We start from the raw sequence: 56195 nt of genomic DNA, 5'->3' as shown, positions 1-56195 counted from the left end.
AGTCCGTGTACGACGAGGTCAGTTCGCTGGTGGGGGAGGGCCGCGCGGTCGTCCCCGAGGAGCGGCACCGGCTCATGTGGATCGGCCGCGGCCTATGGTTCGACATGGACTTCTACCGCTCCTTCGAGCAGTCGCACGGCGCGGTCTTCGTCTGGTCCATGTACCTCGCCCTCGCCGCCGACGCCTACGCCCGCTACGGCGACGACCCGCTGCGCGCCCTGGCCGCCCGGTTCTGTGCCTTCCGCGATCAGATGTACACCCCGCCGTGGTCGGTCGAGTGGTACGTGAAGGAGGCGAAGACCCACCGGGTCGACGGCGTCGTCCACCTCATCAGCCCGGACAGCCGCAGCAGTTGGTTCACCACCCACGCCCTGCGCCAGGCGGGCATACCGGTGCTGGAGATCCGGGCGGACAACGCCGACGGCCGCTCGCTCGATCCCCGGGCTATGCATGACCAGGTGGCGCGGTGGATCGAATCGCTGCCGGACCAGTCCCAGGGGTGCTGAAAATCTCCTGGGGGTGCCAAGGACTCCTGGGGGTCCTAAGGACTCTTGGGGGTGCCAAGGATCAGGGCGCGGTGAACAGGGTCGGGAAGCGGGGTGCGAGCCAGGGCTTGCGTCCCCAGGCATGAATCTGTCCCTGTGCCATGGCCCGCCATGGGTTGCGACGCCCGAGCGCGATGAGGAAGAAGGCGACCGGCGCGATCAGGATGGTGCAGTCCGGCCGCTCCAGCGGCGCGGGGGACACCACCACGGCGCCGTCGGCGAGGCTGACGCCGAACGCCGGGCCGCCCCTGAGGCGAACGGTGTAGCGGACGGTCAGATCGGCGACGGCGGTCGGGTCGGCGACGCGCGGCATGACCGCGAGGAAGAACGGCATGCACAGGCCGACCCGTTCGCGGTCGATCATGTGGGGGAGTTTCAGCGCCCGAGCGAGGTCGTAGCCGTGGCCCAGCATGTGGGTCAGCAGGTAGGACGCGAGGATGGGCCGGTCCATGGGACCCAGCGGCGTGACGAGTGCCGGGCCGGCCACGCTCTCGTCACTCGCGCCTTGATGAACAGCCTTGATGAACGCCTCGGCCTGTTCGACGATCATCGACGCCAGCGGCTGGGCCCTGCGTTCGCGGAAGGCGTCGAGGCTCTGAGCGTTGGCCGCCGCGAGACTCTGCGGTGTGCCGTCCCCGTAGGGGCGTTCGCGTCCGGCGGCGAGGTCCGCCATCAGCTCGTTGGCCAGTGCCAGGTGGGCAGCCGCCTCGCCGAGAGTCCACTGCGAGTCGGGTACGGGAACGCCCGTGTCGCACTCGTCGTGCAGCAGGGTGGCGATGTCCGCGGCCGTCCTTCGTATCGCTCGTTCGAGCCCGACGGGTAGCGGCTCCTGGATGCTGTGCTGTGTCCTGGGATGCACGCTGCCTGTTCCCTCCCGCCGCCCGCGCCCTTCGCATGTCCGGCGCGCCGAACCCAACCAGACGCGGGGGCGCCCGACAACCCCTGGTGATGGGCATAGCTGCGGCGTCACGGCCGCCACCTGGCGAGGTTGGCGGCGAACGGGCATCACCTGGCATGCCAGCGGTGGCAGGCCGCGCGGTGAACTGGTGAGACTGCCTGGACGTGGGGGCGTCGGTCGCGCGGAGCCCCAGCCGAACATCTGCGCGGAGGCGGCGTGCCTCGATGCTGCGGTGTGGCGTGAAAGAAGGAGGAACCCATGGCGACATTCGTTCTGGTGCCCGGCGGTTGGAAGGGCTCCTGGTCGTACGAGGCGGTGGTGCCGCTGCTGGAGCGTGCCGGTCACGCCGTGCACGCCCTGACCCTGACCGGTCTGCGGCCGGACGACGAGGAGACGGCCGTGGCGAGCGCCAACCTCGACACGCACGCCGACGACGTGTTGCGGCATCTGGATCGGCACCACCTCACCGACGTGACGTTGGTCGGCCACAGCTATGCCGGGATGGTGATCTCCGCCGTCGCGGACCGCGCTGACGGACGGATCTCGCGGCTGGTGCATCTCGACGCCTTCGTGCCGCGCGACGGTGAGTCCTGGTGGTCGTCGACGAACGACTATTTTCGCAGCGTGGCTGCTGCTGGCGCTGCGGACACCGGCTACTCGATCCGACCGCCCGACGGGGGCGATCCCCGCCGCCGTCGGCATCCCCTCGCCTCGTTCCTGCAGGCGGCCCGGCTCACAGGCAAGGTCGCACAGGTACCGCGCCGGGAGTTCGTCTACTGCTCGGGCTGGGAGGGCCGGACGCCGTTCGCCGGACTGCGCGCCCGGCTTCTGGCCGATCCCGATTGGCTGGTCCACGAGCTGCCGACAGGCCACGACGCCATGCACGAGGCCCCACAGGCGGTTGCCGCGCTCCTGCTCGGCGAGGGCGCGGCGGGTGTGGCCGCGTAGTGGCGGGCGGCCCTATTCGGGCCTGGTTCGGCGGGCATCAATCGGCCGGTGTCGCCAATCGGTCGGCGATCTCTTCAGCGGTGAGCACGAGGGCGAAACCCTTGCGGAGGACGGCGAGTTCGGGTTCTTGGCGCGACTCGTCGTCGGTGGCCGTGACGTCGGAGCCGAAGACGACCTTGTAGCCGCGTTCGTAGGCCTGCCGGGCGGTGGTGCCGCAGCAGTAGTTGGTGAGCGTTCCCGTGACGATGACCGTGTCGCGGCCGAGGTTGCGCAGCATCGTGTCGAGCGGGGTGTCGTAGAACGCGCCGTAGGAGGGCTTGCGGATGACGGCCTCGTCGGGGCGGCGGCCCATCGGGGCCCAGACCTCGGCAGGACCCGGCCGGCGCCAGTCGGTGTCGGCGTGCGGGAGGAACCGCAGGGCGTGCGGCCGGTCCAGTCCGAGATGGGTGTCGTCGAAGATGGTCCACAACACGGGGACGGAGGCTGTCCGGCATGCGTCGACCAGTCGCAGCAATGTGGGCGCCATGCGGGTGGCGGCGGGCACCCAGTAGGGGCTCCAGCCGGGCCGGACGAATTCGTCCTGCATGTCGATCACCAGCAGCGCCGTGTGTTCGGGCCGTACGTCGAACGATGCCCGGCCGTGCTCGTAGGCGTCGCGCGCCCGGGCGCTCACCCATTCCTCGGTGTATGCCATCGTGACTCCTGCCTCGATTCGAGGTACCTCGTTTCGAGGTGCGAGAATAGCAGCATGCTCGAACTCGCGATCCTGGGATTCCTGGCCGAGAACCCGCTGCACGGCTATCAACTGCGCCACCGCATAGAGCACTTGTCGGGTCACAACCGGCCGGTCAGCGACGGCAGCCTGTACCCGGCGATCAACCGGCTGGTCAGCGCCGGGCTGCTGGAGCGGCGCACCGAGCCGGGCGCCTCGGCCGCCCAGCGGCACACCCTGAGCCTGACCAAGGCCGGTCACCGCGAGCTTCTGTGCCGACTGCGGGATGCCAAGGGCCTGGACATCAGCGACGGCACGCGATTCTTCACGATCCTGGCATTCCTGTCCCACCTGCCCGACATCGCTGACCAGCACGCGGTACTGCGCCGGCGACTCGAGTTCCTGGAACAGCCCGCGAGCTTCTTCTACGACGGTGAGCGCGGCCTGGGCGCCGACGACACCGACGACCCCTACCGTCGCGGCATGCTCACCATCGCCCGCGCGACCAGCCGCGCCGAAAAGGCGTGGCTGCGCGAGGTGTTGGCCTGATGTGAAGGAGCGATCGCAGGTGACCTCGTTGGGCCGGTACGCCGAAGTCCGCAACATCCCCGGGCTGACACCGTTGCTCCTGGCGGGAGTTGTCGCCCGGCTCGGCAGCGGTATGACACCGCTCGCCCTGCTGCTCCTCGTCGAGGAGGCGACCGGGCGGTATGCCTGGGCCGGCCTCGCGGTCGGTCTGTATGCCCTGGCCGGTGTGTCGGTCAGCCCGGTGATCGGGCGGCTCGCCGACCGGCTGGGACCCTCCCGCGTTCTGCTGGGTACCGCGATCGTGCATGCGATGGCCCTCATCGGGTTGGTGATCAGCGCCCGCGGCGGAAGCGCCCTGCCGGTGATCTGCACGGTGGCCGCGGCCGTCGGCGCGACCTACCCGCCGCTCACCGCGGTCATCCGCGGCACATGCAACCGGCTCACCGCACCCACGACCGGCTGGGCACGGCTGCGGGGAACCGTGCTGGCCGCGGACACCGCGCTGTACGAGATCGTCTTCGTCGTCGGCCCCCTGCTGGTGGGGGCCTTCGGGGCCATCGCCACCCCGGCCGCGGCGATCATCGCGGCCGCCGGGGTGACCCTGGCCGGTACCACCCTGGTGGCCTGCGCGGCCGTGATGCGCGCCCAGCGCCCCGATGCCTGCCGCGTCCGGCGAGGCGGTCTGGGCCCGCTGCGGCTGCCCGGCTTCACCGTGCTGCTCGGCTGTGTCGGTGCGCTGGGCGCGGGGTTCGGCGCCGTCAGCGTGGCGGTCCCCGCCTATGCCACCGCGCACGCCGGCCATGACCCCGCCGCGCTGGCCGGACTGTTGCTCGCGGTGTGGGGTCTGGGTTCGGCCGTGGGCGGCCTCTGGTACGGAGCCTGGCCGCCACGTGCGCCCCTGCACCGGCAACTCGCCTGGCTGCTCGGCGGCGTGGCCCTGAGCCTTGCGGCACTTGCTGTCGCGCCGAGCCCGACGGGGCTGGGCGCCGCGCTCGTGCTCGGCGGTGGTGTCATCGCCCCCTGCCTGACGGTCTACATCTCCCTCGTGGGCCGCATCGTGCCCACGGACATGCTCACCGAGGCGCACACCTGGATCGCCACCGTCCCCATCGCCGCCAACGCGGCCGGAGGAGCGGCGGCGGGCACCCTCGTCGACCAACCGGGCGGAACGTCCTGGGCGTTCGTCCTGGCAGGCGTGATCGTCGCCGCCGCCGCGGTGGCGGCCGCATGGCCGTCCGGACCGATCACCAGGGCCGACACCGAAGCCGACCGGACGACGTCGACAGGCCCGGACACAGGTTGGCCGTCGTGCGCGGCACGAACGGACTGCGGGTGTGCCTGATCGTGCCTGATTTCGAGTGCAGGGCGGAAAGGGAACTCAAACAGTCGCGGGCTGACAAAGGAGGCCCGTACCGCACCAGTTCTGCTGGTTGAGATGGTCGAGCATGGTCGCCTCCGCCGCACCGGGATTGGGCCGCACGCCGACGATGACGGGCTCGGCAAGGGACGGCAGGAGCGGGTAGGCCAGTTCCTCGAAGCCCTCGGGGATGGCCGACGCCGGGACCACGGTGACGCCCAGGCCCTGCGCCACGAGCCGAACCGCGGTGGAAATCTGCGACGCTCGGGCCACCGTGTGCGGGCGTAGACCCGCGTCGGAGAGCAGGCGGGTGAGGTAGTCGTCGAGCAGGCTGGCGCGCCGGAACCGGATCCACCCCTCTGACGCCAGGTCCTCCAGGCGCAGGGCGGCACCGTCCGCGAGGAGCGGGTGCCCCTTCGGCAGGACGGCGACGTAGGCCTCCTCACCCAGCGGGTGAGCGTCGAAGGTGCACCCGGCGGGGATGCCGTGCACGAGGATCATGTCGAGGTTGCCCTGGCGGAACAGTCGTTCCATCTCCGCGAGATCGGGCTCCTCATGGAGAGTCACCTGCAGCTTGGGATGCCGCTTGCGCAACTGCCCCAGTACTTGGGGAAGTTGGCGGGCCCCCAGGCCCATGTGCACAGCCATGATGAGCTCGCCCGACAGCTCCCCGTCGGCGGCCCGGGCGGCCGTGACGGCACGCCGTGACGCGGTCGTCGCGATCTCCGCCTCCGCGAGGAAGGCCCGCCCTGCCACGGTCACCGTCACCCCGCTCGGGACGCGGGTGAAGAGCCGTACCCCGAGGTGCTTCTCCAGGGCGGCGATCTGCTGTGACAAAGAGGGCTGCGTGACCTGGAGACGTTCTGCCGCCGCCGTCATGGAGCCCTCCTCGGCGACGGCCAAGGCGTACTCGTACTGGCGCAGGTTCATGTGCGTCCCACCTTCGACATGCCATAAGAGATGTCAATGCCGAGTATACATTGCCACTATTTGCTTCTATGTCAGGCCGTTCCTACCGTGGTTCACGCCCGGCGCAGCCATCAGGGCCGAAACGCTGCTGCAGCCCGATTCCGGCGCGCCGCGAGACATCTTTCCGAGGAGCACACGCATGCATTTCGAGGGCAAGAACGTCCTGATCACGGGTGCGGGATCGCGAGGAGGCATAGGCGCCGCGACGGCGCACGCGTTCGCCCGCGACGGAGCGTCGGTGGTGATCACCGGCCGCAACGTCGAACGCGGGGCCGAGGTGGTGGACGACATCACGGCAGGGGGAGGGAAGGCCCGGTTCATCCTCGCCGATCTGAGTGATCTCGCCGACGTCGAGCGGCTGGCCATGGAGGCGGGTGACATCGATGTGCTGGTCAACAACGCGGCAAGCTACCGGGCCAGCATCAAGCCGACCCTCGACCAGGACCTCGAAGCGAACGCGGAGTCGTGGGACACCAATGTGCGCGCCGCCTTCGTCCTCAGCACACGACTGGTGCGAGGCATGATCGAGCGGGGCGGCGGAAACATCATCAACATCAGCAGTATCGCCGCCGCCATCGCCATGCCGCAGATGGCGACCTACGGAGCGCAGAAGGCGGCCGTCGAGTCGTTCACCCGCAGTTGGGCCGTGGAGTGGGGCCCGCACGGCGTACGCGTCAACGCGGTGGCCCCGGGCAACGTGAACAGCGACAACGTGGTGGACTTCATCGGCGCCGACGAGTTCACGACCATGTCCCAGGTCAACCCGCTCAAGCGCAACGCCACACCCGAGGAACTCGCCGAGGTCATCGCGTTCGTGGCGAGCGAGCGCGCGAGCTTCGTCACGGGCCAGGTGATCGTGGCCGACGGTGGTCGCCTCGCCGTCTGAACGGGCGAGTGGCCACCGCCACGGCAAAGGTCTGCGGCCGCCCGCCCGTGTGCGGCCGCGGACCGGACCCGAACCGGGGTACGACGCCGGCCGGCAACCGGGCCGCCGACGCACCAGCCTCCGCTCTTCTGGACGCCGCCCACGCTCGCACCGGATGCTGTGAGAGAAGGACAGCCATGACCGAACTGACGCTGGAAGAGGCGGAAGCGCATGTGCACGGCGGGTCATTCAAGACCGGCCCTTCTGAGCGGATCGGTGTGGAGACGGAATGGCTGGTGCAGGACCGCCGCAATCCCCAACTGCCCATCTCCCTCGACCGGTTGAACACCGCCCTTGCGACGATCGAAATGCCGGGTGCCCTGCCCTGGGGCAGCAGGCTCACTCGTGAGCCGGGCGGTCAGTTGGAGTTGAGTTCGCCGCCGGCCCTCTCACTCGGCGCGTGCGTCGAGACGATGGCCGGGGATATCGCCGTACTGCGCACGGCAGTTGAGCAGGATGATCTGATACTCGTCGGCCGCGGCCTCGACCCGTATCGCGAACCGCCCCGCCTGCTCGACCACCCCCGCTACCGGGCCATGGAGGCATTCTTCGACCGCGAGGGCCCCTGGGGCCGCGACATGATGCGCCGCACCGCATCCGTACAGATCAACCTGGACTCCGGCGACGACTCCCGTGGCATCGGCGGCTACCGCTCCCGCTGGGAACTCGCCCACCGCATCGGTCCCGTACTCGTCGCCGCCTTCGCCAACTCCCCGATACAGGACGGGTGGCCCACCGGGTGGCTCTCCAGCCGTCAGGACATCTGGTCCCGGATCGACGCCGGCCGTACCCGCCCGCCCCGCTACGACCCCGACCCCCGTGTGGCCTGGACCCGCTATGCACTCGACGCGCAGGTGATGTGCATACCGGGCGACCTCCACGGGGACTGGTCCGCGCCCCCGGGCCTGACCTTCCGTGCCTGGCTGGAGGGCCAGGGTGTGCCCGGGCTACGGCCACCGACCCTGGCCGACCTGGACCACCACCTCAGCACCCTGTTCCCGCCGGTCAGGCCGCGCGGGTGGCTGGAGCTGCGGATGACCGATGCGCAAGACGGCGACGACTGGGTCGTACCGACCGTGCTGGCCGCGACGCTCCTGAACGACCCGGTGGCGGCCGATACCGCCTACGCGGCGACTGAGCCGCTGTGCCCGGATCCACAGCGGCCCGTCCCCTCCCACGACGTCTGGCTGCGGGCGGCCCGCACCGGCCTCGAAGACCAGGACCTCGCCAAGGCCGCCCGCGCCTGCTTCGCCGCGGCCGACAGCGCCCTCGCCACTCCCGGCACCCCGGCCGCACTCCGGCACGCCCTGACGGATTTCGCCGAGCGCTACACCGAGCGCGGCCGTTCCCCCGCCCACGACCATCTGGACGCACTGCGCCGCACCTGACCGCCGCAAAGGCATGCCCCATTGGCGTGGGCGCCGTTCGTAGCAAGCAGCGGACGGTGCGACGTCACGCAGGGGCGCCGAGAGGCGGGTGTTCGAGCACGCGGGGCTTGTACTCGACGAGCTGGATGCGGCCGTCGAAGGTGCGGTGCTCGGTCATTTCGAGGGCGACGTCCGGGTAGCCGTCGTAGATGCGTTCCTGGCCCGTGGCCCCGGTGATCACCGGGAACATCACGACCCGGAAGCGGTCGACGAGCCCGGCTCGCAGCAGGGACCGGCACAGGCTGAGGCTGCCGATGGTGCTGAGGAGACCGGAACCGCTCGACTTCATGGCGCGGACCGTCTCGACGGCGTCGTCGCTGACGAGGGTGGAGTTGGCCCACGTCAGTGGCTTCTCCAGCGAGGAGGAGAACACCACCTTCGGCGCTTGCGTGAGCTCGTCGACGGACGCTTCTTCCTCGGGCCTGAAGTCGTCCTGGCCACTTGGGACTTGGCCTTCGGCGAAGCCCGACATCAGGCGGTAGGTGTTCGCTCCCATCAGATAGGTGACCTCGGGCTGCTCACCGAGCCAGGCGAGGTACTCCGGACCCTCAAGCCCCCAGAACCCGGGCCATCCCTCACCCGACGCATAGCCGTCGAGGGAGGTGATGAAGTCGACGAGAAGCTCTGACATGTCGCTGTCCTTTCCTCGGATGTCACGAGCTTGGACCGGGCGGGAGCCACAAACTCATCGCCGCGCTGAGGAGCAACGAGAAAAACCCATGATGCTGCAGCAGGACAGGACAGGACAGGACAGGACAGGACAGAACAGGACGGGATAGAACAGGACAGGACCGGGCAACGGGCGGCCCTGTTCTGCCGGGCGTCACGGCTCAGCCGGGTCAAGGACCGTCGGATTTGTGCGGCGCATGCCGCAGTGCCCATCGCGGCAGCAACGGCCTGCCGCGGCGGGTGGCGGAGCGGCCCAAGACGACGGGGACGACCACGAACACCACCTTCAACAGGAGGGCTGCCACGACCGCGTTGACGGCCCAGCCGGTCCACGTCGAGGTGGCCAGTGCGGCTCCGCCCAGACCCACGTGCACGGCGATGACCACGACGGCGACCGCGATCAGCCCGATGGTCCTGCCGCCGCCGCGACGCTTTGCATTCCCGGTTGCGGAGACGGAGGCCGTCCCGGCGTCGCCCTCGCCGGGCGGGTCTGGGGGCGTTTGGCACCGCTGCCAGGTCACCATCAGGTGGTCACGGCGGCCGATCTTCTCAAGGCGTGCGGTGATGCCGTCCTGGAGACGCTGCAGGGTGTCCTGGCCGCCGGCGTCGATGCGCAGATTCAGCGTGTCCGGGGTGGCCTGCAAGGTGAGCCGGCCCTCGGCGAAGCGAATCACGCCGACCGCGTCGGAGTAGTCGACATCCTGCACTGTCGGCGGCATGCCGCCCCCTCCGTGGCGGGCGGGCGGCTGGTGGCGCACGCCGCTCATCTGCCCCAGGTGACGGCAGAGTTGGACGAGGTAGCGGCTGGCGCGCTCGGTGGAAACGTGGGCTTCGGCGGTCGGCATGACCTTCCTTTCTGAAACCGCGGGGCGGCTGGGGCCGCGCGGGCGCTGGCGTCGCCCACCTGCGGCGTCGTCCTGCGGAGAACTCAGTTCCTGGTGAGCGCGGTGCGCCAGCCGCGGATGCCGTCGGAGTGGGCGGGCAGGGTGCAGGCGATCGTGACGGGTTCGACGGCGTCGATCCGCCACCCGTCGGCGAACGCCGTACGGATCTCCTCCGGTGTCAGCCGATGCGTCCGCCCGGACGGGTTCGGCGGCTCGTCGCGGAAGCAGAGCATGAAGTAGCGCCCGCCGGACTTCGTCGCGGTGCGCAGGCTTGCTGTGTAGGCTGCCCGGTCCTTGTCGCGGAAGCCGTGGAAGACCAGGGAGTCCAGTACGACGTCGAACCGCTCGCCGAGGTCGGCCAGGCGCAGGGCGTCGTGCCGCACGAACCGTGCCGTCAGGCCCCGTACCTCTGCCTTCTTCACGGCAAGATCCAGGGCGTTGGTGGCGAGATCGACGCCGGTGGCCTCCAGCCCGAACCGGGCGGCCATGAGCGTGTGTTCGCCGGTACCGCAGCCCACATCCAGTACCCGGCCGTGCAGAAGCCCCGCGTCGGCGAGGGCGAGAAAGGCGGGCTGGGGGAGGCCTGTGTCCCACGGCGGCGGGCTCGCGTAGAGCTCCTCGTGCCGGAATGCGGCGTCGTCCGTGCCCCGGCGGCCGGAGGCGTGGTGCCGTCGGGGGCGGGCGGTGTCGACATCGTGAGATCCGGGATCGGGGTCGGGGTCGGGATCGGGGTCGTGGGTCGGCTCGTCGGCGAGCTGTGCCATGAGGGGCACTCCTTGCGTCGCGTGGAAGTGCGGATTCGCAACGCCCTCAGCTTTATCGAGACACTGTGTCTCTGTCAATCCATAGTGTCTGAACAGTGTCATCGCGTACACTGCGCAGGTGCCGAAGCTGTGGAATGAGACGATCGCCGAGCATCGCCGCACGGTCCGCGAGGCGACTTTGGAGACCACCGCGGCGCTGGTGGCCGAGCACGGGCTGGCGTCGGTGACGATGTCGCAGATCGCGAAGGAGACCGGCATCGGCCGGGCCACCCTGTACAAGTACTTCCCCGACGTCGAGTCGATCCTGGCCGCGTGGCACGAAGGCCACGTGAGCGCGCATCTCGAACACCTCACCCGCATCCGCGACCGGGCGGGCACCCCTGGTGAACGACTCGCAGCCGTCCTCCAGGCCTACGCCGACATCACCCACGAGCGCCCCCAGCACACCGAGATCGCGGCGGTGGTGCACCGGGGCGAGCACCTCGCCCACGCCGAGCAGCACCTGAACGCCCTCGTACGGGACCTCATCACCGACGCCGCGCAGGCCGGGGACATCCGCGATGACGTCGCTCCCGCAGAGCTCGCGTCCTACTGCCTGCACGCCCTGGGCGCCGCCGGCAGCCTGCCCTCCAAGGCTGCGGTGCACCGGCTGGTCGCGGTCACGCTGGCCGGCCTGAACCTCTCGCCGTCGACGCCCGATGCCGCCGGAGGCGATGACTGACGGGCTGCGTCAGACGCCAGATGCCAGACGTCGGGCATCAGACGTCAGATGGGAAACGTGACGCCCGTCAGTTCTTCGGAGCGGGCCCACAACTGTCGCTGGAGTTCGGCATCGTGGGACTGAGGGCTGGAGCGTACGGCTTCGGGGTGGCCCTTGCTCTGTTGGAAACCGCGCGGCCCGTAGTACTCGCCGCCGCTCACCTGTGGGTCGGTCGCCGCGCGGAGGATGGGTAGGGCGCCCATGGCGGGGGATTGCAGGAGTAGTGGGCGTACGGCTGCGAACGCGGTACGCGTGAGCCACGAGGAGTGGGACATCGCTGCCTTGGAGCCGGTGGTGTCGGCGCCGCCCGGGTGGGCCGCGACGGCGAGGGGGCCACCGTCCGGGAGTCTGCGCTGGAGTTCGTAGGTGAACAGCAGGTTGGCCAGCTTGGAGTGTCCGTAGGCGGCCGTCCTGTTGTAGGGGCGCTTGTGCCAGTCGAGGTCGTCGAGGTCGATGGGGCCGCCCATGCGGTGACCGGCGCTGCTGACGGTGACCACGCGCGAGGCGGGGGTGGGCGGCAAGAGGTCCCACAGCAGTGCAGTGAGAGCGAAGTGCCCGAGGTGGTTGGTGCCGAGGTGCAGCTCGAAGCCGTCGGCGGTGGTGCGATACGGGGCGTACATCACGCCCGCGTTGTTGATCAGCAGATCTACCTGTGGGTGAGTGTTGCGCAGTGACTTTGCGGCGGCGTGCACGGACGCGAGCGAACTCAGGTCGAGGTGCTGGACGAGGACCTGCGCCGTCGGTGCGGCGGTCCGCAGTTCATCGGCGGCCAGCTTGCCCTTGTCCAGGTCGCGTACCGCGAGGACCACGGTTGCGCCTCGCAGTGTGAGTGCCTTGGCCGTCTCGAATCCGATGCCGGTGTTGGCTCCCGTGATGACGGCGGTGCGGCCGCGCTGGTCGGGTATGTCGTCGGCGCTCCAGCGGGCCGTGCGCGTTCGGCTCATGACGTACTCCTCGCAAGTGAGTTCCGGGTGAGGGGGCGGGCGCCATGGTCACCTTGGTCATCATGGTTAAAGCCATTCACCTTGTGGTTAGTAGTGTTAACCTTGCGGGTGTGACAGTCAAACGGTCCCGCCCCTCGGGAACCCACCACGGAGACCTGCGCAACGCACTTGAGCAGGCCGCTCTCGCCCTCGTCGCCGAGAAGGGGGCGCATGGATTCACCCTCGCCGAGGCGTGTCGGCGCGCCGGGGTGAGCGTCGCGGCGCCGTACAAGCACTTCGCCGACCGCGACGCCCTACTGGTTTCGCTCGCACTGAAGGGCTACGAGAAACAGCGGCGCCGTTACCGCAGTGCGCTTGCCGCACACACCGAACCGGTCGAGCAGTTGGCCGCCTTCGCGGCCGCCTATGTGCGTTTCGCCATCGAGGAACGCGCCCTGTTCGCCATCACCTTCCTCGCCGGCCTCGACAAGATCCGGCACCCCGAACTCGCCGAGGCGGGAAGCCTCCTGCACGACGACCTGACACCCGTGACCGGCCAGATCACCGGAGATGCGGAGTCGGCGCTCGACCTGCTGGTCAAGGTGGCCGCGGCGGCACACGGCCTGGCCCTGTTCCACCAGCAGGACATGCTGCCCGGAGACCGCAGCTCCCCGGACTGGGCCGAAGACCAGGCAGCCCGCGCCGCCCGCGCCCTGGCCGCCCACTACACCCTGAGCTGATGCAGGAGAAGCCCATACACGGTGTACGCGTTGACCGATCCCGCCACCGGCAAGGTCAAGCGGATCTGAACAACCGGGTGAGTTGCGACGCCGGCCATCGGATGTGGCTTGGTTCACGCTCGGAGGCTTCGACTGATCGGACACTGTCCGCGATTGGGGCTGCCGTGGCCCGGGCGGTGACGTGGGTCAGGCGTCGAGGTGTAGCAACTTGCCGATCAGCGTGGAGAGTTGATGGCGTTCGCGGGGGGTGAGGGCCTTGAACGTGTCGTCGAGGAACTCGGGTACGCCCGCCTCGGCCCGGGCGAGGAGTTGGCGGCCCGAGTCCGTGATGGTGACGGCGTAGGCGCGGCGATCGCCCGCATCACGTTCGCGGCGTACGTGTCCCGCCCCCTCCAACCCGTCGCAGATGCCGACCATGACGCTGCGGTCGATGCGTAGTTGGTCGCTCAGGACGCGCTGCGAGCTGGGGCCGACCTCGGCGAGCATCTTGAGCACCAGATGCTGCCCGACACCGATCCCGGACTCGCTCGCCCGGGCCTCCGCGGCGCGGGCGACGACGGCCGAGGCGCGGCACAGCGCGATGTCGAGGCGCTCCGTAGCGAGCCTCGGAAAGTAGACGGCCTCAGGGCCCGCGGTCCTCGGTGACACGGCGGCCCACCTCCTCTGCCTGCTCTGTCTGTTCGGCTGTCTGCGGGGTGATCGCGCCGTCACCCTACCAAGAATCGTTGGGCCACAGATTGTTTGCGCGCCACTCACTTGCTTAATATGCTCCCCAATAATCTGCACCAAGATGATTATGAGGTCGCGCATGACCCTGAACCTCACCCCCGACGAGCTGCTGTCCACCACCCGTGCCGTGCGAAGGCGCCTCGACTTCGACCGCCCCGTTCCACGCCATCTGATCGAGGAGTGCGTGGACCTGGCCACCCAGGCGCCGACCGGCCGCAACCGCCAGCGCTGGCACTTCGTCGTCGTCACCGAGCCCGCTCAGCGCCGCGCCGTCGCCGACATCTTCCTGCGGGCACTCCCGCTGTCCAGCGGACAGCCCCTGACCGAGAACGACGTCTGGCGCATGAACTACCACGCGCGCTCCACCGAGAAGGTCTTCGACGGGCTGCGCCACCTCGCCGCGAACATCCACCGGGTGCCCGCGTTCGTCATCCCGGGACTGGAAGGGCGTACGGACGACGCCCCGGTGTCGGTGCAGGCCGGGGCCTGGGGGTCGATCCTGCCTGCCGTGTGGAGCTTCATGCTGGCGGCCCGGGCGCGTGGCCTGGGCACGACCTGGACGACTGCGCAGGGTCCGCTGGAGCGGGAGCTCGCCGAGGTCCTCGGCGTCCCGTACGACGATGTCATGCTCGCCGCGTTCATCCCGCTCGCCTACACGATCGGCACCGACTTCAGGCCGGCCCGACGCATCCCGCGCGAACACGTCCTGCACTGGGACAGGTGGAAGCAGCCGTCCACACAGGCCCAGCGGTAGTGTGGCCGTCAGGCCAGGAACTCGCTCACGGTCCTGGTGAACCAGTCGGCGTCCTCCTCGGCGACGAAGTGCCCGGTGGGTGCGACCACGCCGCGCACATCGTCCGCGTGCGGCTGGAGAGCCTGTGCGGTGGAGGTGCCGGACTGCGCGCTGCCGATGGCCAGAATGGGCATGGACAACTTCCGCTCCTTGAGCAGAGCGCGGTTCTCGCGTCCGTCCTCAAGCAGGGTGCGGTAGTGCTCGAATCCGCCGCGCAGCCGGTCCCGTCCGGTGTAGTCCTGCGCGTAGGCCGCGAGTTCGGCCTCACTGAAGGTGCCGGGGTTGGACATGGCGGTGAACGTGGCGGTGACGAACTCGAGTTCATGCCCGTCGAAGAGCATCTCGGGCACGTGCGGAGCCATGAAGAAGCCGAAGTGCCACATGCCGCCCTCGGCGACGTTCATCGCCTCTTCAAGGCCGATGCCGGGCAACAGGGCATCGACGAGGACCAGTTGGGAGATGTCTTCGGGATGGGCGGCGGCCCAGGCAAAGGCGACCATCGCGCCGATGTCGTGGCCCGCCACCGCCACGGGGCCGTCCAGGCCCAGGGCTTTCAGGACCTCGCGCATGTCGCGTGCCTGGTTGGTCTTGGCGTAACCGTCAGCGGGCCGGTCGCTGGAGCCGGTGCCCCGCAAGTCCGGCACGACGACCGTGTGCGTCCGGGCGAGGGAGGGCATCACACGGGCCCAGGCGCGGGAGGTCTGTGGCCAGCCGTGCAGCAGGACCAGGATGGATCCGCTGCCGCCGACGGCCACTGAGAGGTGCGTGTCGTTGGCGGCGATCCGCTGGACGCGAAAGCCGTCGGGAAGCCAGTCGGCTGTGCTCACGGGGGCCTCTTTGAAGAAGGGTGGGGATACGTCAATGAGTACTTCACTATGCCTCCAAGATGTTCTGTTGACAAGAACATATTTCACGGCGGACGAAGAGGCGAGGCCCGGTGTCAGACCACTTCCAGCAGGGCGTCCGTGAACTGCTCGGTCATAGCGGTGCCCCCCAGGTCGGGGGTGCGCACCGGCGTCTTCGCGAGCAGTGCGGCGATGGCGTCCGTGATCTCGTTGGCGGCTTCCGGGTGGCCTAGGTGGTCGAGCATCATGGCGGCGGACCAGATGGCGCCGAGGGGGTTGGCGATGCCGCGGCCAGCGATGTCGGGGGCGGAACCGTGGACCGGCTCGAACATGGAGGGGAAGTCGCGTTCGGGGTTGAGGTTCGCCGCGGGCGCGATGCCGATGCTGCCGGCGACGGCCGCCGCGAGGTCACTGAGGATGTCACCGAAGAGGTTCGAGGCCACGACGACGTCGAAACGAGCCGGATCCAGTACGAACTTGGCGGCGAGGGCGTCGATGTGCTCCTGATTCCACGTCACATCAGCATGCCGAGCGGCCCGCTCGGCGACCAGCTCGTCCCAGAACGGCATGGTGTGCACGATGCCGTTGGACTTGGTCGCCGAGGTGAGGCGATGCCCGCGCCGCCCGGCCAGATCGAAGGCGTAGTCCAGGATCCGAGTGACCCCCTTGCGGGTGAACACGGCCTCCTGAACGGCCAGTTCCTCCGGCAGGCCACGCGCCAGGCGCCCCCCGATCTCGCCGTATTCGCCTTCGACGTTCTCGCGGACGACGACGAAGTCGACCTCGCCGGGCCGGGCGTCGCGCAGCGGGCTGGGCACGCCCTCGAACACGCGGATGGGCCGCAGGTTGACGTACTGCTGGAAACCGCGCCGGATGGGAATGAGCAGCCCCCACAGCGACACATGGTCGGGGACCCCGGGGTAACCGACCGCGCCGAGCAGGATCGCGTCGTACCCGCGCAGCTGCTCCAGACCGTCCTCGGGCATCATCGCGCCCTCATGGACGTAGCGCTCGCAGGACCAGTCGAAGGACTGGTAGGTGAAGCGGATGCCGTGCCGGCCGGCGACGGAGTCCAGAACGCGGCGGGCGGCGGGGAGCACTTCGGTGCCGATGCCGTCACCGGGGATCAGGGCGATGCGGTGGTGGGTCATGTCCCGGATTCCAGCAACCGCGCACCGGCCGCGTCCAAGACGCGCTGTCGATGTGCCTTATAGGGGTGCCTTATGCAGGTGCCTTGCAGGGAACGGTTATGCAGAGGGGCCGGACGACTGTGGCACGGCACTGTCCAGGAAGGCCTGCGCCGCGGGGGTCAGTGCCGCGCGCCGGCTGACCAGGGCGATGTGCAGGGAGACGCGTGGTTCGAGATCCAGGACCAGCACACCGGACCGCTCCGCCCACCCGCGCCAGGCATCGGTGACCACCGCCAACCCCGCCCCACCGAGTACCAGCGGCAGAACGGACACGCGGTGCTCGGTCTCGACCGCGACGGTCAGCGCGACACCCTGCGCCTGGAGATCGTCGACGTACTTGCGGATGCCGGTGCCCTTCTGCCCCGCGATCAGGCGCCGGCCCGCCAGTTGGTCGGGTCGCACGGGCGCGCCGGGCGGGAAAGGCCCGTGCGGGGGTGACAGCAGCACGAACCGCTGCGCGGGCAGGGGGTAGACGCGTACGTCAGCGTTGCTGATCTCCAACGGCGAGGCGAGCAGACCCAGTTCAGCCGCGCCGGTGCGCACCAACTCCGTGACGTCGCGGGGCGTGAAAGCCGCCTGCACGCTCACCGACACCTCGGGATGCGTCTGGGTGAACCCGCGGATCATCTCAGTGAGCGGCTCGATGGCTTGCGACGGCATGGCCGCGATGTCCACCTGGCCACCGCGCAGCCCATGAACGGACTCGACGCTGGCCCGTGCCAGTTGCAGGCTGCGTACTGCCTCGCGGGCCGGTTCGATCAGTGCGGTGCCCGCGTCGGTGAGTACCGCGCGGCGGCCGATCCGGTGGAAGAGATCACTGCCCAGGTCCCGCTCCAGAGTGCGGATGGCCTGGGACAGCGAGGGCTGGGACAAGTACAGTGCGGCGGCCGCGCGGTTGAAGCCGCCATGATCGACCACGGCCAGGAAGTACTCCAGCTGCCGGACGTCCACGGTCGCCTCCTGCGTGCTCCTTATAGGGTACGCCTATCGAAGTGGTCACCACCTGGTCTTGGACGCGGTGGGCAGGACGCTGCTGAGATCGCAGCATGAGTGACGTGCTGCTAGCAGACTTCGACCACCGCACCGTCAACTGCGACGGCGTCGAGATCAACACGCGCACCGCCGGGGACGGCCCGCCCGTGCTGCTCCTGCACGGCTACCCGCAGACGCACATGATCTGGCACCACGTCGCCCCCCGGCTCGCCACCACGCACACGGTGGTCCTCACCGACCTGCGCGGCTACGGCGACAGCGACAAGCCGCCTTCGGACTCCGAGCACGCCCCCTACGCCAAGCGGGCCATGGCGCGGGACCAACTGCTGGTGATGCGTGAGCTCGGCTTCGAGCGCTTCGCGGTGGTGGGTCACGATCGCGGCGGCCGGGTGGCACACCGGCTCGCACTCGACCATCCGCAGGCGGTCTCCGCGCTGGCCGTCCTCGACATCGTGCCCACTCGGTACGCCTTCCAGCACGCCGACGCCGACTTCGGACGGGGCTACTTCCACTGGTTCTTCCTCGCCGCGGGCAACGGCATCCCGGAGCATCTCATCGGCCAGGACCCCGAGTTCTGGATCAGGACCCGCATGGCAGCCCGCCACCAGGGCGGCACGCCGTTCAGCGAGGAGGCCCAGACCGAGTACGTCCGCTGCTTCTCCGACCCGGCGGCCATCCACGCCTCCTGCGAGGACTACCGGGCCGCCGCGACCATCGACCTCGTCCACGACGAGGAGGACGCCGCGGCCGGCCGACGCGTCACGGCGCCCCTACTGGCACTGTGGGGCGCGCGCAGTTTCGTCGGTCGCCACTACGACGTGGCGCAGGTATGGCGCGAGTACGCCGACGCTGTAGCCGGACAGGCGCTGCCCTGCGACCACTACGTCCCGGAGGAAGCGCCCACCCAAACCGTGCGGCATCTGCGGCAGTTCCTGTCGGAGCACGGCGCCTGACCCGTCAGTCACAGGCGCGCCCGAACCACCCGGTCTTGCCCAACTCCGGCCAGAAGCAAGGCTATTGCGGCGAAGCAAGCTTTCGAAGTCGCGGTTCCCCGATCATGCTCAACATGTCGGTGTGACGCGGGGACCAGCCCAGTTCGTCATGGCTGCGCGGAGCACTGCAACGACTTGAGGCACCCATGACCAGCGCGCCGAACGGCCCCCAGATACCGGCGGCTTCCTCTTCGCTGACGCTGCGCGTGGGGCATGACATGTCGTCGGCCACACACTGGGCGATCCACCGGTTCGGAACCTCTCCGGCCACGGCGTGGTACAGCCCGCCCGGCGCGCCCTCGGCGAGCGCCAGGCTGAACAGCCGTACCACATCGTCGATATGGACATGGCCGTACGTGTTCAGGCCTTCGCCCACATAACAGGCGGCGCCGGCGACGGCCACGGACTGATACGTCATCGGCACATGCCCATGGTCACCGGGGCCCCAGATCAGACCCGGACGGATGACCATGGCGCGTATACCGTACGAGGCCGCGAAGAGCACCGTGTCCTCAGCTGCCTTGCGGGCCGCGGCGAGCGGCTCGACCTCGAAGCTGTCGAACTCCGTGAACCTGTCGGGGCTCCAGGCACCGCCGGTGCGCTGCAGGAAGACACCGGTGCCGGAGAGGAACACGAGGTCCTTGCCGCTTCCGGCCAGTGCCTGGACCAGACCGTCCACCGCCTTGGTTTCCTCGAAAGGCTCGGGCTGAGCCGCGTAGATCACGCTGTCGGCGCGCTGTGCGGCCTCGATCGTCTCCCTGAGCCTCGCGTTCAGATCCCCGGGAACGGGGGCGATTCCTCGTGCCTCAAGTGCGGTGCCCGCGGCCGGGGTTCGGGCCAGGCCCGTGATGTGGTGACCCTGGCGCCGCAGGTGCTCCGCCAGGGCGCCGCCGACGAATCCGGTGGCGCCGATGATGAAGATGTTCATGGATGCCTCAGCTGGGCAGCGGGCTGAGCTCGCCTCCGTCGGCGAAGATGACGGCGCCGTTGATGTAGCGGCTCGCCGGGCTCGCGAGGAACGCGACGATGTCGGCAACCTCCTCGGGGTCTCCTGCACGGCCCCGCGCGTTGGTTTGGTCGATGATCGCGATGTGCTCACCGAAGACGGCGGCGGTTCCCTCCGTCTTCACCGGACCGGGGGAGACGGCGTTGGCCCGCACCCCCTTGCCGCCGAACTCGGTGGCCCAGTAGCGCGTGAGCAGTTCGACAGCGGCTTTGGAGGCTCCGTAGGCGCCTCCCATCGGAGCGGTCACCCGCGCGGAGCTGGAACCGACCGTGATGACCGTGCCGTGCCCACGCGCGACCATGGCCGGGACGAGGGCGCCGACCAGGAGGAACGGGGCACGGGTGTTGACCGCCATGTGCTGATCGAAACTGGCGGCGTCGGTCTGGGGCGTAGGCGCGAAGTCGTACAGCCCCGCGCTGTTCACCAGGATGTCGACATCCCCCGCCTCGGCCGCCAGCCGCAGCGTGTCCTCCGCATCCACCAGATCCGCGGCGACGAATCGGGCGCTGCCTCCCTTGAGCGTGATCTCCTCCACGGCCGCATCGCCCCGCGCCCGGTCCCGACCGTGCAGAACGATCTGCGCTCCCTGCCCGGCCAGACGCCGCGCGATCGCACGCCCGATTCCTGAGGTCGCCCCTGTGACCAGGGCGGTGCTGCCCTGCAGTTCGACGCTGGCACTCATCACGGTCTCGCTTTCTCCGATGAACGATGAAGGCATAGGGCACGGGTGGTCCGTCGGACGCAGGGGTGGCCTGTCGGCACGCACTGCGACGCCCGCCAGAAATAGTATGTGCGACAGATTAGTTGTCCGCAAGATGATCTGCTCAAGCTCGCGTTGAGTGAAGCTGGCTGTGCCATCAAGGCGGGGAGCGTGGTGGAAGCAATGCGCATGGGAGGTCGGGCGGCCGTCCCCCCGAGCACGAAGCGTGGAACCGGGAACACCTCGTCGTCGACGCAGCGGGGCAAGGCTGGCACCAGTCACTTGCCCTGCTTCTTCGTCGACTTGATCACGCCCGGCGGCTGCACACGATCTCAGTGCTTGTCGGGCGCCGAACGGAACTGGGTAGCCCCAGGAAGCCGTCCGCTACTGCAGCACCGCGCGGAAGGTGCGCTCGCCGATGCCGTGCATCAGTGGGTTGTCCGCCGAGTGCGACAGGAAGACCAGGGACAGGGCAAGCGCCCATCCGCGGGCTCGCACCCACGTCGCGTCGTCCGCGCGGCCGTACGCCTGTCGAAGGGCAGCACGCTGCTCCGCGGTGAACAGCATCCAGGCCACGGACAGGTCGGTGGCGGGATCGCCGGAGGTGATGTCGCCGAAGTCGATCACAGCACTGATACGGCCGTGGTCGACCAGGAGGTTGGCCGGGTGCAGGTCCCCGTGCAGCCACAGCGGGGGCCCGCTCCAGACGGGTGCCGCGAGGGCCCTTTCCCAGATCTGCAGCGCGAAGGCGCGATCATCCGGGTCAACATGTGCCAGCCTGGTCACGACGCCCTCGGCGCGTTCGGCCAGAGGCACTCCGCGAGCCGGGTTGGCGGGCGCGGCCGACGGGGCTGGTGCGTGCAGCGCGTCAAGGAAACCGCCGAGCGTCGCCGCGGCCGAGCAAGGGTCGTCGAGCTCTGATCGCGCCGCGATCCGGCCCGGGAAGAAGGGCACGACGCTCCAGGACCACGGGTACTGGTCCGTCGGCTGCCCCACACGTACCGGTGCCGGTACGGGCAACGGCAGGCGGTCGGCCAACTCCGGCAACCACCGCTGCTCGTGCGCGACGAGAGCGGCGGCCACAGCACGCCGCGGCAACCGGACCAGGAACTCCTCGCCGAGCCGACACACAAGGTTGTCCCAGCCGTTGGCCAGCTCCTCGACCGGCAAGTCCGCAAGATCGGGGTGCTGTTCGTCGAGTAGACGGCGCACCAGGTCGACAGAGACGGAAACCTCCGCAGCAGGCATTCGGTGATCTGTCACAGCGCGAACTCTACGGCGGTGGCTCGGCCCATGGTTTCGCAAGTTACGAGTTCAGCAGTCCTCGTCGGTGAGCAGCGCCTCGCGCTGTGCGGCGTGGGCAACACGTGCCAGGAGGCGGCGCAGTTGGTCGGCGTCGTCGTCGCCGAGGGCGGAGAGCAGGCGTCCCTCCGCGACCTCGAGGGCTTCACGGGCGCGCTGCAGACGGGCGCGCCCCTCGTCGGTGATGACGACCTGCCGGGCCCGTCGGTCGCGGGGGTCCGGTCGGCGTGTGATGAGCCCGTCGGATTCGAGGTCGTCGAGCAGGTACGTCATGACGGTGCGGTCGAGGTGCACCTGCTGGGCGAGGGCGAGCTGGGAGGGAGTCTCGCCCGAGGCGAGGGCGACCAGGACCAGGTAACCGCGAGGCCCTCCGGGCAGGTCTTCGACAGCGGCGGTGGCCACTCGGCGGAAGGCCGCGGAGACCATGCGGATGCTCCAGCCCAGGTCGGAATCGAGCCCGTCGAGGGCGGTGGCCGGCTCTGAGCGGGCGGCGGAGGAGCGAGAAGTGGTCACGGTCGCCATTGTCGCACGATGCCGTGCGGGCCAGATATTCTTTCGAGCAGAACATTCCTCCGTAGCAATCCTCCATGACGACGCGCTCGTGTTCCCGGCAGGCGGCGCGGAAGACGCGCTTGCGCTCATGACGATGTCGAGCTTCGCCTCGACCGGCGACGTGGTCTTTATGGCATGCCCCATCGCAGCGCCGAGGGGCCCGGCGATATGACATGGCCGCCGCCGGGCGCCTCGGAGGTGTTCTAGCGGCCGGAGGTGTCGGCGTACGCGGCGGTCGCCTGGATCTCGACGAGGAGTTCGGGGCTGGCGAGGCCGCTGACGCCGATGATCGTCCAGGCCGGGTAGGGGGCCTGGACGAGGCGCTGCTTGGCCGCGAGGAAGCCGGCCATGTTCTCGCGGATGTCGACGTGGTAGCTCGTCACGTCCACCAGATCGGCGAGGCCGAGGTTCTCCAGCCGGAGGATCTCCTCCAGGCGCCGGATGGCGAGTTCGGTCTGCTCCTCGGCGGTCTTGCCGGGGACGCCGTCGGGACGGCGGCCGATCTGCCCCGAGATGAACAGGTGCCCGTGCGAGCGGACCGCGGCGGCGTGGCCGAAGCGAGCGAAGGCGCTGGTGGTTTCTCCGAAGGCCGGTGAGCCGTCGGGGACTTCTACGTGATGGATGGCCATGGGGTGAGTCCTCATCTGTAACTGTGGTGTCCCGCTCAGGACCGGTCAGTTGGGTCATCGGGACAGGTCAGTTGGGTCATCGGGACAGGTCAGTTGGGTCATCGGGACCGGTCAGTTGGGTCAGTCGTCCCACCGGGAGGAGCCGCAGTCGTGCTCCAGCCGGGTCCGGCCGTAGGTCTGGCGTTCACGCAGCAGTTCACCGGGGAGGGTGTAACGCGGGCCGTTCTTGGGGCTCTTGGCGGCATGCGCGACGATCGCGTCGGTGAGGGAGCGGACCATGTCCAGGCGTGGGTAGGCGGCGTGGACGGTGTCGGCCTGTTCGTCGCTGAGGGCGTCGGCGTAGGCGTTGCCGATCGGGCCGCCGAAGTCCAGCGCGACACCTTCGCGGACGAGCAGGCACAACGGACCGCGGCGCTCCGCGATGCCTGAGGAGGTGTGCAGGGCGATGGCCTGCCAGACCTCGTCGGCATCCGCCGCGGACCGTCCGTGTCCGACGAGGAACGCCGCGGCCCGGTCGGCGCCCTCGACCTCGAATCGCTGAATGTGCGGGCCGTCCGACGCCACGCCGATGTCGTGCATCGCGCACGCCGTGAACAGCAGCTCGTCGTCGTAGTCGTGGCCTGCGGCCAGTTCGCGCCGCGCGGCCACGAGGCGGGCGAACAGGTAGGTGCGGATGCTGTGGTTGAACACCGAGAGGGACACCACCGGCTTGAGGAGCTGGATGGCGGCATCGGTGAGCGGTGTGTCCGGCAGGGTGATCAGGTCGGTGGCAACCTCGGGGTGCAGTTCGCTGTCGGGGTCCAGGGGGTCGGGTGTCGGTCCGTTCATGCCTACCAGGTTGGCACGCACGCCTCTGACCTGGAGAGAGGCAACATTGCCCACTGTCGTTAGAATATTGCCATGTCTGCTACGTCCGTCACGCCTGTCCACCCGCCACACCGGGTCGCGATCCTCGCTCTGGACGGTGTGACGCCGCTCGACCTGTCGATCCCCGCGCAGATCTTCAGCCCCCGCGCGGAGACCCCGTACCGCACCACGGTGTGCGGGCTCGGTGACACGGTGGTGACCACCGGCGGCTTCTCCGTGACGACCGGGGGCGGCCTGGACGACGTGCGCACCGCGGACACCGTGATCGTCCCGGGATACGAGCCGGGAGGCGAACTGCTGGCGAAGCCGTCGGACGAGGTCCTCGACGCGCTGGTCCAGGCGCATGAGCGGGGCGGGCGGGTGGTGTCGATCTGTACGGGCGCCTTCGTACTGGCCGCGGCGGGCATCCTGGACGGGCTGCACGCCACGACGCACTGGCTGCACAGCGACGAGCTGGAACGGAACTTCCCGTCCATCACGGTCGAGCGCGATGTGCTCTACGTCGACGAGAGGGACGTTCTCACATCGGCCGGAGTGTGCTGCGGCATCGATCTGTGCCTGCACCTCGTACGACGCGACCTGGGGGCTGCCGTGGCCAACCGGATCGCCCGTGGCCTGGTGGCGGCGCCGCACCGCGACGGCGGGCAGGCCCAGTACATCCCGGCGCCGGTCACCGTGGCGGGGGAGGCGTCCCTCTCCGAGACCCGGGACTGGGCCCTGCACCACCTCGACGAGCCGCTCACCCTGCGCACGCTCGCCCGGCACGCGAGAGTGTCACCCCGCACCTTCATGCGCAGGTTCGCCACGGAAACAGGCACCACGCCTCTGCAGTGGCTGCTGAGCGCCCGCATCAGCAAGGCACGCGAACTGCTGGAGACGACGGACCAGTCGGTGGAACAGGTGGCCCGAGCCTGTGGCCTCGGCACGGCAGCCAACCTGCGTCTGCACTTCCGACGGAGCCTCAACACCACGCCCACCGCTTACCGGCGGACCTTCACTCGCTGACGTCAGAGAGTGAGGACGAGCTTGCCCTGAAGGTGCCCCTCTTCCAGTGCGCGATGTGCGTCGGCCACGCGCTCGAAGGGAAACGTCTCCTGCACATGAACCCGCAGCTCGCCCCTTTCGACGAGGTCCACGAGGCCGCGCAGCGCGACAGGGTCGGGGTCGACCGCGATGCCGCTGAAACGCATGCCGGCCGACTCGTACTTGGCGGCGAGCGCCAGGTCCTCCTCGGCGACCGCCGTCACCAGATGACCGCCGGGGCGCAGTACGCCGAGGGACCGCTCCACGGCGTCCCCGCCGATCGTGTCGAGCACGAGGTCGATGCCACCGACGGTCTCGGCGAAGTCGACCGACGTGTAGTCGATCACCTCGTCGGCGCCGAGACCCTCGACGAACTCCCGCTTGCTGCCACCGGCCGTCGTGATCACATACGCGCCGAACGCCTTCGCGATCTGGATCGCGACATGGCCGACCCCGCCGCCACCGCCGTGCACAAGGACGCGCTCGCCCTCGGTCACCCCGCCAAGGTCGACCAGGCCCTGCCAGGCCGTGAGCCCCACGATCGGCAGCGCCGACGCCTCGATGTGCGTGAGAGACGCGGGCTTGCGCACCAGGTGCAGGGCGGGCGACGCGACGAATTCGGCGTACCCCTTCGCCGCCTGCGGGAACAGGGGCATCCCGAACACCTCGTCGCCGGGACGGAACCGCCACGTCCGCGGCGCGTCCTCGACGACGCCGCTGATGTCCCAGCCGAGGATGAACGGCGGTTCGCCGAGCAACGGGAACTCGCCTTGGCGCAGCCGCGCCTCCAGCGGGTTCAGCCCGATCGCCTTGACGCGAACGAGCACCTCGGCCGGGAAGGGACGGGGCGCGGGCGCGTCCTCGATGGTGAGCACCTCGGGACCGCCGAGCGTGTGCTGAGTGATGACTCGCATGACTCTCCTGGTTGTGAAACGGGGGAGAGCACCCAAGCTAGATATTCGATAGGAACCGGCAGGTACCTGTGACGAGGTGACGGGACGGCGCGGGTACCGTGGGGGCATGAGCGTGATCCGTCCCGGTGAGTTCCTCGCCGACTGCCCGGCCCGTCTGACGGTCGAGCTCATCGCCGACAAGTGGACGGCGGTGGTCCTCTACGGCCTCAGCGAGGGCCCGGTGCGCCACGGCGATCTGGTCGAGATGATCGGCGGCATCTCCCGCAAGATGCTCACCCAGACCCTCCGACGCCTCGAGTCCCACGGCCTCATCCGCCGCCATGTTTACGCCGAGGCACCACCCCGGGTCGAGTACGAGCTGACCGCGCTCGGAGCGACCCTGCTCGACCCGATCCACCAGCTCACGGAGTGGGCAAGGGTGAACGGCGAAGCGGTGCTCGACGCGCTGGACGCCGCCGCCCCGGAGCCGGTCAGCAACGGCGACTGAGGACCGACCGGCGGGCGGCGCATGCAGCCGCCCGCTACGGCGCGTCAGCGCAGCTGCCCCAGGCGCGACAGCCGGCGTCGGTTCTGGGGCATCGAGTTGCGGACGTGCTCCGGGGGCAACTCTGCCGCCAGCCGGGCCAGTTCCTCGAAGATCGACATGTAGTTGCCACCGCCGCCTTCGCCGCGCAGCTCCCGTTCCCGCTCCACGAAGGGCTGTACGGCCTGCCAGACGGAGACGATCCGGGTGCGTAGGACGGTGACCATGAGGGTTTCGTCGAGCAGTCCGAAGACGGCCAGGTTGGCGAAGGACTGGTAGTAGTAGACGACGCTGTAGAAGGCCGCTCTGGCCTCGGCCGGTAACCCGCGTACTCCCACCTGCGGGGCGTGTTCCGCTCCCAGGCGCGTGCACACGTAGTCGTGCTGTTCGTGAAACTCGACGGATCTGAACTCCTGCAGCAGATCGACCATTACGGATATGTGGTTGGCGTGCCGCGCGATGCGCGCCTGCCGCGCGCTGAAGACGATGGAAGTCACCACTGCGACGACGGCGATGCCCGTGGTCGCGACGTTGAAGACGACAGAACTGTCCATCCGGTCACCGTACGGAGCCTGCACCTTGAGTGCATGCACATGCACCACGGCGCCCGGAGCGGGTGCCAGGTCGGAGAACAGCCGCCTGCGCCGGACGCGGGATCTCGCCCCCCTGCCGAAGCGCGTGCCGCGCAGGAGGGCTGCCCGTCAGCGAGCGGACTCAGGAGCCGCCGCGCTCGCGGGGGATCTTCTGCCCGGCCTCGATCGCCACCGGCAGCCGGTTCTCGGCCGGGGGCAGCGGGCAGGTGGCCAGGTCCGTGTAGGCGCACGGCAGGTTGGTGGCGCGGTTGAAGTCCAGGACGACCGTGCCGTCGGCGGCGGGCGGTTCGAGGGACAGGGACCGGTTGGCGGCGTACGTGGTGACCCCCGAGGTCGCGTCGGTGAACAGCACCATCAGCCGGCCCGCACCATGCCCGGGGAACGCGGTCAGCGACAGCGAGCGCCCGTCCAGCTCGAACTCGACCCTGCCCGGGGCGTCGTAGACGTGCTCCAGGCCCTCGACCGCGGCGCCAACCGTGGTCGGCCGCGGCGTGTCGAAGGGGACGTAGCGGCCGGTCACGGTCCAGCGTGGGTCGGGGGCGTAGGCGGGCGTTCCGGTGAAGGCGGTGCGCAGCGGGGCGTCCGGGTGCCGGGGGCGCACGATGTCCTGGCCGCCGCGCTTGGCGACCTCGATGACGGCGTCGCCCCAGACGGCGTCGACGCCGCCACGCTCGGGAAGCACGCCGAAGCGGTGCTCACCGCGTACCGGCGTCCCGTCGACGACCAGTTCCTCGCCCTCGTCCAGGTCCACGACCACGCCTTCGGGGCCTGTGCGCCACGTGCCCGGTGCGTCCGGGAAGCGCTGAAGTACTAGGGAAAGGCTAACGGTGGTCTGAGCGGGGCGTGAGGATGGTCGAGCCGACGCGTCAGCGCGCACTGCCGCACTTTCACGCTGCCTGGCCGGGCACCGCGTCGCCCTCGTTCCACGAAGGAAGACGCCATGACCACACCACTGAGGTGCAGCCACAGCCGCAGTAGCGTGAAGCCCGACGCGGGAGCCGGGCGGGCCGACTGGCTGCACATAGCGCGTGAGATGGCGGACGACCTGTCGACGGACGCGGCCGAGCGCGAACAGGCCGGTAAAACACCGCTTGACGAGGTCTCACGGCTGCGCTAGTCGGGGCTGCTGGCCCTGCTCGTACCGGCTGAGCAAGGGGGAGCGGGTGAGGACTGGCGTACGGCCTACGCGGTCGTCCGAACCGTCGCCGCGGCCGACGGTCCCATCGGCCATCTGCTGGGCCACCACTACTTCCTGTCCTTCAGCCCCCGCTTCTTCGCCGACCCCGCACGGGCCGACCAGATCGAACGCAAGTCGGCGCAGGGGCAGTGGTGTTGGGGAGGCGGTATCTCCTCACACGAACCGCCCCTCATCCTGACCCCCAAGGCGAACGGCTACCTGCTGAGCGGGTACCAGAGGTACGCCACCGGCGTCGGGATCGCCGACCGGTTGATGGTCCGAGCCGCGGTGTACGGCACCGGCGAACCGCTGGCCGTCCTCGTCGACCCCGCTCACCCGGGCGTCGAGAGCGGCAGCACCGGGGATACCTTAGGTCGGCGGCTGGCAGCCGGCGGAGCCGTGGAGTTCGACTCCGTGCCGATCATGAAGGACGACGTGTTCGGCTCCCTCTCACCGGACGAAGGCGCCCTGTCCCCCTTCGCCTCCCTTGCCGTGCCGACCGCGCGCCTGGTCTCCACCCAGTTCTGTCTCGGTGTCGCCGAGGGACTCCTGGCCGAGGTTCACGAACACGGAAGGGCCGCACGGGCGTCCCGGCAGCCCTTCTCGCCCCAGGCCTGGCCGGACAGTCCGTCGCAGGATCCGTACGCGCTGACCGTCTACGGCGAACTCACCGTCGTCGCACGTGGCGCGTCCGCCCTCGCCGACGAGGCGGTGGATGCCCTCTCGCGCGGCCTCGCGCAGGGCGAGGACCTCGACGACGAGGAGTGCGCGGAGATCGCCGTCCTCGCGAGCCTCGCCGAGGCCGCGGCCTCCCGGGCGGCGCGGGAGATCACCACCCGTGCCCTGGACGTCGTCGGAGCCGACGCCGCTGCCACCCGCCACGGCTTCGACCGCTTCTGGCGTGACACCCGAACCCACACCCTGTGCGAACCAACTGCCCACAGACTGCGCGAGATCGGAGACTACTTCCTCAACGGCGCGCACCCGCCCTTCACCCTGCCTGCCTGACGGCTCAGCTGGTGACGGGCGGATACGGCAAGGATGGAGCATCGCGACCAAGGCCGAGGCGATTGGCGCGGCGCAAGGGAGACGCCGAGCAGCGGGCGGGAGCTGCTCGCCAGGCGGCCTCCTGAAGCGGTCGAAGGATTCCGTCAGCCGACCGTGAAGCGCTGGTTCTGGGCGCCTCGGTTGCAGCGGGCAGTGCGGTAGTAGCCGTCGTCCTGCTGGTAGAGGCAGCGGCCCGTGCCGACGCTTTGGATCATGATGGCGCTGCGGGCGGCAGGTTGGACGGTGCGCCACTTCTGGTATGAGCCGCCGTTGCAGCGCAGGGGGTAGACGTCGCCTCGGTCATTGCTGTCGAGGCAGCGGCCCCAGACGGTGTTCTTGAAGGTGGTGTTGGTGTTGAGGCGGCCGTTCCAGTGCCACAGCAGGCTGCCGCGTCCGGAGGTGCAGCGGTCGCCCTTGAGGGTGGTCTCGTCGGCCTCGCGCAGGCAGTCGCCGTAGCGGTAGTTCGCGAAGCGGCTGGTGGTGGCCGCCGCCGAGGCGGGTGTGGGGGTGAGGAGGGGGAGGGTGAGGCCGGCTGCGGCGATGAGGGCGGCGAAGGCCTTCCGGCTCGGGCGGTGCACTCGGGGTCTCCTTGCAGTGGGTTTCAGAGGTACCTCGGCAGGATCCCCGAACGCCGGCGCCCAAGACGTGAAAAAAGGGGGAAAACCACCCTAGGGGAGTGCACGTCTGCTGGTATGGCGAACCGACGTCACGATGATCTGTCCGCGTCGGAGTCGATCAGCCATGCGACGAGAGTGCGCCAGCGGTCGGGCTGATCGGTGTCGCGCGGCCCGACGAGGTAGATCTCCTCCACGAGGTTCGAAGAGCGCAGAGCGTTGTGCGCGACGTAGGAGCCAATGGCGGCATAGGTGAGGTCGAGGTCGTCGTGCGGGCCGTAGTGGGTGGCAACTGCGGCTGCGCGCTGGGGTAGCTGGAGCGGCTTCACGGTGGCCGGTGCCGACGGTGACAGGGGCGCCTCGGCCGGGAGATAGACGGTGGCGCGGCCTTGCCCGTCGGTGAACAGGGCGTGCTCGTAGCGGCCGCCCGGCGGAACCACCGGGCGGCTGCCGGCTGCCGCGTCCAGATCGTTCATGGCGGCGTCGTACCAGCCCAGGTCGGCTCCCGGCGGGACGTCGAGGGACACCGCGAGGACGTGCTGCGGCGGAAGGACCTCAAGGCTCACGGCCCGTTGCGCCTCCGGGTCGAGGAGTTCCCGTAGAGCCTGGACGGCTCGTTGGGTGCGGCCCAGCCGGTCTTCGAGCCGACGCAGGTGGGTGGCGACGATCTGTTGCGCCGCGGAGCTCCCCGCCTCGCCCACCTCGCCTGTCCTGCCGGACTCCGCTTCGAGGAAGCTCCGGAGGTCTGCCAGCGGCAGGTCGAGTTCGCGCAGCCGCTTGATGGTCAGTGCCGGACGGACCTGCCCGGGGGTGTAGTAGCGGTAGCCCGTTACCGGGTCGACCTGGGCGGGGACGAGGAGGTCCTGCTCGTGGTAGCGGCGGAGGGTACGGATGCTCAGGTGTGTGATCCGGGAGAACTCTCCGATCGTCCACCGCTCCGACATGCCGTCCTCCTCGTCGTACGCATCCAAGTCTGCTGGGCTCCGGTCGGCTCGGCACCCGGTCGGCTCGAGCCCGGATGTCAGGGTGCGATGTCCAGCAATGTGATCTTCCCTTGCGCGTCACGTTCGAAGGTGAAGCGGAGGATTACCGGGCTGCCGGGGAAGTCGCCGGAAACCTCCGCGACGGCCTGACACGCGGTGGCCGTCCCCGTGACATCGCGGAGGTGGTAGACCACGGGCGGGACCTCGGTGCGCCAACGGCGCACCGCCGCGAGTCCTTCGTGGCTGCGCCCGTCGTCGTGTACGACGATGCCGTCGTCGAAGAGCGCGAAGTAGCGCTCGCGATCGGGATCGGTCGCCGCGGCGAAGTACTCCTTGGCGAATTCCTGGATGTCGTGCATGGCGTTCTCCCATGGTCGCGAAGGGGGTTGTGTCGTGAAGGTGGGGCGGCTCAGACCGTGCGAATGGTGCCGCCGTCGACGACGTGCTCGGCGCCGGTGATCGCACTCGCCCGGTCCGAGACCAGGAAGGTGATCAGCTCGGCGACCTCGGCCGGCTCGGCCGGCCGACCCAGCGGGATACCGCCGAGGACCTGCATCAGATCGTCGAGAGCGGCCTCCCGGGTGATGGCGCCCTCCCTCATCCGGCGTGCGAGGAGGTGCTCGGCACCGTCGGTGCGGATGAATCCGGGGGCGACCGAGTTGACCCTGACACCCTTCGGCGCCACCTCGTTCGCAAGCCCCTTGCTGTAGGTGGCGAGGGCGCTCTTGGCCGCCGCGTACGCCAGCGTCGAGTCGTGCAGCGGCATACGGCGCTGGATCGAGGTCACGTGCACCACGGCCCCCGACCTGCGGGAGGCCATCGCGGGCACCAACGCGTGATCCAGCCGGACCGCCGACAACAGGTTGACGGCAAGCTCCTCCGCCCACACCCCGTCGTCCAAGGCCGCATACCCACCGGCCGGAGCGCGGGAGCCACCCACGACATGCACCAGGATGTCCGGGACACCCACGAGCTCGGCCACTGCCGCGGCCGCCGACGCGACACCTTCGGGGGTGCCCAGGTCGGCCTGGACGAAGAGGGGGTCGGCGGCCTCCGGCGGCGTACGGGCGATGGTGACCACCTCCGCCCCGGCCTCGCGCAGCCGCCGTGCTGTGGCCAGCCCCGTCCCCTTGCTCCCGCCCGCCACCACGGCGCGACGCCCATCGAGATCCTTGCTGTACATGGCTGCGACCTTGGACCCTCCCTCGGGGAGAGGGTCAAGGCGGGCATGTGTGGTCGGGCGGCCGGGTGTGGCATCGGCACAGGCGTGTGGGCGCTGACTTCGTGCTGACGTACGGAGTCGCGGGCCAGGCTTCGTTCTCCGTCACGAATCGGTGTGCCGGGCCCGGCCCTACCTTCACGGCATGACGAAACTCGACCGGATACGGGCCTGGTGGGAAGAGAAGCTTCCTGCGCTGCTCGACGAGTACGAGGTACCGGGTGCGGCGGTCGCCGTGGACCTGGGTGGAGAGGTCGCCGATCACGGTGCGGGTGTGCTGAGCCTGGCGACCGGGGTGGAGGCGAACGCCGAGACGCTGTTCCAGATCGGTTCCATCACCAAGGTGTGGACCGCGACGCTGGTGATGCAGCTCGTCGACGAGGGCCTGGTCGAACTCGACGCCCCGGTTCGCGGCCGTCTGCCCGAGTTCCGTATCGCCGACGAGTCCGCCGCGGCAGCGATCACCGTGCGGCAACTCCTGAACCACACCGCCGGGTTCGAGGGCGACATCTTCACGGACACGGGCAAGGACGACGACTGTGTGGAGAAGTACGTCGCCACCCTGAGCGACGTCCCCCAACTCTTCGCGCCGGGCGAGATGTTCTCGTACAACAACGCGGGCTACTGCGTACTGGGCCGGCTCGTCGAGGTGGTGCGCGGCAAGCCCTACGCCGCCTGTCTGCGCGACCACCTGTTCACTCCGCTCGGTCTCACCCACGCAGCACACGGAGCGGACGAGGCGATCCTTTACCGGGCCGCGGTCGGACATCTGCCACCCTCTCCCGGGGAACCTCTCCAGCCCGCGCCCGTATGGAACATCGCCCCTTCGAACTCGCCCGCGGGCTCCCTGCTCGCGATGCGCCCGCGCGACCTGCTGGCCTTCGCCCGGATGCACCTCGACGACGGCACGGCCGGCAACGGCAACGTGATACTGAGCGAGGCCACGGCCAAGGCCATGCGCGAGCGGGAGGTGGAGCTGCCCCGCCTGGGCGTGATGGGGGACGCCTGGGGGCTCGGCTGGGAGATCTTCGACGGTGAGGACACCGGGCTCATCGGGCACGACGGCAGCACCATCGGCCAGTCCGCCTTCCTGCGGCTGGTACCCGAGCACGACCTCGCCGTCGCCCTGCTGACCAACGGCGGCAACACCCTCGGCCTCTACCGCGCGGTCGTCGGCCACATGCTGCGCGAACTGGCGGACGTCGACCTGCCCGCGATGCCGGTGCCGTCGACCGACCCCCAACCCGTCGACGCGGGGCGCTATTTGGGCACGTACAGCTCCCGCATGTTCGACAACACCGTCACCCAGGACGACGACCGCCGGGTCTGGGTGACCTGCGTCCCCAAGGGGCTCGCCGCCGACATGGGCATGGAGACCACCACCGTCGAGCTGGTCGCCTTCGACGGCGACACGCTCATCGCCAAGGAGGAGGAGCACGGCTTCCACCAGCCGTACGCCTTCGTCGGTGGCGCGCCCGACGGCCCTGCGCAGTTCCTGCACACCGGCAGGGCGGACCGCCGTACCGCTCAGTGATGCCCCCGGGCCGACGGTGCGCCTGGGCCCGCGACCTTCCGCTGGAGACACCATGAAGTACGCAGGGACGACGACGATCGCGATGGCCGGGGCGCTGACGCTCGCGCTGACCGCGTGCAGCGGTGGCGGCACCAGCACGTCCGGCCGACCCGCCGACGGCGGGACGTTCACCTACGCCCTCCCCGCCGACCCCGGCAACCTCGACCCGCACGCCACCACACTGTCCGTCGCCCGCCAGACCGACCTGTTCATGTACGACTCGCTGGTGGCCGTCGACGCCTCCGGCAAGGAGGTCCCCTCGCTGGCGAGTTCCTTCAAGAGCACGCCCACGACGGCCAGTTACACCCTGCGCAAGGGCGTCACCTGCTCCGACGGCACTCCGCTCACCGCGAAGGACGTGGCCGACAACATCAACTACGCCGGTGACCCGAAGAGCGGGTCGACCGTGGCGGGGCTGTATGTGCCGGTCGGAGCGAAGGCGAAGGCGGACGACGCATCCGGCACCGTCACGGTGACCGCGCCGAGCGCCGACGCCTTCCTCGCCCGCAATGTGGGCACGCTGCCCATCGTGTGCCGCAAGGGCCTCACCAACCGTTCGATCCTGAAGCGGGGCGGTTCGGGCACCGGCATGTTCACCCTCACCGAGGCCGTCGTCGACGACCACTACACCTTCACCCGCCGCAAGGACTATGCGTGGGGGCCGGGCGGCTCGAAGGCCGATACCGAGGGGCTCCCGGACACCGTCGTCCTGAAGGTCGTCAGCAACGAGACCACCGCCGCCAACCTGTTGCTCGCGGGGGAGGTCAACGCGGCCCTGATCGCCGGTCAGGACAAGGAGCGGGTGGCGGCCCGACTCGACTTCAAACGCGAAGTGCACGCGCCACTCGGTGAGTTGTGGTTCAACCAGCGACGCGGCGAGCCGACCGCCGCGCCCGAGGTCAGGCGTGCGCTGACGCAGGCCCTCGATCTGGTGCAGCTGCGCAAGGTGGTCACCGGCGGCAGCGGAGAAGCGCCCACCGGCCTGGTCTCCAAGGGTCAGGGCCCGTGCACCGCGGACACCGTCGCCGGAAACCTGCCGGGGCACGACCTGGCTGCCGCGGAAGCGGCTCTGGACGCGGCCGGCTGGGCCAAGGGCTCCGACGGCGTGCGGCAGAGGGACGGCAAGAAGCTCGCGCTGACCTTCTACTACCCGAGCAGCCGCGGCGCCCCGATGCAGAACGCCGCTGAACTGCTGCGCTCCGTCTGGCAGAAGGCCGGTGTGAAGGTCACCCTGCGAGGCGCGGCCGACAGCCAGTTCGACCAGGTCATCTCCGGACAGGGTTCCTGGGACGCCATGTTCCTGCCCCTGACGGTGACCCTGCCCACCCAGGCGGTGCCCTTCGTCTCGGGCGCCACCCCGCCGGGTGGGAACAACTTCGGCTCGATCGACAACGCCGCGTACCAGGCCCACGTCAAGGCCGCCTCGGCGCTCACCGGCGCGAAGGGCTGCGCCGAATGGGCCGCCGCCGAGAAGGCACTGTTCCGGCAGGCCGACATCGTGCCCTTCGCCGACCTGGCCACGCCGGTGTTCGGCAACGGCGCGACCTTCGACATGGCCGACGGCTCCCTCGCCCCGACCACGATCCGCATGGTCGGATGACCGGCCGGCCGTAACCCGGAGGCACACGGATGAACGCACAGACGGCCGACCGGTTCCTGCCCGGTCCCGGTCCCGGTCCCGATACCGGCCCCGGCGTCGAGCAACCGCACGCCTCGCCGGGCCTGGTCCGCGGCCTGGTGGACAACCCCTGGGCCCGCTTCACGGCGCGCCGTCTGACCCGTCTGGTGCTGTCGGTGTGGGTGCTGGTCACGGCGGCGTTCGCGATGATTCACCTCATCCCCGGCGACCCCGTACGCGCCGCGCTCGGCATGAACGCCTCGCAGCAAGTGGTGAACCAGCGCCGGGAGATGCTGGGGCTGAACGACTCGCTGCCGACCCAGTACGGGCGTTTCCTGCGCAACCTGGCCGGGGGAGACCTCGGCACCTCCGTGACCAGCGGTCTGCCCGTGAGCCAGGTGATCGGTGACCGGCTGCCGTCGACCGCCGCGCTCGCCGTGGTGTCCTTCCTGCTGGCGGTGGTGGTGTCGGTGCCGCTGGGCACGGCGATGGCGGTGCTGACCCGCGGTGGCCGTCACCACGGCGGCGAACTCGTCTTCACCTCCACCAGTGTCCTGGTGGCCACGATCCCGGAGTTCCTCCTCGCCGTGGGGCTCGTCTGGGTCTTCGGCGTGCAACTGGGCTGGTTCCCGGTCGCCGGCCGAGGCGGGCCGTCTTCGTACGTGCTGCCCGTGCTGTCGCTGGCCGCCGGGCCGGCGGCGGTCCTGGCCCGCATCGTGCGCATCGAGATGGCGTCGGTGCTGAACGCCGACTACATCCGCACCGCCCGCGCCAAACGCCTGCCACCCCGCAGGGTCTATCTGCGCCATGCCCTGCCCAACGCGGTGACCGCGGGCCTGACCATCGGTGGACTGCTGCTGAGCAGCCTGGTGGCCGGCACCGTGCTGGTGGAGAACGTCTTCGCCTGGCCGGGTCTGGGCAGCACCATCGTGCAGTCGATCCTGTCGAAGGACTATCCCGTCGTGCAGGGCGTCGTCCTCGTCTACGGCACGGGCGTACTGCTGGTGAACGTCGCGGTCGACGTCGCGCTGGCCCTGCTCGACCCCCGTTCCGCGATCCGGGAGAGCTGACCGATGGCGGTGGAGTTCGAGGCTCTGCGGGCCGGCGGGGACCAGGAACCCCGGGACGAAGCCCACGCCTCCGTGCGGGACGGTGAGGTGCGGGGCCTGCCCGGCGGCAACCGGTGGCTCGGCGTGCTGCGTACCCCGCTCGGCTGGTGCGCGGCCACGCTGCTGCTGCTCGTCCTGCTGCTGGCGGTGTTCGCCCCACTGCTGTGGTCAGGCCGAGCCGATGCCATCGATACCGGCCAGATCCTCCAGGGGTCCTCGGGACGCCACTGGCTGGGCACGGACAACCTGGGCCGGGACATCTTCTACCGGTTGCTGGTCGCCACCCGGCTGTCGATCGCCCTGGCACTGCTCGCCACCGCGCTGGGCGTCGCGACCGGCCTGGTGCTCGGCGTGGCACCGGCCCTGCTGGGACGCCGGGTCGGGCGGACGGTGACCGCGGTGGTCAACGTCGCCGTGGCCTTCCCCGGGCTGCTGCTCGCACTGTTCTTCGCCGTGGTGTTCGGGGTCGGCGCCAAGGGCGCGGTCCTCGCCATCGGCTTCGCGATGGCACCCGGCTTCGCGCGGCTCACCCAGACCCTGGTGGCGTCCCTCAGCGAACGGGACTACGTCCACGCGGCCCGCGTCGCCGGAGTCGGCCGCCTGCGGATCCTCACCCGTCATGTCCTGCCGAACGTCTCCGACCCGCTGATCGTCAACGCCACCATCAGCGCCGGCGGCGCGCTGCTGGCGTTCTCCGGGCTCTCCTTCCTCGGCCTGGGTGTGCAGGCACCGTCGTACGACTGGGGACGGCTGCTGGGGGAGGGCCTCAACGGCATCTATACGCACCCCGCCGCGGCCCTGGCGCCCGGCGCCGCCGTGGTGATCGCCGGACTGGCCTTCAACCTCACCGGAGAGGCCGTGGCCAAGGCCGTCGGTGTTCCCACCGCGTCCCGGTCGCGCGCTCCGCGTCCCGCCGAAATGCCCGCGGCCCCTTCGGCCACGGCGGTGGTACCGGAGGCGGATGCCGCCGAAGTCCCCGGTGAACAGCCGGTGTTGAGCGTGGAGGGGCTGCGGGTGAGCTTCCCCGGTCCGCACGGCCCGGTCACCGCGGTGCGCGGTGTCGGCCTGAACGTCGGCGAGGGGGAGGCGGTGGGTGTCGTGGGGGAGTCGGGGTCCGGCAAGAGCCTCACCGCGCTCGCCGTGAGCCGGTTGGTGGAGCATCCGGGTGAGGTGGACGCCGACCGTATCGATTTCCTCGGTACGTCCCTGCTCACCGAGCCGTCCCACAGTGCCGTCAACCGGCGCCTGCTCGGCACCTCGCTCGCCATGGTCTTCCAGGACCCCATGACCTCCTTCAACCCTGCGATGCGAGTCGGGCGGCAACTGGCGGAGGTGGCGGAGCAACACTTCGGGGCCGGCCGGTCCGAGGCGCTGTCGCGGGCTGTCGAACGACTGCGCCAGGTGCGGATGTCGGCGGCCGCACGGCGGGCGGCGCAGTACCCGCACGAGTTGTCCGGCGGTATGCGCCAGCGAGCGATGATCGCCCTCGCTCTGATGGGCCGGCCCCGGCTCATCGTCGCCGACGAGCCCACGACCGCGCTGGACGTCACCGTGCAGCGGCAGGTGCTGCGGCTGCTGGACACCGTCCGCGCCGGGGACGGCGTCGCGCTCCTGCTGATCAGTCATGACATCCATGTGGTGGCGCAGACCTGCGACCGCATCCTGGTGATGTACGCCGGCCGCATCGTCGAGGAACTCCCCTCCGACCGGCTGTTCACCACGGCTCAACACCCCTACACCCGTGCGCTCATCGCCGCGGTGCCCCATATGGAGACCGCACTCGACCGGCCGCTCACCGTCATCCCGGGCCGGCCCGTGACACCGGACCGGACACCGGCCGGGTGCGCTTTCGCGGCGCGGTGCCCCGTCGCGCAGGACCGGTGCCGCGTGGACGACCCGCGCTTGGAGTCGGTCGAGCCGGGGCATCGGGTCGCCTGCTGGTATCCGCAGACCGGTGCGGGGCCGGCCGACTCTCTCGACGGCAAGGCCGCATTCACGGGCGAAGAGGCCGAACTCACCGCCGGACGGGCCGAACCCATCGCCGCACGGGCCGAACCCCTCGCTGGAGAAGGTGAACAGCCGTGAGCGAGCTGCGCTTCGAAGATGTCACCGTGCGCTACGGCACCGGGCGCCGGGCCATGAAAGCCGTCGACGGAGTGAGCCTGACCGTGCCCACGGGACAGGTGGTCGGCCTGGTGGGGGAGTCCGGCTCGGGCAAGTCCACGCTGGCCCGCGCGGCGGTCGGCCTGGCGCCCATCGCCGCGGGACGGGTCCTTCTCGACGGCCGCGACGTCCGTCACCGTCCGGCGCGCGGGTCCGGCAGGGCGGTGCAGATGGTCTTCCAGGATCCCTACGCCTGCCTGGATCCGCGCATGAGCGTCGGCGACTCGGTGGCCGAGGCGATACCGCGCACCGGCACCGCCGCCCGTCGCGCCGAGGTCACCCGGCTGTTCGGCCTGGTGGGCCTGGATGCGGCGCACATCTCCTCTCGGCCTTCCGAGCTGTCCGGCGGACAGTGCCAACGCGTCGCACTGGCACGGGCGTTGGCGGCCCGGCCGCAGATCGTCGTCGCGGACGAGATCACCTCGGCGCTGGACGTGTCGGTGCAGGGAACCGTGCTCAACCTCGTACGCGACCTGCAACAACAGACCCGTCTGGGCATGCTGTTCATCTCGCACAACCTCGCCGTCGTGCGCTACGTCAGCGACATCATCGCGGTGATGTACCTCGGCCGTATCGTCGAGTGCGGCCCCGCCCATGAAGTACTGACGGACCCACAACACCCCTACACCCGGGAGCTGTTGGCGGCGGCACCGCACCGGGACGGATACGCGGCAAACAGCGCGCACGAGGAGAGCGGCGCCGTCCTGGACACCGAACCGCCCGACCCCCACCATCTGCCGGCCGGATGCCGCTTCCACCCACGCTGTCCCGTGGGACCGCTGGCGCTGCCCGCCCGCACCGACTGCCTGAGCCTCGACCCCGCGGTCGGCGCCGTCGGCCGTAGACACGCCACCGCCTGCCACTTCGCCGCCCCTCTGCCGACGCCATCGCACCAGGCGACGTGAACCCACCGCGCGCTCATGCCCCGTTGCACACCCGCACGTCATCACTGAGGAGCCCTTCATGACTCGGTCCCTGCGCCTGGAGGACCTGGCAGACATCGCGACCCCCGAGCAACCGGCGCTGTCGCCGGACGGCGAACGGATCGTGTACGTGCTGCGCACCAGCGATCTGGACGCCGACCGGATCGTCCGCAACCTGTGGCTGATCCCCCGTGCCGGAGGCGACGCACGGCAGCTGACCCGCGGCGGCGACGACCAGGCGCCGGCCTGGTCACCGGACGGCACGCGGATCGTGTTCCTGCGCGCGAGCGAGGGCCCTCCGCAACTGTGGCAGCTGCCGCTCGAGGGCGGCGAGGCCGAGCAGTTGACCACGCTGCCCCTTGGTGCCGGTGCTCCCGTGTGGAGCGGGGACGGCACCCGGATCGCCTTCACCGCGCCGGTCGACATCGCTGTCGTGCCGGACGCGGCGGGACCGAGCGCACCGGGCCGGCCGGTGGTCGTCGACCGGCTCGACTTCCAGAGCGACGGGGCAGGACTGACCGGCACCGTCCGCAGGCATCTGCACGTCCTCGACCTCACCACCGGCCGGTGCCGTCAGATCACCGAGGGGGACTGGTATGCCTCCCGGCCGGCCTGGTCCCCGGACGGCACGCGGCTGGCCTTCACCGCCGCGACGGCGCCCAACGCCGACCTGACTGCGCAGTCCGCGCCCCACATCGTGGCCGTCGACGACCCGGCGGCGGCCCCGGTGCGGGTCGGCCCCACCGAGTGCGTGGCCACGAGCGCCGACTGGACGGCAGACGGTGACGCCCTGCTGGTCGTCGGCCACCTCGGCGAACCGGTGGGCCACGCACGCCTGTTGCACATCCCGATGGACGGAGAAGCCGTCACGGGTATCACGGACCTCGCGTCGTCGCTCGACCGCAATGTCATGCCGGGAGGCCCCGGCTACCCCGGCGCGCTGCCCCAACTCACCGGCGACGGCCGCACGGTGCTGTTCTGCGCCCGTGACCGCGGCTGCACACACCTCTACGCCGTCGACCTCGACGGCGTAGAGCAAGAGCACCACCCCCGCCTGCTGCTCGGTGGCGCCGGGCACACCATCTCCGGCATGACGGTTCGCGGCGACTCCGTCGCGCTCGTCCTCGCCACCCCCACCTCCTTCGGCGAGATCGCCGTCCTCGACCTCACGTCGGGATCGTGGACCGTCCGCACCGCGCACGGCGCACCCCTGGTCGACGTCGAGCTGTTCCCGCGCGTAGAGCGGGAGTTCACCCTTTCCGACGGCACCGTGGTCCAGGGCTGGCTGACCGGCGGGCGACCGGCAGGCGACGGTGGGCCGCGGCCGCTGCTGCTCGACATACACGGCGGCCCGCACAACGCGTGGAACGCCGCGGCCGACCCCGTCCACCTCTACCACCAACTCCTCGCCGCCCGTGGCTGGAACGTCCTGCTGATCAACCCGCGCGGCAGCGACGGATACGGCGAAGCGTTCTTCAACGCCGTGAACGGCGCGTGGGGCGTCGGTGACGCGCGGGACTTCCTGGAGCCGGTGGACGCGCTGGTCGCCGAGGGCATCGCCGACCCCGCCCGGCTCGCGGTCACCGGATACAGCTACGGCGGCTATATGACCTGCTATCTGACCAGCCGCGACGGCCGGTTCGCCGCCGCTGTCGCCGGTGGCGTCGTCAGCGACCTGACCAGCATGGCCGGCTCCGCCGAGGACGGGCACTTCCTCGCCACGTACGAGTTCGGCGGACCGCCCTGGGCGGATCCCGACCGGTACGCCGCCATGTCCCCCCTGACCCGGGTCGACCAGGTGAACACCCCCACCCTGATCCTGCACGGCACCGACGACCTGGTCTGCCCGGTGGGCCAGGCTGTTCAGTGGCACACCGCCCTGCGCGAGCGCGACGTGCCGACCCGGATGGTCCTCTACCCCGGCGGCTCCCACCTGTTCGTGCTCGAAGGCCCGCCGTCGCACCTGCTGGACTTCAACGGCCGGGTCGCCGAGTGGGTGGAGCGGTACGCCGGCGGCGAGGGCAGGAGGCGGCCGCCGATCGACCGCGCGCACTGGCAGCGGCGGCTCGCCGCCCTGGCCGCGCGGCACCGGGTGCCCGGCGCGACCCTCGGCATCCTGCGGACCCGCCCGGACACGGACGGCGCCCAGGACGACGAGCTGGTCGAGGCCGCCCACGGTGTACTCAGCGTCGAGACGGGAGTGACGGCGACCACCGACTCGCTCTTCCAGATCGGCTCGGTGTCGAAGGTCTGGACGGCCACTCTGGTCATGCAACTGGCCGACGAGGGTCTGCTCGACCTGGACGCCCCACTGATCACCCTGCTGCCCGAACTGGCCCTGGCCGACCCGGACATCACCAAGGCCGTGACGATGCGGCACCTGCTCACGCACACCAGCGGCATCGACGGCGACGTCTTCACCGACACCGGACGGGGCGACGACTGCCTGGAGAAGTACGTGGCGGGCCTCACGGACGTGCCGCTGAACCACCCCCTCGGTGTCACGTGGTCGTACTGCAACTCCGGCTTCTCCCTCATGGGCCGGGTCGTGGAGAAGATCACCGGCACCACCTGGGACCAGGCGATCAAGGAGCGGATCTTCGCCCGGCTGGGACTGCGGCGCACCGGGACTCTGCCCGAGGAGGCGCTGCTGCACCGGGCGGCGGTCGGCCACGACGGATTCGACGACAACGGTTCGCCGCGGCAGGCACCGGTGTGGGGCCTGCCCCGTTCACTGGGACCGGCCGGCCTGATCACCTCCACGGCCGCCGACGTGCTGGCCTTCGCCCGTGCGCATCTGCACAGCGGGCGCATCGCGGACGGCGGCCGTCTCCTGAGCGAGGCGGCGGCCACGCAGATGGCCGACCGGCACGCCGAACTGCCCGATCCCTACACCCTCGGCGACTCCTGGGGCCTCGGCTGGATCCGGTTCACCTGGGACGGGCAACTCGTGCTGGGCCACGACGGAAACACCATCGGCCAGGCCGCCTTCCTGCGGCTGCTGCCGTCCGACGGTCTTGCCGTCGTACTCCTCACCAACGGCGGCAACGCACGCGACCTGTACGAGGACCTCTTCCAGGAGCTCTTCGCCGAGCTGGCCGGCCTCGACATGCCGCGCACGGTGGCGCCACCGGCCGATCCGCCGACGGTCGACATCGCACCCCACGTCGGACGCTACGAGCGGGCCGGAGCGGTCATGGAGGTACTGGAGCGGGACGGTGCTGGGGTGCTGCGGTTCACCGTCACGGGTCCGCTGGCCGAACTGGTCCCCGACCCCGTTCAGGAGTTCACCATGCTCCCCCTGGACGCCTCCGGTGACCACTTCGCCGTACGGGACGAGGGATCCCGCACCTGGCGTCCGGTGGTCTTCTACACGCTGGCCGGCGGCGAGCGCTACCTGCACCACGGTGCACGCGCCACGCCCATGGTGACCACCTCATGACCGAGCACAATCTGGTCGCCTGCATGACGGCGGCCCTGCCGCAGATGCTCGCCGACCTGGAGACCCTCGTGCGCTGCGAGTCGCCGAGCGCCGACCTCGACGCCGTCGCCACAAGCGCCGACGTGGTCACCGAACTGGGCACCGCCCGGCTCGGCGTCCGGCCCGAGCGGATCACCATCGAGGGACGTACGCATCTGCGGTGGCGGCTGGGCGCCGGGCCCGCGCGGGTGCTGCTGCTCGGGCACCACGACACGGTGTGGCCGATCGGGTCGCTCGACCGCCACCCCTTCGTGGTCGAGGACGGTGTCGTACGCGGCCCCGGGTGCTTCGACATGAAGGCCGGACTGGTCATGGCCTTCCACGCCGTAGCGGCCCTGCCGGACCCGTCGGGTGTCACCGTGTTGGTGACGGGCGACGAGGAGATGGGGTCACCGACGTCACGCCGACTGGTGGAGGAGGAGGCGTCCGGCTGCGCCGCGGCGCTGGTGCTGGAGGCGTCCGCGGACGGCGGCGCGCTGAAGACCGCACGCAAGGGCGTGTCGCTGTACGAGGTCGAGGCGTACGGGCGGGCCGCGCACGCCGGCCTGGAACCCGAACGCGGTATCAACGCCGCCGTCGAACTGGCCCATCAGGTCATCGCGGTGGGCGCGCTCGCCGACCCGGGGCGGGGTACGAGCGTGACACCGACGGTGCTGACCTCCGGTACCACCACCAACACCGTTCCCGACGTGGGGCGTTTCGCGGTCGACGTACGCGTACGCGACACGGCCGAACAGGCGCGCGTGGACCGGGCGATGCGGGCGCTGCGGCCGGTGTCGGACGGCGCCCGGCTTGAGATCACCGGGGGTCCCAACCGTCCGCCGCTGGAACACGCGGCGTCCGCGGTGCTCTTCGCCCGCGCGGCAGCCCTGGCGGATCGGCTCGGCCTGGCCGCGCCTGTCGGTGCGGCCGTCGGGGGAGCCTCCGACGGCAACTTCACCGCGGGTGTGGGCACGCCGACGCTGGACGGGCTCGGCGCGGTGGGGGGTGGGGCGCACGCCGACGACGAGCATGTGGTCGTCGGCGAACTGGCCGGCCGGAGCGCGCTGTTGGCCGCCCTGACGGACGATCTGCTGGCCGATCCGCCGCGCCGGGGACGGGCGTATGAGCCGGCCGGACACGTCCGGCTGTTCGAGGGGGACCCGTCATGAGCGACGTTTCACCGGCGGGAAGCGTCCTGCCGGTCCTCGACCCCAACTCACCTGCCGGGGAAGCGGTCCGGGCCGTCGCCGACGAAGCCGCGGTCCAGGCCGCCGCGGCGGCGACGGCCGCGCGGTCGCAGGTCCGCGAGGTGACATCCGGTCGTGAACTCGACGCGGTGCGCCGCCTGTTCAACGTCATCTGGCGGCCCGGCCCCCTCGGTGCACCGATGACCGGAGAACTGCTGCGGGCACTGGCGAAGTCGGGCAATTACGTCGGCGGAGCCTTCGACGGCGGTGAACTGGTAGGCGCGTGTGTCGGTTTCTTCGGTGCGCCGGCCGACGCAACCCTGCACAGCCACATCGCCGGGGTGTCCGGGGCGGCCCGCGGCCGCAGTGTGGGCTACGCCCTCAAACTGCATCAGCGGGCCTGGTGCATGCGGCGGGGTGTGTCGGACATCCACTGGACCTTCGACCCGTTGATCCGCCGCAACGCCTACTTCAACCTGGTCAAGCTCGGCGCCCGGCCCGAGGAGTATCTGAGCAACTTCTACGGCGGTGTCCATGACGCCATCAACGGCGGCGACGACACCGACCGTCTGCTGACGCGGTGGCAGCTGGCCGGCGAGCCGGTCCGCGCGGCCTGCGCCGGGGATTTCGCCCCGGCCGACGCCGCGGGCTGCCGGGCGGCGGGTGCCGCGGTGGCACTGGAGCGCGGCGCGGGCGGCAGCCCGGTTGTGGGCACACTCGCCTCCTCTGCCCGGCTTGCCTCCTCCACCCTGCTCGTCGCGGTTCCCGAGGACATCGAGCGCCTGCGGTTGACGGATCCGGGGGCGGCCAGGGACTGGCGGGCGGCACTGCGCGAGGTCCTGGGCGGGTTGATGGCGGAGGGTGCCCGGGTCACCGGCTTCGACCGCAGTGGCTGGTACATCCTGCGGCGCCCGGAGGCTTCCGGTGTGACCGAGTCGATCGGGAAGAGTGAGGAGGAGCGATGAAGCTGACAGGTGTCGAGCTGCGTCACATCGAGATGCCTTTGGTGGCGCCGTTCCGTACGTCGTTCGGCACTGTCACCGGCCGCGAAGCGCTGATCCTGCGTGTGGTCACCGACGAGGGGGAGGGATGGGGCGAGTGCGTGGCGATGGCGAGCCCGCTGTACTCGTCCGAGTACACCGACGCCGCCGCCGACGTGCTGCGCCGCTTCCTGATCCCCGCGCTCGCGCGCGCGGACCGTCTCGACGCCGGTTCGGTCGCCCCCGCGCTGGCTGCGTTCCAGGGGCACCGGATGGCCAAGGCGGCGCTGGAGATGGGTGTCCTGGACGCCGAACTGCGCGCGGCAGTCCGGCCGTTGGCCCGCGAGCTCGGGGCGGTGCGGGACCGGGTGGCGTGCGGCGTCTCGGTCGGCATCATGGACTCCGTACCGGCGCTGGTCGACAGTGTGGCCGGGTATCTCGACGCCGGTTACGTCCGTATCAAGCTCAAGATCGAGCCCGGCTGGGACGTCGAGCCGGTGCGGGCCGTGCGTGAACGCTTCGGGGACGACCTGCTGCTCCAGGTCGACGCGAACGCCGCCTACACCCTGGCCGACGCCCGCCACCTGGCCCGCCTGGACGGCTACGACCTGCTGCTGATCGAACAGCCGCTGCCCGAGGACGACATCCTCGGTCACGCCCGGCTGGCTCAGCAGATCCGTACACCCGTCTGCCTGGACGAGTCGATCACGTCGGCGCGTGCGGCGGCGGACGCGATCCGGCTCGGTGCCTGTGCGATCGTCAACATCAAGCCCGGCCGGGTGGGCGGCTATCTGGAAGCGCGGCGCATCCACGACGTGTGCGCCGCGCACGGCGTGCCGGTGTGGTGCGGCGGCATGCTGGAGACGGGCATCGGCCGGGCCGCGAACCTCGCGCTCGCCGCGCTGCCGGGTTTCAGTTTGCCGGGGGACACGTCGGGTTCGGAGCGCTACTACAAGAGCGACATCACCGAGCCGTTCGTCGTGCGCGAGGGCCATCTGGCGGTGCCGAGCGGTCCGGGGATCGGCGTGGTCCCGCTGGAGGCGGAGTTGGACGCCGTGACCCGCCGTATCGAGTGGATCCCCGGCCGGGCCGTATGACCACGATGGCGTGGGCGGGCACCAGGAGTGTGGGCAGGCACCGCGCGTGTGGGCGGGCACCAGGAGTGTGGGCAGGCTGGTGAACGCGCACCCCGTGTGGCGCTCTCGTCACCGTCGTCGCTGTCGTCTCCGTCGTCCTCGGAAGGCACCGTTCCATGAACGCACCCGCACATGGCAGCCTGGCCAGGGTCCTGCATCACCTGGGCAGCACGCTGCTCGACGTCGTCCATCATGGGGCGCGTGACGGCGAGGACATCGGCGGCATCGTCATCCACGACCCCGTCGAGGACTCCGTCCCACCCCCGAACGCGCTGATACTCGGTGTCGGCCTGCGCGAACCAGGCGAAATCGCCCGCCTCCTCGACGAGTTGGGACATCGGCGTGCCGTCGCCCTGGTCGTACGGGCGCCCCTCCTGCCCGATGCCGGTCTGGCGGACGCGGCGAAAGCGTCGGGCGTCGGCGTGCTCTCACTGACCCGAGGGGCGTCCTGGGTCCAGGTCACGGCCCTGCTGCGGGCGGTCCTGGCCGAGGGGGACGTCGGCGCAGACGGCCCCGAGACGCTGGGCAGTACCCTCTTCGGCGACCTGTTCGCCGTGGCCAACGCGATCGCCGCGCTCATCGACGCACCCGTGACCATCGAGGACCGGCACTCGCGGGTGCTGGCCTTCTCGGGGCAGCAGGACAAGGCCGACGCCTCCCGGATCGAGACGATCCTCGGCCGTCAGGTCCCGGAGCGTTTCTCGCGCATGCTCATCGACCGTGGCGTCTTCCGCGACCTGTACCGCAGTGCCGGGCCGGTGCACATCCCGCCGCTGCAGGACGGTTCGGACGGTCCCACCGTGCCGCGCGTAGCCGTCGCGGTGCGCGCGGGCGATGAGGCGATCGGCTCGATCTGGGCCGCCGTGCGCGAACCACTGAGTCCCCAGCGGTCGTTGGCGTTGCAGGATGCGGCCAAGGTGGTTGCCCTGCACATGCTGCGCCTGCGGGCCGGGGCGGACGTCGAACGCAGGCTGCGCGCCGATCTCATGAGCACCGCCCTGGAAGGCAGAGCCGGTGCGCGCGAGGCACTGAGCAGACTCGGCCTGGCCGGCCGGCCTCTCGTGGTCATGGCGCTCGGCCTGCGGGACGCCGCCTCCGGTGCGTCGGCCGGGGAGGACGCGAGTGCGACCACCGAGCGAGAACGCCTGGCCGACGCCCTGGCCATGCACCTCGGCGCCGTGCATCCGCACAGCGCCGCCGCGCTGCTCGGCGACACCGTCTATGGCCTCGTTCCCGCACCACAGGACCGCGACGCCGCAGAGGAACGGGCCGAGCGCACAGCAGCCGACTTCCTCGACCGGGTCGGAGTGCGCACCGGTGCGGTGATCGGCATCGGCCCGGTGGGCGAGGACGCGGCCGGTCTCGCCCGCGCACGCTCCGGCGCCGACCTGGCCCTGAGGGCGCTCCGTGCCGGGGGGACCGAGCGGCGGGTGGCGCGGCTGGCCGACGTGCACGTCGAGGCGTTGCTGTGCGAACTGCGCGACATCATGGCGGCCCGCGGCGACGAACTCACCGGCCCCCTCGCGCGGTTGGCCGCATACGACGAGCAACGCCGCGCCCACCTCATCGAGACCCTGCGCGCCTGGCTGGACGCCTTCGGGGACATCAACGCGGCCGCCGCGGCCGTCCACGTCCACCCGAACACCTTCCGCTACCGCCTCCACCGGCTCACCGAGGTCGGGGGCATCGATCTGGACAACCCGGAGGCACGGTTCGCCGCCATGCTGCAGTTGCGGGTGATGCCTGTGGACGGACACCGCTGATGCCTGCCTAGTGCCTGCTCTGCCGCCGATGGGTCAGGGGGGCTTGATGGCAGTGGGCGGTCAGCTTCTCTGCTGAGGTAGGGATGCGCAGGGCGGTGATTGCACGCCGCATGGCCGGGTCGCGCGGCAGCGGGTGCGCGTGCCGGCCGCCAACTGCTTGGCGGCAGAGCTGCCGCCGACTGCCTCGCCTCGGGGGCTACCTGCTGGGCGAGTTGTTGGCCGTGAGTGCGGTGGCGGTGTCGATGATGGTCTGTTCGGTGGGGCGGGGCCGCCAGCCGAGCGTGCGGGCCTTGCTGCTGTCGACGAGCCTCTCGCGGCGGAGTTCGGAGCGGACCATCGCCATCTGCGGATTCACCGGGGCCAGCAGTCTGACGATGAGGTCGGGCATGGTGCGCGTGGGCACCCTGGTCGCTGCGCCGGGGAGCTGGTCGCGCAGGATGCGGGCGATGTCCCGGTACCACAGGAAGGTGCCCGAGGCGAGGAAACGCTGCCCTGCGGCGGCGGGTTCCGTCATGGCGAGAAGGTGCAGTTCGGCGACATCGCGGACGTCGACGACGTTCCAGCCGATGTTGGGGACAGCGGGGATGTCACGGTCAAGGAGGCGGCGGATGACGTCGGTCGTTCCTGCCCCGTTCCGCGCGCCCAGGGGAGGGCCCTGCATGAACGTCGGTAGGACGGCGGACAGTTCGAGCCCGGTCTCTTCGGCGAGTTCCCAGGCATCGCGCTCAGCGAGGATCTTCGAGTCCGGGTACACGCGCTGCGGGGTGCCGGACGGCTCGGCGTAGGCCGTCTCGGTCACGGGCGTACCCGGGTCGCCCGCGCCGGCCGCCTGGCCGGACGAAGTCAGTACGGCACGCTTCACCGCGGCGCGGGCGGCGGTACCCAGGACGCGGTGGGTGCCTTCTCGGGCAGTCCGGATGAGATCCACGCCTGATTGGAAAGGCATGGGCGATGCGGTGTGCAACACGTAATGAACCCCGTCGAAGGCCCTGTCCCAGCCCTCGTCGCTGAGGAGATCGGCGACAGCGAACTCGATCCCCTTCGCCGCCTCCTGCCCTGCGCGTCCGCTGACGGCTTCGCGCACCTGATCCGCCTTGCCGAGGCTGCGCACGGTGGTGCGCACCCGGTAGCCGTGCTGGAGCAGGTTCACGATCACCCAGCCGGCCAGGTAGCCCGTTCCACCCGTGACCAGGACCGTTTCAGAGTCGTCACTGTGCGTCATTTGCTTCCCGTATTCATTGAGTTTCTCATTGAGTTTTCGAGCGTAGCATGGCCCCATGACAGCCGATGGTGATGCGCGGAGAGCGGCACACGACCGCGCGGCCGCCGAGCGGAAAGCCGAGATCGTCCGCGTTCTGGTGGACCTGGGACACTCCGCGGACGCCGTGGTGGCCCAGGTGCTCGGCGAGTTCCGGGTGCCGGCCTCCGTCGCCGGCACGCTGTGGGCGCTCGCGCCGGGAACCGAACCGCCCACGATGCGGGAGGTGGCGGCCCGTCTGCGCTGCGATCCCTCGACGGTCAGTCTCGCCGCCGACAAACTGCAGAGCGCAGGACTCATTGCCCGTCAGCCGCACCCCACCGACGGCCGCAAGCGAACCCTGGCCCTGACGGAACGCGGGCACGAACTATGGGACGAGCTCAGGTCGCGGCTTCACGACTCCGGCTTCTTCGCCAATCTCGACGCGGAGGAGCAGAGCACCTTGCTCGCGCTGCTGACGAAAATGCAGCAGCGGCCCTGAAGTTCCGGCGGGACTCGGCCAGTGTTTGTTGGGTGGCGAGCCGCTTAGGGTGTTCACCGGCAATGAGGCGATCGGCATGGGCGCCGGCGCCGTCGTGGGTCTGCCTACCAGGGCACTGTCCGGCCCGAACGGTCCAGGTAGGCCAGGCCGGGTGTGCCGAGTTTGGTCAGCAGGACGTCTACCAGCAGCGGGACACTTTCCTCGACGGTGAACGGCGCGTTGGGCCCACCGAGCGCAGTGCGAATCCAGCCCGGTGCCAGAAGGGCGAGGGCGCGCTGCGTTCCGGCCTGCCGGACCGCGAAGCTGCGCATGAGCATGTTCAGCGCTGCTTTGCTTGCCCGGTAGACCTCGCGGCCTGCGGTCGTGTTGTTGGTGATGCTGCCCTGCCCGGACGACATCGCGCCGATGAGGCCGGTGGGGGACACCAGGTCTTCGAGAGCCTCGATGACGCGCATCGGGCTGAGAGCGTTGGTGGTCATCACCTCGACGAAGTCGTGGGTGGCTACTTTGCCGATGGGCGTCTGCTCGCTGTTGGTGGTACCGGCGTTGATGAAGAGCAGGTCGAGGCGGCGGTCCGCGAGGCGCTCGTGCAGAGGTCCAAGTTGGTGGGGCTCGTTGATGTCGAGTTGCTCGACTCTGACGCGGCCTTCGGCCCGGTCGGCGAGATCGTGCAGGTGGGTCTGGACGGAGGCGTCACGGACGGTGCCGATGATGTTCCAGCCCCGGTGGAGGAATTCGGCTGCCATGGCCCGGCCGAGGCCGCGTGAGGCTCCGACGATGAGTGCGGTGGGCGTGTGCTGCTGTGTGACGTGCGATTGATGCTGTGTGACAGGCGATGGCATGCGGCGTTCTTTCCGTTTCTCTGCGTCGTACGGCGTGTGCTGTGACCGGGATCGCCTCAGGGCCCCCGGAGCGTGGGCCGCTGTGGCTGTTCACCGGGACGGGACAACTCTGCGTGCCGTGTCGGCGCAGGTGTGAGTCGAACGCTCGCGTTTGTAGGATTCCTGCCATGGCAGGTGCCTCAACGTTCGGATCCGTCGGCCTTCACCCTGATGATGTGCGAATCATCCGTGCCCTGCAGATCGCTCCGAGAGCTTCCTTCGCCTCGATGGCGGCCGCGCTCGGCCTTGCTGAAGGCACTGTCAACCGTCGCTTTCGGCGTCTGTGTGCCGATGGTGTCGTCCGGGTCGTCGGTGTGGTCAATCCTGGAGCGTTGGGGCAGAGCAGGTGGCTGGTGCGGCTGCGCTGCCGGCCCGGAAGCGTCGCGGCGATCGCGGGTGCACTCGCCAAGCGGGATGACGTCAACTGGGTGGCGGTGGGTGCGGCCGGATGCGAGGTGACGTGTGCGACGCAGTCACGCGACCAGGCGCAGTGGGAGGATCTCCTCGGTCGACGGCTTCCGCGTACTGCGGCTGTGCTCGACATCAACGCCTTTGCCATGCTCCGCCAGTTCATCGGAGGCCGCGGTCACTACTGGGCGGCTCTTCGCGGGGTGCTGACCCCCGAGCAGGAAACTGCGCTCGGGGGCGACGGCCCCCCGTTCAGGGAGTCTGCGGTGGTCGCTGACGACCCGGTGCACCTCACGGCCGAGGACGAGAAGATCTACAACGCGCTCGCTGCGGACGGCCGGGCCTCTCTCGTCGCTCTCGCGACCGCGGCTGACTCCACGCCGGGCCGTGTCTCCCGCCGCCTCGGTGTGCTGCTCCAGCAGGGCGTCATCCATATCGACGTCGAGATCGCACCGACGGCTTTGGGTTATCACGCACGGGCCAACCTGTGGCTGCGAGTGCACCCGTCGCAGGTGAAGAACGTGGGACGCTCGCTGGCACAAGAACCCGAAATCGCATTCGCCGCGGCCATCTCCGGCCCGTACAACATCCATGCCGTCGCCCACTGCCAAGACCTCGACGAACTCTTCGAGTTCACGTCGGAGCGCATTGGTGTCCTGCCCGGCTTGCAGAGCATGGAAGTTTCTCCAGTCCTGCGGCACGTGAAGCAAGCCGGCACCCTTTTGACGGACGAGCGCCTCGTGGGCCCGGGGACTGCAGTGGGTTCGCTGTAACTCCCGATTGCGAGGTGTGTATCGATGACCGGTGGCGGTGACGGTTGAGCCGGTCGTGCGGTACGGCCAGGGACTGAGAGTCCGATGTTTACACCTTGTTCGCGACCACCATGTAGTTCTCGGCCTCAAGATCGAACGTGCTCAGTTCCGTCCGGAGTCCGACCCGGTGCAGCTCGACTTCGAGTTCCTCGTAGCGGAAGGGCCAGCAGGACAGCAGTTCCGAGCGGACAAGAACCAACCCGGTCGCATCAATTTGCGCGATCGCAATCTCGATGTGGTGCTCCTCCTCCCAATGCGGCGCAATCTCCCAGCGGTAGACCACGACGGCATCGCGACCGTGCCGGCGGACGAGTCGATCACTGATCTCCAGCCGGGAACCTTTGGCCCGTACGAGTTCCCAGGTGCGGGATGTGAGTACCAGGCGTCCGCCGGGGCGCAGAAGCCGTGACATCGACTCCAGAGCAGCACCCCTGCCTGTCGCCCCCGTGGCATGGGCAAGCGAGTTGCCGACGCAGAACACCATGTCGAACGTGCTGTCCTGGAAATGGTCGGGCAACTCTTCCCAGTTCGCCCGTACGGCCCGGACGGACGCCCCGAACTCCTCAGCCAACTCAGCAGTCCGACGAACCATCGCCTCACTGGCGTCAGTTGCGACAACCTGCATGCCACGACCGGCGAGGCCGACCGCCAACTGTCCCGTTCCGCACGAACAGTCGAGGACGTGAGCGTTCGACGGCAGGAAATTGAGGACGTCGTCGAACGACGCGGCGAACTCGGCTGGAGGCAACTTTGCATCCGAGATGAGCCATTCGTATACCTCGGCAAGCACGCCATAACCTGTCACAGCCACTACCTCCGTCACACGGCAGACTCACGACAGGACGCCAGTCCATCAGCGGAGCAAGCCGTACACCAATGGTTTTCGCAAGGATGACTCTGGCGGCGTTAGTGGATTGTCAGTTGTCCGCCTGAACGGATGTCACCGGCTGGTTAGCCGGGAGGTTGTTCGTGAGCAGTAGTGTCACTCGCGGGGATGCGGTGGCCAGGTGCATGCGCCTGGTGAAGAAGCATCACCGATCCCGCTCAAGCCGGTGATCGCCCCAGATACTGCTGGCTGATCCTGTGACGTACTGCGTAGGGTCTGGCTGAGTACGAGGATCTGTCTGCCTATCAGGACGGTTACTTGCTGTTCGAGATGAGCAACGTCGGATGACTGGGAGTATCACGCGGTCTACCGGTATCCGGAACTCCGCCAGATGATCGGCTCGTGGAGCGGCTGGCACAGGAAGTGAAGATGACCCTCGCTGGCTGAGGTGCGTCAGATGTGGGCCCTGATTTGCATCACTGGATGTCCGAGGGCGTCTGCGATAGCCGTCAGTTCCTCGTCGCTGAACCAGGCACGCTCTGGATTCCAGACGGCGATCTCGAAGCGGGCAAAGCCGCAGGACCAGTCGTACACCAGCGCGTCCAGTGAGGTCGCGGCACCGCAGCAGGGGACCACCACGGCAAGGGTTGCGAAGCCGTCGTCGTAGTGGGCTTCGAGCTGGTCAGCCCACCAGTCGGTGTCGATTGACGCGCCGCATTGGGGACAACCGATCTTCTGCAGATTTTGACCGCAGTCGACGACGGTCAGGGCGTCGTGCCAGGTGATGTCAATCTCGACGTCGATGCCGTTGGGGAGCCCGGGGGCCAGCTCCTCCACGATCGATGCAGCACGCTCAGGCGCCTGCTCAGGCTGCCAGTGGGGGGCGGTTGGAATGGCTGAGAGGACATCGTCACTCACCAGCTCACTCGATTCGTCAGGCGGAACCTCATCCAGGCGACGCGATATTACTGAATCTGCATGCGAGTAGCAGGTTCCCGAGTTGGTCACTCGTCGAGGGCCAGGCCGGTTCCCGACCGCGCTCGGTTTCAGGCAGCCGCTGCGCTGCCAAGCAGCCACTACGCGGGCCCGCCGTCCAGACCCTGGACCACGTTGAGGTGAACGGATGGTACCTCGACCAACAAGACAGACGAGGGCTTTGACGGTTTCGTCGGCTTGGGCTGGCACTACTGGAACCGGAGCACGGACCGTTGTCTCGACGATGGCCAGGCATGGGTTGAGGGCTGGCTGACTGTGCCCAGAGCGGGGCGGGGCTGTGGTTGCGTCGCACGCCAACCAGCTAGCCGACAAGGCCACTGAGAGCAGCCCGGGAAGCGGACCGTACCGTCGCGACGAGTACTCATCCGGGCCGCCGGACATGGCCTTGCGCGAGATCGTCGTCCGCATCATGTGCGGCCTGGGCCTGGCCTGGCCGGGTCCCCGGACTGTGCAGGGTGTTCGTGGGCGCGTGGTTATGGCTGGTGGTGTGTGTGGTGGGCCAGGCGGGTGCGTAGGCGGCTCAGGCGGTCGATCTCGGTGTCGAGTGCGGCGAGTCTGCGGTCGACGATCTGGGCGCCTGGGGAGCCGGGGTCGGTGCGTCCGCAGGGGCGTTGTGGGTTTTCGACGAGTAGGTGCAGGCGGTCGGCGATGCTGTGCAGGTCGTCGATGGTGAGTCCGAGGGCGAGTAGGTGTCGTATGACGCGGATTCTGGCGACGTCGTCGGGGCTGTACTGGCGTTGTCCGGTGGTGGTGCGACGCGGTGGGGGCAGCAGGCCGCGTTGTTCGTAGAGTCGCAGGGCCCGTGGGGTGGTTCCTGCTGCTGCCGCCGCGTCCCCGATCCGCATGTCCGACCTCACGCCTGGGTTGTGGCCGTCACGGTGGGGGTGGCGGCACGTCACGTCGGCGGCAACTCTACGACCACGGTTCCGAAGTGCCGCCCTTGGAACAGTTCTTGCAACGCGCGTGGTGCGTGGTCCATGCCCGGGATGCGGACGTGAGGGAAGGTGATTTTGCCCGAGCGCAGCCAGGTTCCGAAGCGCTCGGTCCATTCCTTGGGCACGTCGGGGTGGTCGGGGCCGCTGTAGCCGAGCAGGGACACGCCTTTGTTGATGAGGCGGAAGGTGTCGATGTCGGCGGGGGAGCTGCCGCCGTCCCGGTGCGGCGAGAGTTGTCCGGACAAGGCGCCGATCAGTGCGAAGCGGGCGCCTTGGCGGGCTGCGCGCACGGCGGCTGCCAGTTGCTGACCGCCGACGGTGTCGAGCAGTACGTCGATGCCGTCCGGTGCTGCTTTGGCGAGTTGTTCGTCGAGCGGCCGGGGCCCGGTGACGAGGGCCGTGTCGTAACCGAGTTCGTCCGTGAGGCGTTCGGCTTTGTCCGGTGAACGCGTGGTCCCGATGACTGTCGCGGCGCCCAGCAGACGGGCGACGGGGCCCGCCAGCGTTCCGACGGCTCCTGCCGCGCCGGTGACCAGCACGGTGTCGCCGGGGCGGAGGCCAGCGAGCCGGGTCAGTGCTCCGTAGGCGGCCGATCCGGAGGAGAGGTGGGCCACGGGGTCGGGCAGAGCGTCGTCGAGCAGGGTGCACTGGTCTGCCGTCACCAGTGCGTGCTCACGCCAGCCGAGCAGGTGGGTGACCTGGTCGCCGGGGCGCAGTGTGCAGTCGGGCCCTGTGGCGGTGACCTCGCCGACCGCGGGGCCGAACAGTGCGTCACCGGTGTGGATGCGCGGCAGTGGCACGCCGTCGGCCTGGCTGCCGATCAGGGTGCGGAGGCCAGGGAACACCAGGAAGTACCGGTTTTTGACGATGACTTGTCCCGGGCCGGGGGCGGGGAGCGGCGTGCGGGCGATGGTGAAATGCTCGGGCGTCGGCAGGCCGACGGGCGGTTCGGTCAGCACGATCTCGCGGGTCGTGGTGGGCAGGGCCTCGGTCATGGGGGTGCTCCGGAACGGATGGAGGGGTGGGCGCGGGCTGCGGCGGCCCGGAGTGATTGGGCTGCCGGCGCGCCGACGCTAACCCTTGACGTGTGGGTCAGGGGCAAGGGGATACGGCCGCCTGCATCCGGGAGCGGATGGGGGTGCGCGGTGCCTCAGCCTCGCGGTTGCAGGGCGGCTCAGCCTCGGGGCTGCCGGGCGGCTGCGCTCAGCCTCGCGGCTGCAGGGTGGCTGGGTGGATCGGCTGTGCGCCAGTCGCCTTGGCTGTCAGGCCTGGCGGGGCTGTTTCGTCCGGCTTGAGTTCGTGCTGTGTCGGCCCGGCGGGCACGTCGTCGCGGCATGCGGCCGGTCGGCGAGAGCGTGGCCGCCGACGCGCTCAGTGACGTCGTGGGATCCATTCCCCGTGCGAGTGCACCACCCCCGTGACCGTCCAGCAGGGCGGGCTACAGCCTTGGCCCTTGGGCCGCAGCATCTCCATCGCGCTCGGCGCGTATCCGATGCGTCACGCTGCTGCTCTCTACTCCAGCCGGTGGACACGTGGTGTCTGTCGCGCACGCCGGCCCTTGGAGCTTAAGCGGGCTATAAATGCGTCTTAAACAATCATGGTGTGTGTTGGCCGGTATCAAGTCTGCGCAGGTCGGGGGCTGTTGGTGCGCATCTCGGACAGTTGGTCCGGCGGTGGGTGGTGGCTAGTATCGGGGCCCGTCGTGGGCGTGACCGCAGGCGCTGAGAGCGCTCTCACGCGCGTGTGTTCCGCGGGCGCATTCAAGGGAGTGCGTTCCGGGGAGGGCAGTTGCGGGTCCCGCTGACGCGACAACCTGAATTGCCCCACAGATAAGGTGCGTTCAGCCTATGGCTGCTCATCGCTCACGCCGGTGGCCGCGCGGTCAACGGGTGTTGTTGACCGTCGCAGCGCGGGTCACCGCCGTATTCCTCACGCCTCCGCGC

General features: G+C 69.8%; 53 protein-coding genes and 2 pseudogenes (1 of these 55 only partly in view). 25 read left to right on the top strand and 30 right to left on the bottom strand.

The features are described 5' to 3' along the window. Positions 1-506: the 3' portion of a 2-hydroxyacyl-CoA dehydratase family protein gene (locus tag MQN93_RS35145; RefSeq protein WP_242712709.1), read on the top strand. It extends 787 nt beyond the left edge of the window; 506 of the gene's 1293 nt are visible here — the last part of the coding sequence; its start codon lies off the left edge, out of view; it ends in the stop codon at positions 504-506. A gap of 61 nt (positions 507-567) precedes the next feature. Here the strand turns inward: MQN93_RS35145 and MQN93_RS35140 are convergent, their stop codons facing one another. Beyond that, positions 568-1404 (bottom strand): maleylpyruvate isomerase family mycothiol-dependent enzyme, encoded by an 837-nt coding sequence (locus MQN93_RS35140; RefSeq protein ID WP_242712708.1) that lies wholly within the window; start codon positions 1402-1404, stop codon positions 568-570. 297 nt (positions 1405-1701) lie between these two features. Here MQN93_RS35140 and MQN93_RS35135 point away from each other — a divergent pair, with 297 nt between their 5' ends. Next, positions 1702-2391, top strand: a complete 690-nt coding sequence (locus MQN93_RS35135; RefSeq protein ID WP_242712707.1) for an alpha/beta fold hydrolase — start codon at positions 1702-1704, stop codon at positions 2389-2391. Positions 2392-2428: 37 nt separating this feature from the next. Here MQN93_RS35135 and MQN93_RS35130 read toward each other — a convergent pair whose 3' ends face one another. Then, positions 2429-3085 carry a cysteine hydrolase family protein gene (locus tag MQN93_RS35130; RefSeq protein WP_242712706.1) on the bottom strand — a complete coding sequence of 219 codons (657 nt, stop codon included), beginning with the start codon at positions 3083-3085 and terminating at the stop codon, positions 2429-2431. Between the two features lie 54 nt (positions 3086-3139). Here MQN93_RS35130 and MQN93_RS35125 point away from each other — a divergent pair, with 54 nt between their 5' ends. Continuing rightward, on the top strand, positions 3140-3652 hold the full coding sequence (locus MQN93_RS35125) for a PadR family transcriptional regulator (protein WP_242712705.1): 513 nt from the start codon (positions 3140-3142) through the stop codon (positions 3650-3652). Positions 3653-3671: 19 nt separating this feature from the next. After that, a complete protein-coding gene (locus tag MQN93_RS35120) occupies positions 3672-4973 on the top strand; it encodes an MFS transporter (protein WP_242712704.1) in 1302 nt (433 codons plus the stop codon). Between the two features lie 36 nt (positions 4974-5009). Here MQN93_RS35120 and MQN93_RS35115 read toward each other — a convergent pair whose 3' ends face one another. Then, positions 5010-5918, bottom strand: a complete 909-nt coding sequence (locus tag MQN93_RS35115; RefSeq protein ID WP_242712703.1) for a LysR family transcriptional regulator — start codon at positions 5916-5918, stop codon at positions 5010-5012. A 178-nt stretch (positions 5919-6096) separates the two neighbouring features. On the opposite strand from MQN93_RS35115, the gene MQN93_RS35110 reads away from it, so the two are divergent. Next, a complete protein-coding gene (locus MQN93_RS35110) occupies positions 6097-6843 on the top strand; it encodes an SDR family NAD(P)-dependent oxidoreductase (RefSeq protein WP_242712702.1) in 747 nt (248 codons plus the stop codon). Between the two features lie 176 nt (positions 6844-7019). Next, positions 7020-8270: an ergothioneine biosynthesis glutamate--cysteine ligase EgtA gene (gene egtA / locus MQN93_RS35105; protein WP_242712701.1), complete on the top strand. Its 1251-nt coding sequence runs from the start codon at positions 7020-7022 to the stop codon at positions 8268-8270. Between the two features lie 64 nt (positions 8271-8334). On the opposite strand, the gene MQN93_RS35100 is transcribed toward egtA, so the two are convergent. The 3 genes from MQN93_RS35100 to MQN93_RS35090 all read right to left on the bottom strand — a co-directional run bounded on the left by MQN93_RS35100 (position 8335) and on the right by MQN93_RS35090 (position 10626). Next, positions 8335-8940: a dihydrofolate reductase family protein gene (locus MQN93_RS35100; RefSeq protein ID WP_242712700.1), complete on the bottom strand. Its 606-nt coding sequence runs from the start codon at positions 8938-8940 to the stop codon at positions 8335-8337. A gap of 208 nt (positions 8941-9148) precedes the next feature. Next, complete coding sequence (locus MQN93_RS35095) at positions 9149-9823, bottom strand: DUF2218 domain-containing protein (protein ID WP_242712699.1); 675 nt, start codon at positions 9821-9823, stop codon at positions 9149-9151. An 83-nt stretch (positions 9824-9906) separates the two neighbouring features. Beyond that, positions 9907-10626 carry a class I SAM-dependent methyltransferase gene (locus MQN93_RS35090; RefSeq protein ID WP_242712698.1) on the bottom strand — a complete coding sequence of 240 codons (720 nt, stop codon included), beginning with the start codon at positions 10624-10626 and terminating at the stop codon, positions 9907-9909. Positions 10627-10744: 118 nt separating this feature from the next. Between MQN93_RS35090 and MQN93_RS35085 the strand changes: the two genes are divergently transcribed. Further along, positions 10745-11347 carry a TetR/AcrR family transcriptional regulator gene (locus MQN93_RS35085; RefSeq protein WP_242712697.1) on the top strand — a complete coding sequence of 201 codons (603 nt, stop codon included), beginning with the start codon at positions 10745-10747 and terminating at the stop codon, positions 11345-11347. A 44-nt stretch (positions 11348-11391) separates the two neighbouring features. Here the strand turns inward: MQN93_RS35085 and MQN93_RS35080 are convergent, their stop codons facing one another. Further along, positions 11392-12330 carry an oxidoreductase gene (locus MQN93_RS35080; RefSeq protein WP_242712696.1) on the bottom strand — a complete coding sequence of 313 codons (939 nt, stop codon included), beginning with the start codon at positions 12328-12330 and terminating at the stop codon, positions 11392-11394. Between the two features lie 110 nt (positions 12331-12440). Here MQN93_RS35080 and MQN93_RS35075 point away from each other — a divergent pair, with 110 nt between their 5' ends. Then, positions 12441-13049, top strand: a complete 609-nt coding sequence (locus MQN93_RS35075; RefSeq protein WP_242712695.1) for a TetR/AcrR family transcriptional regulator — start codon at positions 12441-12443, stop codon at positions 13047-13049. Positions 13050-13235: 186 nt separating this feature from the next. On the opposite strand, the gene MQN93_RS35070 is transcribed toward MQN93_RS35075, so the two are convergent. Next, positions 13236-13697: a MarR family winged helix-turn-helix transcriptional regulator gene (locus MQN93_RS35070; RefSeq protein WP_016430116.1), complete on the bottom strand. Its 462-nt coding sequence runs from the start codon at positions 13695-13697 to the stop codon at positions 13236-13238. Between the two features lie 160 nt (positions 13698-13857). Here MQN93_RS35070 and MQN93_RS35065 point away from each other — a divergent pair, with 160 nt between their 5' ends. Continuing rightward, a complete protein-coding gene (locus MQN93_RS35065) occupies positions 13858-14532 on the top strand; it encodes a nitroreductase family protein (RefSeq protein WP_016430115.1) in 675 nt (224 codons plus the stop codon). 8 nt (positions 14533-14540) lie between these two features. Here MQN93_RS35065 and MQN93_RS35060 read toward each other — a convergent pair whose 3' ends face one another. From MQN93_RS35060 to MQN93_RS35050, 3 genes are all read right to left on the bottom strand, one after another. Beyond that, entirely contained in the window at positions 14541-15398 is an 858-nt protein-coding gene (locus MQN93_RS35060; protein ID WP_242712694.1) for an alpha/beta fold hydrolase, read from the bottom strand. A gap of 113 nt (positions 15399-15511) precedes the next feature. Further along, positions 15512-16567 carry a tartrate dehydrogenase gene (locus MQN93_RS35055; RefSeq protein ID WP_242712693.1) on the bottom strand — a complete coding sequence of 352 codons (1056 nt, stop codon included), beginning with the start codon at positions 16565-16567 and terminating at the stop codon, positions 15512-15514. Positions 16568-16663: 96 nt separating this feature from the next. After that, entirely contained in the window at positions 16664-17557 is an 894-nt protein-coding gene (locus tag MQN93_RS35050) for a LysR family transcriptional regulator (protein WP_016430112.1), read from the bottom strand. Between the two features lie 95 nt (positions 17558-17652). Here MQN93_RS35050 and MQN93_RS35045 point away from each other — a divergent pair, with 95 nt between their 5' ends. Then, the gene (locus tag MQN93_RS35045) at positions 17653-18552 is read left to right on the top strand and encodes an alpha/beta fold hydrolase (RefSeq protein ID WP_016430111.1); all 900 of its coding nucleotides are present in this window, start codon (positions 17653-17655) and stop codon (positions 18550-18552) included. Between the two features lie 61 nt (positions 18553-18613). Here the strand turns inward: MQN93_RS35045 and MQN93_RS35040 are convergent, their stop codons facing one another. The 6 genes from MQN93_RS35040 to MQN93_RS35015 form a co-directional block, all read right to left on the bottom strand. Continuing rightward, entirely contained in the window at positions 18614-19519 is a 906-nt protein-coding gene (locus MQN93_RS35040; protein ID WP_242712692.1) for an NAD-dependent epimerase/dehydratase family protein, read from the bottom strand. Between the two features lie 7 nt (positions 19520-19526). After that, positions 19527-20279, bottom strand: coding sequence for an SDR family NAD(P)-dependent oxidoreductase (locus MQN93_RS35035; RefSeq protein WP_242712691.1), 753 nt, complete (start codon positions 20277-20279; stop codon positions 19527-19529). 402 nt (positions 20280-20681) lie between these two features. Beyond that, the gene (locus MQN93_RS35030; RefSeq protein WP_242712690.1) at positions 20682-21560 is read right to left on the bottom strand and encodes an aminoglycoside phosphotransferase family protein; all 879 of its coding nucleotides are present in this window, start codon (positions 21558-21560) and stop codon (positions 20682-20684) included. A gap of 51 nt (positions 21561-21611) precedes the next feature. Beyond that, a complete protein-coding gene (locus MQN93_RS35025) occupies positions 21612-22121 on the bottom strand; it encodes a MarR family winged helix-turn-helix transcriptional regulator (RefSeq protein ID WP_242712689.1) in 510 nt (169 codons plus the stop codon). Between the two features lie 233 nt (positions 22122-22354). Continuing rightward, on the bottom strand, positions 22355-22780 hold the full coding sequence (locus MQN93_RS35020) for a RidA family protein (protein ID WP_242712688.1): 426 nt from the start codon (positions 22778-22780) through the stop codon (positions 22355-22357). 120 nt (positions 22781-22900) lie between these two features. After that, entirely contained in the window at positions 22901-23608 is a 708-nt protein-coding gene (locus MQN93_RS35015) for an HD domain-containing protein (protein WP_242712687.1), read from the bottom strand. Positions 23609-23680: 72 nt separating this feature from the next. On the opposite strand from MQN93_RS35015, the gene MQN93_RS35010 reads away from it, so the two are divergent. Continuing rightward, positions 23681-24652, top strand: coding sequence for a GlxA family transcriptional regulator (locus MQN93_RS35010; RefSeq protein ID WP_242712686.1), 972 nt, complete (start codon positions 23681-23683; stop codon positions 24650-24652). Between the two features lie 2 nt (positions 24653-24654). Here the strand turns inward: MQN93_RS35010 and MQN93_RS35005 are convergent, their stop codons facing one another. Beyond that, positions 24655-25584: an NADP-dependent oxidoreductase gene (locus tag MQN93_RS35005; RefSeq protein WP_242712685.1), complete on the bottom strand. Its 930-nt coding sequence runs from the start codon at positions 25582-25584 to the stop codon at positions 24655-24657. 106 nt (positions 25585-25690) lie between these two features. On the opposite strand from MQN93_RS35005, the gene MQN93_RS35000 reads away from it, so the two are divergent. Continuing rightward, positions 25691-26071 carry a winged helix-turn-helix transcriptional regulator gene (locus MQN93_RS35000; protein ID WP_242712684.1) on the top strand — a complete coding sequence of 127 codons (381 nt, stop codon included), beginning with the start codon at positions 25691-25693 and terminating at the stop codon, positions 26069-26071. A gap of 44 nt (positions 26072-26115) precedes the next feature. Here MQN93_RS35000 and MQN93_RS34995 read toward each other — a convergent pair whose 3' ends face one another. After that, a complete protein-coding gene (locus MQN93_RS34995) occupies positions 26116-26661 on the bottom strand; it encodes a DUF4760 domain-containing protein (RefSeq protein ID WP_242712683.1) in 546 nt (181 codons plus the stop codon). 160 nt (positions 26662-26821) lie between these two features. Beyond that, positions 26822-27505, bottom strand: a pseudogene (locus MQN93_RS34990) (DUF1684 domain-containing protein); the annotation flags it as partial. Positions 27506-27640: 135 nt separating this feature from the next. Here MQN93_RS34990 and MQN93_RS34985 point away from each other — a divergent pair. Beyond that, positions 27641-28885 (top strand): annotated as a pseudogene (locus tag MQN93_RS34985) (acyl-CoA dehydrogenase family protein). Positions 28886-29028: 143 nt separating this feature from the next. On the opposite strand, the gene MQN93_RS34980 reads toward MQN93_RS34985, so the two are convergent. The 4 genes from MQN93_RS34980 to MQN93_RS34965 form a co-directional block, all read right to left on the bottom strand. Then, positions 29029-29502, bottom strand: coding sequence for an RICIN domain-containing protein (locus MQN93_RS34980; protein WP_242712682.1), 474 nt, complete (start codon positions 29500-29502; stop codon positions 29029-29031). Between the two features lie 128 nt (positions 29503-29630). After that, complete coding sequence (locus tag MQN93_RS34975) at positions 29631-30509, bottom strand: MerR family transcriptional regulator (RefSeq protein ID WP_242712681.1); 879 nt, start codon at positions 30507-30509, stop codon at positions 29631-29633. A 50-nt stretch (positions 30510-30559) separates the two neighbouring features. Then, positions 30560-30880 (bottom strand): nuclear transport factor 2 family protein, encoded by a 321-nt coding sequence (locus MQN93_RS34970; protein WP_242712680.1) that lies wholly within the window; start codon positions 30878-30880, stop codon positions 30560-30562. A 50-nt stretch (positions 30881-30930) separates the two neighbouring features. Next, positions 30931-31704 (bottom strand): SDR family oxidoreductase, encoded by a 774-nt coding sequence (locus MQN93_RS34965; RefSeq protein ID WP_242712679.1) that lies wholly within the window; start codon positions 31702-31704, stop codon positions 30931-30933. Between the two features lie 181 nt (positions 31705-31885). On the opposite strand from MQN93_RS34965, the gene MQN93_RS34960 reads away from it, so the two are divergent. The 10 genes from MQN93_RS34960 (at position 31886) to MQN93_RS34915 (ending at position 47655) form a co-directional block, all read left to right on the top strand. Beyond that, the gene (locus MQN93_RS34960) at positions 31886-33274 is read left to right on the top strand and encodes a serine hydrolase domain-containing protein (RefSeq protein WP_242712678.1); all 1389 of its coding nucleotides are present in this window, start codon (positions 31886-31888) and stop codon (positions 33272-33274) included. 52 nt (positions 33275-33326) lie between these two features. Further along, positions 33327-34913, top strand: coding sequence for an ABC transporter substrate-binding protein (locus tag MQN93_RS34955; RefSeq protein ID WP_016430093.1), 1587 nt, complete (start codon positions 33327-33329; stop codon positions 34911-34913). Positions 34914-34942: 29 nt separating this feature from the next. After that, positions 34943-36001, top strand: a complete 1059-nt coding sequence (locus tag MQN93_RS34950; RefSeq protein WP_242712677.1) for an ABC transporter permease — start codon at positions 34943-34945, stop codon at positions 35999-36001. 3 nt (positions 36002-36004) lie between these two features. Then, complete coding sequence (locus MQN93_RS34945; protein WP_242712676.1) at positions 36005-38125, top strand: dipeptide/oligopeptide/nickel ABC transporter permease/ATP-binding protein; 2121 nt, start codon at positions 36005-36007, stop codon at positions 38123-38125. Beyond that, positions 38122-39108 carry an ABC transporter ATP-binding protein gene (locus MQN93_RS34940; RefSeq protein ID WP_242712675.1) on the top strand — a complete coding sequence of 329 codons (987 nt, stop codon included), beginning with the start codon at positions 38122-38124 and terminating at the stop codon, positions 39106-39108. The genes MQN93_RS34945 and MQN93_RS34940 overlap by 4 nt, the downstream gene beginning before the upstream one ends. A gap of 58 nt (positions 39109-39166) precedes the next feature. After that, on the top strand, positions 39167-42568 hold the full coding sequence (locus tag MQN93_RS34935) for a serine hydrolase (RefSeq protein ID WP_242712674.1): 3402 nt from the start codon (positions 39167-39169) through the stop codon (positions 42566-42568). Beyond that, complete coding sequence (locus MQN93_RS34930) at positions 42565-43758, top strand: M20 family metallopeptidase (RefSeq protein ID WP_242712673.1); 1194 nt, start codon at positions 42565-42567, stop codon at positions 43756-43758. Before MQN93_RS34935 ends, MQN93_RS34930 begins: the two co-directional genes overlap by 4 nt. After that, positions 43755-44741, top strand: coding sequence for a GNAT family N-acetyltransferase (locus tag MQN93_RS34925; protein ID WP_242712672.1), 987 nt, complete (start codon positions 43755-43757; stop codon positions 44739-44741). The genes MQN93_RS34930 and MQN93_RS34925 overlap by 4 nt, the downstream gene beginning before the upstream one ends. Then, positions 44738-45853 (top strand): o-succinylbenzoate synthase, encoded by a 1116-nt coding sequence (gene menC / locus MQN93_RS34920; protein WP_242712671.1) that lies wholly within the window; start codon positions 44738-44740, stop codon positions 45851-45853. The genes MQN93_RS34925 and menC overlap by 4 nt, the downstream gene beginning before the upstream one ends. A 155-nt stretch (positions 45854-46008) precedes the next feature. Next, positions 46009-47655: a PucR family transcriptional regulator gene (locus MQN93_RS34915; RefSeq protein WP_242712670.1), complete on the top strand. Its 1647-nt coding sequence runs from the start codon at positions 46009-46011 to the stop codon at positions 47653-47655. Between the two features lie 196 nt (positions 47656-47851). On the opposite strand, the gene MQN93_RS34910 is transcribed toward MQN93_RS34915, so the two are convergent. Next, positions 47852-48877: an NAD-dependent epimerase/dehydratase family protein gene (locus tag MQN93_RS34910; RefSeq protein WP_242712669.1), complete on the bottom strand. Its 1026-nt coding sequence runs from the start codon at positions 48875-48877 to the stop codon at positions 47852-47854. A 55-nt stretch (positions 48878-48932) separates the two neighbouring features. Here MQN93_RS34910 and MQN93_RS34905 point away from each other — a divergent pair, with 55 nt between their 5' ends. After that, on the top strand, positions 48933-49394 hold the full coding sequence (locus tag MQN93_RS34905; RefSeq protein WP_242712668.1) for a MarR family winged helix-turn-helix transcriptional regulator: 462 nt from the start codon (positions 48933-48935) through the stop codon (positions 49392-49394). Between the two features lie 104 nt (positions 49395-49498). On the opposite strand, the gene MQN93_RS34900 is transcribed toward MQN93_RS34905, so the two are convergent. Then, a complete protein-coding gene (locus MQN93_RS34900; RefSeq protein ID WP_242712667.1) occupies positions 49499-50236 on the bottom strand; it encodes an SDR family NAD(P)-dependent oxidoreductase in 738 nt (245 codons plus the stop codon). A 167-nt stretch (positions 50237-50403) separates the two neighbouring features. Between MQN93_RS34900 and MQN93_RS34895 the strand changes: the two genes are divergently transcribed. Next, on the top strand, positions 50404-51456 hold the full coding sequence (locus MQN93_RS34895) for an Lrp/AsnC family transcriptional regulator (RefSeq protein WP_242712666.1): 1053 nt from the start codon (positions 50404-50406) through the stop codon (positions 51454-51456). 88 nt (positions 51457-51544) lie between these two features. Here the strand turns inward: MQN93_RS34895 and MQN93_RS34890 are convergent, their stop codons facing one another. The 4 genes from MQN93_RS34890 to MQN93_RS34875 all read right to left on the bottom strand — a co-directional run bounded on the left by MQN93_RS34890 (position 51545) and on the right by MQN93_RS34875 (position 55247). Then, positions 51545-52300 carry a class I SAM-dependent methyltransferase gene (locus MQN93_RS34890; RefSeq protein WP_242712766.1) on the bottom strand — a complete coding sequence of 252 codons (756 nt, stop codon included), beginning with the start codon at positions 52298-52300 and terminating at the stop codon, positions 51545-51547. A gap of 474 nt (positions 52301-52774) precedes the next feature. Continuing rightward, a complete protein-coding gene (locus MQN93_RS34885; RefSeq protein ID WP_242712665.1) occupies positions 52775-53239 on the bottom strand; it encodes a hypothetical protein in 465 nt (154 codons plus the stop codon). Between the two features lie 551 nt (positions 53240-53790). Further along, positions 53791-54162 (bottom strand): MerR family transcriptional regulator, encoded by a 372-nt coding sequence (locus MQN93_RS34880; protein ID WP_242712765.1) that lies wholly within the window; start codon positions 54160-54162, stop codon positions 53791-53793. Between the two features lie 50 nt (positions 54163-54212). Beyond that, positions 54213-55247: an MDR family NADP-dependent oxidoreductase gene (locus tag MQN93_RS34875; RefSeq protein ID WP_242712664.1), complete on the bottom strand. Its 1035-nt coding sequence runs from the start codon at positions 55245-55247 to the stop codon at positions 54213-54215. Positions 55248-56195 lie beyond the last annotated feature (948 nt).

Origin of the sequence: Streptomyces spinosisporus, from assembly GCF_022698145.1 — a bacterium.
Classification (GTDB): Bacteria; Actinomycetota; Actinomycetes; order Streptomycetales; family Streptomycetaceae; genus Streptomyces; species Streptomyces spinosisporus.
Note: the sequence above shows the minus strand (reverse complement) of the source record. Positions and strands in the feature narration are given on the sequence as shown.

Coding starts and splice junctions, on each gene's coding strand:
- MQN93_RS35135 (WP_242712707.1), top strand. CDS start 1,702: ATGGCGACATTCGTTCTGGTGCCCGGCGGTTGGAAGGGCTCCTGGTCG.
- MQN93_RS35130 (WP_242712706.1), bottom strand. CDS start 3,085: ATGGCATACACCGAGGAATGGGTGAGCGCCCGGGCGCGCGACGCCTAC.
- MQN93_RS35125 (WP_242712705.1), top strand. CDS start 3,140: ATGCTCGAACTCGCGATCCTGGGATTCCTGGCCGAGAACCCGCTGCAC.
- MQN93_RS35115 (WP_242712703.1), bottom strand. CDS start 5,918: ATGAACCTGCGCCAGTACGAGTACGCCTTGGCCGTCGCCGAGGAGGGC.
- MQN93_RS35110 (WP_242712702.1), top strand. CDS start 6,097: ATGCATTTCGAGGGCAAGAACGTCCTGATCACGGGTGCGGGATCGCGA.
- egtA (WP_242712701.1), top strand. CDS start 7,020: ATGACCGAACTGACGCTGGAAGAGGCGGAAGCGCATGTGCACGGCGGG.
- MQN93_RS35100 (WP_242712700.1), bottom strand. CDS start 8,940: ATGTCAGAGCTTCTCGTCGACTTCATCACCTCCCTCGACGGCTATGCG.
- MQN93_RS35095 (WP_242712699.1), bottom strand. CDS start 9,823: ATGCCGACCGCCGAAGCCCACGTTTCCACCGAGCGCGCCAGCCGCTAC.
- MQN93_RS35090 (WP_242712698.1), bottom strand. CDS start 10,626: ATGGCACAGCTCGCCGACGAGCCGACCCACGACCCCGATCCCGACCCC.
- MQN93_RS35080 (WP_242712696.1), bottom strand. CDS start 12,330: ATGAGCCGAACGCGCACGGCCCGCTGGAGCGCCGACGACATACCCGAC.
- MQN93_RS35065 (WP_016430115.1), top strand. CDS start 13,858: ATGACCCTGAACCTCACCCCCGACGAGCTGCTGTCCACCACCCGTGCC.
- MQN93_RS35055 (WP_242712693.1), bottom strand. CDS start 16,567: ATGACCCACCACCGCATCGCCCTGATCCCCGGTGACGGCATCGGCACC.
- MQN93_RS35045 (WP_016430111.1), top strand. CDS start 17,653: ATGAGTGACGTGCTGCTAGCAGACTTCGACCACCGCACCGTCAACTGC.
- MQN93_RS35040 (WP_242712692.1), bottom strand. CDS start 19,519: ATGAACATCTTCATCATCGGCGCCACCGGATTCGTCGGCGGCGCCCTG.
- MQN93_RS35035 (WP_242712691.1), bottom strand. CDS start 20,279: ATGAGTGCCAGCGTCGAACTGCAGGGCAGCACCGCCCTGGTCACAGGG.
- MQN93_RS35025 (WP_242712689.1), bottom strand. CDS start 22,121: ATGGCGACCGTGACCACTTCTCGCTCCTCCGCCGCCCGCTCAGAGCCG.
- MQN93_RS35020 (WP_242712688.1), bottom strand. CDS start 22,780: ATGGCCATCCATCACGTAGAAGTCCCCGACGGCTCACCGGCCTTCGGA.
- MQN93_RS35015 (WP_242712687.1), bottom strand. CDS start 23,608: ATGAACGGACCGACACCCGACCCCCTGGACCCCGACAGCGAACTGCAC.
- MQN93_RS35010 (WP_242712686.1), top strand. CDS start 23,681: ATGTCTGCTACGTCCGTCACGCCTGTCCACCCGCCACACCGGGTCGCG.
- MQN93_RS35005 (WP_242712685.1), bottom strand. CDS start 25,584: ATGCGAGTCATCACTCAGCACACGCTCGGCGGTCCCGAGGTGCTCACC.
- MQN93_RS35000 (WP_242712684.1), top strand. CDS start 25,691: ATGAGCGTGATCCGTCCCGGTGAGTTCCTCGCCGACTGCCCGGCCCGT.
- MQN93_RS34995 (WP_242712683.1), bottom strand. CDS start 26,661: ATGGACAGTTCTGTCGTCTTCAACGTCGCGACCACGGGCATCGCCGTC.
- MQN93_RS34970 (WP_242712680.1), bottom strand. CDS start 30,880: ATGCACGACATCCAGGAATTCGCCAAGGAGTACTTCGCCGCGGCGACC.
- MQN93_RS34965 (WP_242712679.1), bottom strand. CDS start 31,704: ATGTACAGCAAGGATCTCGATGGGCGTCGCGCCGTGGTGGCGGGCGGG.
- MQN93_RS34960 (WP_242712678.1), top strand. CDS start 31,886: ATGACGAAACTCGACCGGATACGGGCCTGGTGGGAAGAGAAGCTTCCT.
- MQN93_RS34955 (WP_016430093.1), top strand. CDS start 33,327: ATGAAGTACGCAGGGACGACGACGATCGCGATGGCCGGGGCGCTGACG.
- MQN93_RS34950 (WP_242712677.1), top strand. CDS start 34,943: ATGAACGCACAGACGGCCGACCGGTTCCTGCCCGGTCCCGGTCCCGGT.
- MQN93_RS34945 (WP_242712676.1), top strand. CDS start 36,005: ATGGCGGTGGAGTTCGAGGCTCTGCGGGCCGGCGGGGACCAGGAACCC.
- MQN93_RS34935 (WP_242712674.1), top strand. CDS start 39,167: ATGACTCGGTCCCTGCGCCTGGAGGACCTGGCAGACATCGCGACCCCC.
- MQN93_RS34930 (WP_242712673.1), top strand. CDS start 42,565: ATGACCGAGCACAATCTGGTCGCCTGCATGACGGCGGCCCTGCCGCAG.
- MQN93_RS34925 (WP_242712672.1), top strand. CDS start 43,755: ATGAGCGACGTTTCACCGGCGGGAAGCGTCCTGCCGGTCCTCGACCCC.
- menC (WP_242712671.1), top strand. CDS start 44,738: ATGAAGCTGACAGGTGTCGAGCTGCGTCACATCGAGATGCCTTTGGTG.
- MQN93_RS34915 (WP_242712670.1), top strand. CDS start 46,009: ATGAACGCACCCGCACATGGCAGCCTGGCCAGGGTCCTGCATCACCTG.
- MQN93_RS34910 (WP_242712669.1), bottom strand. CDS start 48,877: ATGACGCACAGTGACGACTCTGAAACGGTCCTGGTCACGGGTGGAACG.
- MQN93_RS34905 (WP_242712668.1), top strand. CDS start 48,933: ATGACAGCCGATGGTGATGCGCGGAGAGCGGCACACGACCGCGCGGCC.
- MQN93_RS34900 (WP_242712667.1), bottom strand. CDS start 50,236: ATGCCATCGCCTGTCACACAGCATCAATCGCACGTCACACAGCAGCAC.
- MQN93_RS34895 (WP_242712666.1), top strand. CDS start 50,404: ATGGCAGGTGCCTCAACGTTCGGATCCGTCGGCCTTCACCCTGATGAT.
- MQN93_RS34880 (WP_242712765.1), bottom strand. CDS start 54,162: ATGCGGATCGGGGACGCGGCGGCAGCAGCAGGAACCACCCCACGGGCC.
- MQN93_RS34875 (WP_242712664.1), bottom strand. CDS start 55,247: ATGACCGAGGCCCTGCCCACCACGACCCGCGAGATCGTGCTGACCGAA.